The sequence below is a fragment of the Salisediminibacterium halotolerans genome (genome assembly GCF_003814815.1).
In the GTDB taxonomy this organism is placed as follows: domain Bacteria; phylum Bacillota; class Bacilli; order Bacillales; family Salisediminibacteriaceae; genus Salisediminibacterium; species Salisediminibacterium halotolerans.
In genome coordinates this window covers 112,624-170,294 of sequence record NZ_RKQQ01000005.1, presented here as the reverse complement: position 1 = coordinate 170,294, position 57,671 = coordinate 112,624, and the positions used below count along the sequence as shown (strand labels likewise).

The following is a 57,671-nucleotide window of genomic DNA, read 5'->3' as shown; positions in this document are numbered from 1 at the left end:
TTCCCCGTATTACAAATCGTCGAACCCGTTATCTTCAGAAACTTTCGCATATTGGCGCGGTTTCTGCTCGAAGAAATCAGTCTTCCCGTCGTTCATGTCTTCATACACTTTAATCCAGCTCATCGGATTTTTCCGGTAGCCATCAAACGGCCGTTCCACGCCAAGTTCGTTGACCCGCTTATTCGCCATAAAACGAATGTAGTCTTCCAAATCCCCGATTGGAATCGCAGGAAATTCATTGCCGATAATGTAGCGCGCCCACTCAATTTCCAGTTCGGCCGCTTCGATAAACGTTTCCTGGACAAAACGGTCAATCTCTTCGCCTTGCAGTTCCGGATATTCGTTGCGGATTTCTTTAAACATCCGGGCAAACAGCATGACGTGCAGCTGTTCATCGCGGTTAATGTAGTTAATCATCGTTGAGGTCGAGACCATTTTTCCGTCGCGCGCCAACGAGTAGAAAAAGCTGAAACCGGAGTAAAAATTCAATCCTTCTAAAATGACATCATAAACAATTGATTTTAACAGCGTCTCCGGCGTCGGATTATTGACAAACGCTTCGTAGCCTTCTGCGATAAAATCGTTGCGTTTTCGGAGCACCGGATCGTGCTTCCAATACTCAAATATTTCCTCTTGTTCGTCTTTTGATACTAAACTGGAAAGCACGTAAGAATAGCTTTGATTATGGACAACTTCTTGAAACGCGAGTGTCGTCATCAGCGCATTCAAACTTGAGTCCGTCACGTACTTTGAAACATGCATCGCATAATCGGTTTGGATGCTGTCTAAAAACGCTAAGAGCCCGATGATTTTTTTAAAGGCATCTTCTTCGTTGTCTGACAAATACTGAAAGTCTTTAATGTCTGAAGACATATTGATTTCAAACGGCGTCCAAAAATTCGCGAGCATGTTTTTATACAGCGGATACGCCCACGGAAAGCGGACATCGTCCCAATTAAGCACGTTCGAGCTTTCTCCGTTCAAAATGCCGGTCGACGCATTCGGCGCGTCGACATCATACAAACTTCGTTCTTTTAACGGTTCTGATTTCATTGTCTAAGACTCCTTTCTTAACTCGAGCAGCTGTCACAGTCTTCGATTTCCGTTGACGTTGAGCGGACGTAATACGTCGTTTTTAACCCTTGCTTCCAAGCATCTAAATGAAGATCGAGCAATTCTTTCGCTTTGATCGAATGCGGGACGTACAAGTTAAATGAGATCGCTTGGTCAATGTGCTTTTGCCGCTTCGCATTCTGGCGGATGCTCCAATGCTGGTCAATCAAATGCGCCGGTTTGTAGTACCACGTTGTTTCAGCCGACAGCTCCGGCGCGGTCACAGGAATTTTGAAGTTTTTCTTCTCTTCGGCGTACATTTTTTTGAAAATCGGATCGATCGATGCGCTTGATCCGGCGATTAAAGACGTGCTCGCGTTTGGCGCGACCGCCATTAAGTAGCCGTTTCGAAGCCCCTTCGCCTGAATGTCTGCTTGCAGCTGCTGCCAGTTCGGATCCGTTAAACCTCGTTTTGAAAAATAAGCGCCTGTCGCAAAATCCGAGCCGGCAAACTGCGAATACGCTCCTTTTTCTTCTGCCAGTTCCGCACTTGCTTTCAGCGTCAAGTAATGGATTTGTTCGTACAGTTCATCCGCATACGATACTGCTTCCTCGGACTCCCAATTAATCTTTTTCTTCGCAAGCAGGTGATGCCAGCCGAACGTCCCGAGCCCGATCGGGCGGTATTTTCCGTTCGTCAGTTTCGCTTGCGGCACCGGGATCTGATTGACGTCAATCACATTATCGAGCATGCGCACTTGAATCGGGATCAGCCGTTCGAGTGCATTGTCGCTGACAGCGGAAGCAAGCGAGATCGAACTTAAATTGCAGACGACGTAATCGCCCGGATCTTTCGTGATTTTAATTTGACCGTCTTCCGTTTCTTCTTCGCTGATAACCGTCGGACTCATATTCTGGGTGATTTCCGTGCAAAGGTTCGATCCGTAAATCATTCCGGCATGATTGTTCGCGTTCAGCCGGTTGACTGTGTCGCGGTAAAACATATACGGCGTTCCCGTTTCAAGCTGGCTGACCATGATCCGTTTGAGGATATCGATCGCTTCAACCTTGTCTTTCGAGAGTTCTTCTGTGTTGACGCACGCCTCGTATTTTTCCCGAAACGATCCTGCTCCGATCTCTTCATCGTACGCATCTTCCAGTGAAAATCCCATCAACTCTCGCACTTCATGAGGATCAAACAAATACCACGGCTCGCGCGCCTCGGCCTTTTCCATAAACAGGTCCGGCAGCGTCACGCCGGTAAATAAATCGTGCGTTCGCTGGCGTTCGTCGCCGTTGTTTAACTTCGCGTCCAAAAAGGAGAAAATATCTTTATGCCAAACATCGAGATAAACAGCAATCGCACCCTGGCGCTGGCCGAGCTGATCGACACTGACAGCGGTGTTGTTCAGCTGCTTCATCCACGGAATTACCCCGGACGACACGCCGGGATGACCGCGAATCGATGATGAGCGGCTGCGGATTTTTCCGAGATAAAGCCCGAGTCCGCCGCCGTTTTTACTCACCGTCGCAGCATCAGTATTGCTGTCAAAAATCCCCCGCAAATCATCATCGACCGTGTCGATAAAACAGCTCGACAGCTGACCGTGCGTCTTCCCGGCATTCGCTAACGTCGGAGTTGCTACTGTCATATACAGGTTCGATAAAGCCCAATAAGCTTCACGCACATAACCGAGCCGTTGATTTTTCGCTTCATCCTGCATCAAAATAAGCGCGATCGTCAGCCAGCGCTCTTGCGGCAGTTCTTCCAGGCTGCCGTCAAAGCTACGCAATAAATAACGGTCAGCCAACGTTTTCAGCCCGATATACGTAAACTTCAAATCACGGTCCGCTTCAATCATCGAAGCGGCCGCTGCTAATTCATCCGCGCTGTATTTCTCAGTTAAGACAGGATCGAGCCGTCCGTCAGCAACTTTTCTTTGCACCCATTCAGGATAAGACTGATAAGGAACGTGACCGCGAACGCGTTCAGCTTCCTGATACATGTCATCCAGGGCAAAAGCAGCCGCCACATACGTCCAATCCGCCTCTTCATCTGTCATTTCATCTAACGCGTATAGAACCGCTCGTTGATCATTGCCATCTGCTAAACCGGCGGCCTTTCGTTCAAATCGGTCCCAGCTTAAATGCGGAAACCGCTCTTTTAACTCGTCCGTTCGTCCTTGCAGTACCTGAACCATAATTGATGCCTCCCTGTAATTGAACATTAAAAAACCTTCCGGAAATGAATCCGGAAGGGAGCGTTTTGCGATTCAGTCTGCCATTGCACGAGTATTCGCCTCATTTTTCCCAGGCGAATCACGCTCTTCATGGAGTCCTGTCCCGCAATCTCAGCCCCCGGAGATTACTAACATCTGAAACAAAGGCAGGTCTCCTGACTCGGCATCTTCCTACTTTGAGTCCTTCCCGCATCGTCAACATGCAGTGGGTCGCTCATTTCGTCCGCCTCACAGTTGCGGGGACAGTTCCGGCTTTGCACCGGATTCCCTATTAAGCCTGCGGCACCTTCATTTCAATCCTCAATACTATATATAGATTTTTTAAATACTCATAACCTTATATATTGTGCAATTCTATCTGAGAACAGTAAAACATTCAATAGTTCTTTTGTAGATTGAGCCGTGAAACAGTCCAATCAGATTTGCTCAAAACTCGTCCGCGCCCGCGCTGATTGACATTTGTGCGGCGTCACGTAAAATAGCAGATACAATAAATTTTTCCTCACAAAACGGGTACGTAAATCGATGAGCAAGGGAGCGTCCGCTAATGGAAACTGCCGTGAAATTCAACAACGTCACAAAAAAATTCGGTCCGCGCGAAGCTGACCTCGCACTTGATAATATTACTTTCGAAACCGCCCGTCATACGATTAACGGTGTGGTCGGACGCAACGGTTCCGGAAAAACTACGCTCATGCAAGTGATCGCCGGTTTCAAGCGTCCTTCCAGCGGAACTGTTGAAGTCTTTGGCGTCCGCCCGTTCAACAATTTAACCGTCTCGGCTAATTCAATATTTGTTGATGACGAAATGTCCTTTCCGTCTTCTCTGCAGCTGAATGAAATTTTACATACGGCAGCAACATTTTATCCCAATTGGTCAGCATCTGTCGCTCAAGATTTGATGCAAAGCTTTCGTCTTCCCGGCGATGCACGGCATCAAGAACTGTCTAAAGGAATGAAAAGCTCCTTTCATGCTGTGATCGGGCTTGCTTCCCGCTGTCCCATCACGCTCTTCGATGAACCGACTGTCGGCATGGACGAAACGGTCAGACAAGAATTCTATCATTGGCTAAAACGCGAATACAACAGTGTCCCGCGAACGATTTTCCTTTCCTCTCATCACATTTCAGAAATCGATGAGTTATTAGAGGATATTCTGATGATGGACCAAGGCCGGCTGTTATTGAACCGCCCTGTCGCAGATATCCGTCATCACGTCTTAAAAGTCAGCGGGGACGCCCGTTCTGTTGAAGCATACCTTGGCGGTAAAACAGAGTTGTACCGTGAGAAGCTTCCGGACGGTTCGGTCTTTGCCGCTGTATATACCGAATCCCCGCAAGCTGAAGATGCCGAGTCTTTTTCCGTCGATATTGAACAGGTCACTTTGCAAGAAGCCGTCCGCTATTTAAGCCGAACCGCTGCAGGGAGGACTGACGATGACGCACATTAACACACCGGCAATCATTGCTAAGCAGCTCAAGTATAAAATTCGCGGATTTTCAGGGATGATCTGGACCTTGATGATCGTGCAAATTTTAGCAGTTGCAGCTGCGTTCGGCGGGACCGGCGGAGGAAGCATGACGGAACCGGGTCCGCTCAATTTACACTATACGACCTATAACGCGGCGTTCATCATTATTGCAACCTTTCTCTGGATTGCGATTTCTGCCTTTATCATCACAACCCGTGCTTATGAAGCGGATGATTACACGTTTATCACGACGCGATTGACGAGTCACGCTGCCAACGCATCGTTTCTGTTCCTGGCAAGTATCGCCGGCGCGGTCACTGCGATGCTGACGACGTATATTATTCAGCTCTCTCACTTAATCGCTCTCGATATCGACCTCGCTGTCGGCCATCCGCTCTCACCGGGAGAGTTTTTAATCGGAACAGCCGGCATTACGTTATATCTCTTCTTGATTGCATCGATCAGTTATTTGATCGGCTGGCTGTTTCAAGTAAGTAAATTTTTACGCATTGTTATCATTGCTTTTTTAGCCGCCGTATTATTCGGTATTCCAATTGCAAGCGGCGCTTTAGAATCGGTTTACAGTTTTTTTGTGAATGAATCCAGTTTGATCATTTTCGCATTGAAAGTTATTACAGCCGCAGTGATTATGTGGAGCGCTGTCTATTCTTTGACAAGAACCTTGGAGGTGAGAAGATGATCGAACTTCTTTTTTGGATCATTTTAGTGATGATCGCCGGTTTTTTTATTTTCCGTTATCATCTTCTTCCCTGGAAAACAAGCGGAGCAGACCGAACCGTTAAAAGTTTCTTCATTTATCTCTTTCTTTTACTGCTCATCGCGCCGGTATCGATCGCTTTTAATACGTACAGCGAAGATGGTCTGTCTCATGAAGCAGAGGAATTGCCTTCAGAAGACGATTTGGAACAATGGACGTATGAAGGTGATTTTGAAACGCTGGATGAAGCGACCCGCACTGATGCGTTCTCACTCGCTTTTGATGCTGAATCTTTACAGTTTCAGCCGCATGTAGACGGGTTTGCCGACATTCATTTATTCGTTGAAGAAAATGACGGTTTGGAAAACGAAGTGGAGATTTTTCATGTCTATCCGCTTATATCCATCGAAGGACAGGATATGACCCATGTGTTCCCGGAAGCAGAATACAACGTTCAAAATGGCGACCTCATTTTCCTTGCCGAAGAGCGTGCTTCTGTTTCGCTCACCTCGTATACAAACGATTTTGCCGTCAATCAGTTTGTCCGCGACCGCCAGCCGATTGTCGAACCGTTTAACATCGAGCCGGAACCGATGATGATTCACCTCCAGGTACCGCCGGACACCGGCGTAAGCGGCGGTCAAGCCGCCCAAAACCACGATGTCCGCATCCATCGTTCAAGCGCAGAATAAACAGTTTATTGCACAAGAAAACGAAAGCTATTAGAGTTTAAAACAGCAATGACCGCCTGCTTTCTGGAGCAGGCGGTCAGAACATAGAGAACATCATGAGATCGTCAGATGTTATCTTGTTTAAAGACCGGATGACGAAGCATTGCGCTCGTTTTAAACAGCGCGATTTCAGTATTGTTCTGGAAAGCAAGAAAGCCGCGCAGCCACTTCCTCCGACGCCTCCGGGAAAGCAAGAGACGAAGATCCGGATTCGGCGGTACGAGACCGCCGAATCCTAGCTGAGTCCTTGCCCGGGGCAAGCGGAGGTTAGCGGCTGAGCGGCTTACGTCAAAATACTAGCTCGTCTGCAGTCTGACCGCCTGCTATATAGCAGGCGGTCAGCGCATTTATGAATAACTGGAGGCAGCTTTATGCGCCTCATTAATATCACGGTAATACAGGCTGCCGGCGAATTTTTCATCCCAGCCGGCGCGTTTAAAGATGTCGCGAACCGGACCGTGAACGGTGACAAAATAGAAACGGATCCCTCTGGAACCATGGTGATCGAGCCATTTTTCCAGTTCATCCACTGCAACCGCATCAATGTCATTGACTGAAGAAAAATCAAAAATTACATGCGTTAATCGCGGATGCTCCAGCATATAGTGACGGAGCTGCTCTTCGATGTAAGCCATGTTCGCAAAATAAATCGGCGCGTCGATCCGGATAATAAGTTTATCGTCATCCGTTTTCGCTTGCGGAAACCGTTTAATGTTGCGGTATACCCCTTCGGACTCTAAATATCCGAGTTCAGCCATGTGCGGTTTGCCGCTCCGGTAGAGAAAAACTGTCAGCGAAAAACCGACGCCTGTTATAATCCCCGCTTCAATCCCGACCGCAAGCGTCGCGATAAACGTGACCGCAAGCGTAACAGCATCAGCCCGTTTTACCTGCCACAAATGCTTCGGCTCTTTTACATCGATCAGTCCGTAGACGGCGACGATAATGATCGCCGCCAACACCGCTTGCGGCAAATAATAAAACCAGGATGTGAAAAATAATAAGGTCAATATTACAAATACAGCCGTCATCATGCCTGCTAAGCCGGTTTTTGCTCCAGAGTCATAATTCACTGCCGAGCGGGAAAATCCGCCGGTGACAGGAAAACCGGAAAAGAACCCTGTTCCGATGTTTGCCGCCCCGAGTGCGCGCAATTCCTGATCAGGATGAACTGCATAGCGTTCCCTCGTTGCAATCACTTTGGCCATCGCATACGACTCCACAAAACCGATTAATGAAATCGTCACTGCGATCGGCAAAAGCGTTAAAACGGCGTCAGCCGACATCGCCGGAATTGTTAACCCGGGAAGACCACCGGGAATCTCACCGACAACCTCTACACCTGTCTGCTCGAGATTAAACAGTTGCACCGCGGCAATCGACAAAACGACTACTGTAAGCGGTCCGGGGATTTTCGGTGTATACTTTTTCATCAAAAACAACACAATGATACTTGCCAAACCGATGAAAAACGTCTCGGCCTGGATGTTTCCTATGTTTTGAACAGCTTCGATCATAATAATAAAGACATTTTTCGATTCGCCTAAGTCTGTTCCGAGCAGACTGTCCATTTGGCTGAAAGCAATAATGATCGCCGCTGCGGAAGTGAATCCGCTGATCACCGCGTGAGAAATGTATTTCGTCACAGCCCCCAGGCGTAATAACCCCAGCAGCAGTTGAATCGCGCCAACCATTAACGCTAAGAGCAACACATAAGCAATATATTCCTCCGAACCAGGCTCCGCAATACCGGAAACCCCTGTGTAAACAAGGAGCGACACCATCGCCACTGGACCGACGGCTAATTGCCGCGAAGAACCGAGAAGCGCATAAATCACAATCGGCACTGTCGAAGCGTATAAGCCCATCACCGGGGGAAGCCCGGCGAGCATCGCATACGCCATTCCTTGAGGTATCAGCATAATGGCGACGATCAAAGCAGCATTTAAATCACTTTTCATATCCTGACGCAAATCATAATCTTGTAGTTGACCGATTAACGGAATCCAGTTACGCAAGCAGACACCTCCCAGCATTTTCAAAAACATTGTATCACAAAAGACCCGGCCTAAGCTTTATGGCCGGGTCTTGCACAACATTTCGCAAATCAGCTTATTCCGTCACCGCACATCGGTTCGGTCCGATTTCCATTTCCGTTTTCTCTTCCGGATCTGGATCGATCTTACCCATATTCGTTTGACGAATCTCCTGATAAGCATTCGGCTGCGGCGGGAGGTTGCCGGTGACATATTCACGGAACTCTGCTTCGTCTGGAATCAAAAGCCCGTCATTTGTTTCGAATAATACGCCGAGTTTTTCGAAGACGCGGCCTGCTTCATCAACTTCTTCAAAATGAGCAAAATGCGCCGGCAAAACCTTCAAGTTCTGATCGAGGTTTTTGTACGTCACATACAGCGAGTGACGCAGATCGCCGACCCAATCTTCTGCTTTTCCGGCGAGATCCGGACGCCCGATAGATTTAACGAATAAAATATCGCCCGTAATTAAATACTCGTTATCGATAATAACCGACGTGCTGCCGATTGTATGCCCCGGCGAGTACACGGCATTTAATGTGATTGCTTCGTCGCCGATTTGAATCTCTTGACCGTCTTCAAATGCTTCATAATCAAACTGAACTTCCTCTGCATCTTTCGATGGAAGCCAATATTTCGCGCCGGTTTTTTCCCGCAGCGTACGCGCGCCGGAAATATGATCGGCATGTAAATGAGTGTCGATCGCATGTTTTAATGTTAAGTTGTTTTCTTCGATAAATTTAAGATATTGATCGGTCATTCGCGTGGCATCGACGATCGCGGCTTCACCGTTTTTAGCGACAGCAATATAGGAAAGACAGCCTTTACCGAGACGGACAAATTGATAAAGCGCCCCGCCGTTCGATAAGTCTCCCAGTTTAACCGCCTGCAAATCTTCGCTGTACGATTTCATCCCGCCTTCAAGGTAAAAGACATCGCGTCCGGTTGCCTCGACAATTTGATCAGCGACAAATTTAGATGAACCTTCTTTCGCACATGCCACAAGAATCGGTTTGTCTGCCGGAAGATCATCAAGAATCTCGTCCACTCCTTCGATTAAATCGAAGTACGGCTTATTCATCGAAGTTACACTGTCTCCAGTAATTCTCCACTCTTTATACTGCTCTTCGTTACGCACATCTAAGACAAACAACTCGTCACGGTTAATAATCATTTTGCCCATTTCATCAGCTGTCATCGGTTTTAAACTCATCGTTTCATCCTCCTTATGATTTGTATACCTATTAGGGTATAAAAGGGATTAAAAATTTTTCTTTTCTGTTTGCTTTATTAACTTTACCCCTATGGGTATAGTAATAAACTTTCACGGAATTGTCAATACTTTAAACTGATAAAAAAACCTCGCCCTCAAAAGAAGGTGAGGTTCATGCTTATTCGCTCGGTTCAAGATAATATAAACGATGGAGCGCACGGGTCATCGCAACGTAAAGGAGTTTTGTTTCAAGCGTTGTTTTTTTATATGTCTCGGTTAAAACCGAAATAAACACCGCATCAAACTCAAGTCCTTTCGATAAATACGAAGGAACAATCGCAATGTCTCGGCTGCCGTGCTCTTCATCTTCATCCAGTACAGCTGAAGTCAGCTCAGGGGCAGTATTCGAGAGCGCCGTGTTTAACCCGGCGCACTCTTCCGATGTCTTCCCAATGACAGCAAACGATTGATACCCGTCATCCTGCATCATTTTTACCTTAGCTGCGATCTTTTTCGCCGCCTCTTCATACCCGTCAACACGAATCGAAGTCGGCTCCTCGTCATGCCGGACGACCGGTTCTGCTAAAATCATATCTTCATAAGGCTGTCGCCGAATCACTTCGTTCGCTGCATTCATAATTTCAACTGTTGATCGGTAGCTTTGGCGCAAAGTGAGATAAGTTGCATCCGGGAAAACATCCTCGGTAATCTCACTCCACCCTTTAATCCCTCGGTAGGCGTGAATTCCTTGCGATAAGTCGCCGAGAATCGTAAATTGCGACGTCCCGCTTGCTTCTTTCAACACCTGCATCTCCAGCGGGGAATAGTCCTGCGCTTCATCGATGAACACATTTTGAAACGTCCAGTCAGAATCAATCCCGAACAACCTCACTTGTAAATACAATAAGGGCGCTGCATCTTCAAGGTCGTAACGCTTCATTTTACGGACAGCTTTACTTTGCTTCTGCAAATCTAAGCGTTCTTCTTTTGATAAGAGTGAACTTAAATACGTCTCCTGGATATTCTCTTTGGTTAAAAAAGCTTCGTAGTATTGAAACACTGTCTTTTTCGGCAGCTGTTTTGTAAACGAAGGAACGATTTTTTTTGCTTCCGCTTTTAAGGTTTCAAGGTGAGTTTCTTTTTTATCCATCAGCTTGACAACTTTTTCCCGTCTTGTTTCTTCATCACGGACGCCGTGGCGTGTTTTTTCAATTTTTTCTTCATATAAATTCTCTACTTTTTGAATAATCTCTGCTGAGCGTTGTTTAACGTGGGTCTTGACGATTTCCTTCAGTTTTAAAAGTCGTTTATACGGCGGCAAATACGTATATTCCTCGTAAAACAGTTCGTTCATGCGTTCAGCGGAAAAAATCGTATACCTTTCCAGCATCAAGTCTTCTTCCGGCACCCAGGATGAGGCCAAGTCGTTTGCGTAGTCTTTTAAAGCGCGAAAATATTCTTGTGAACTTTTCACCGATGCTGCCCACTCCGCCGTTTTTGCTTCGGGAGCACAATCAATAATAGATACCAGCTTTTCATCTTTTGAAATAAAATCGAGTTTTGTTCCAAGTGCGCCTTGCACGTAATCGGTCATCGTCGTCTGTGTTACCCGGCCGACCCCGAGCTCAGGCAAGACATCCGAAATATAATCAAGAAACAGCCGGTTCGGGGCTAATATCAACATTTGTTCTGGATCAAAATCCTCTGCGTAGGTATAGATAAAGTACGCCATCCGGTGGAGCGCAATCGTTGTTTTCCCGCTTCCCGCCACACCTTGAACGATAAGCGGCTTCGTCATATCCGCACGGATAATCTGATTTTGTTCAGCCTGAATCGTGGAAACAATATCTTTCAGCCGGCTGTCAGCGTTTGTTGACAGCGACTCCTGAAGCATTTGATCACGAGCGGTTAAATCGATGTCCCGTATTTCATCGAGTTCAGCATTTTTCACACTGTATTGCCGTTTTAAATTCAACTCACCGGTAAATGTCCGGCCGTGTGCTTCATACGAAGCCGCACCGAGCTGTCCTTCGTAATACATATTCGCGATCGGTGAACGCCAATCCACAATGACAGGTTCATGCGAGTCTTTTTTTAATAATGAGGTTTTACCGATATATAACGGATCTACCCTCTCCGTGCCTTCGGGGGAAAAGTCAATCCGGGCAAAATAAGGCCGGTTTTGAATCACTTCTAAATGTTCAATGTCCCGTTCAGTCGCTCCTAAACGGTTGGCATTCGCTAAAATATTCGTATAGCTGTTCGAGCTGTCAAGGTGGTCAAGATCTATCAGCGCTTGTTTGATATTACCTTGAAACGCCTGATGATCGTCCTTCGCCGCTGCTAAAACTTCGCGGATATACTGAACTGTCTCGTCCAAACGTTCTTTTTCTGCGAGAAAATCCGGGTGTTCTTCTGCGTTCATGATATAAACTCCTTTCGCCTCTGCTGTGTATTATATCACGCCCGGAAAATACTTAGAAAGGCGCCGTGATCTCTTGAAAAATGCAAAAATCCCGCTTTCTGGATGAAAGCGGGAAGACAGTCCGAGATCAGAACGTTCGGCGACGCATGCGGATGACAATGTACAAGATGACAAACACGAGCGCAAAGAGAAACATCGCCAATGGATTTGTCAGCATATATTGTAAAAGGGGGAGATTTTGTGCTTCCGCAATCGTCATCGACCGTGTTAAGTTCGTCTCAATCAGCGGACCTAATACAACACCGATAATAACCGGAGCTAAAGGCACATTCAGCTTTTTAAACAGCGCGCCGAAAATACCGATCACAATCGCTGCTAACACATCGAACACACTGTTGCGGAAACTGTACGCTCCGAACAAAGCAAAAACAAGAACAGTCGGAACAATGTATTCCATACGGATTTTTAAAATGTAAGCGAAATACTTAATTCCGAATACACCGATGATTCCCATCGCAACGACGGTAAACAACATCCCGTACAGAAATGTATAGGCGACATCCGGCCGGTTGACAAACAAATCCGGACCGAGAATAATACCGTGAATAATCAGCGCACCGGCAATAATTGCTGTTGTCGGACTTCCCGGGACACCGAGGGCCAAGAGCGGAACCATCGTACTGCCGACCGTGGCATTATTCGCTGATTCAGCAGCAATAATCCCTTCCTGGTTGCCCTTTTCAAATTCCTCCCGGCGCTTGGAAACCCGTTTCGCTTCGCCGTAAGACATAAATACAGCCAATGTTGTTCCGACACCGGGAAGAAGACCGATCACAGTTCCGAAAAAACCGCCTTTAATGACTAGCCACTTGTTCTTCACAATATCTTTAAAGACGGTCATCCGTTTAATTTGTTGATCTTTATACGTCACAATTTCATTCGCTTTTTTGCCCAGGTTGTGGAACATTTCAGCAAAACAGAACATTCCGAGCACGATAGGAATCACCGGTATACCGGCCCGCAGCGCCTGCGAATCAAATGTGAACCGTTCTGTTGCTGTTGCCATGTCCATTCCGATTGTGCTGATAAACAAACCGATCAGCGCCGCAAAAAAAGATTTGTAAATATTTTCTCCGGCAATCGCGCCGATGATGATTAACCCGGATAATGTGATAAAGAACATTTCCGCCGGACCGAACTGCAATGCAAAATTGGCAAGCGGCGGCGTAAAAAAGATTAGTACAAGGACACCGATCAAACCGCCGAACATACTCGAAAATATTGAATAATACAGTGCTTCTTTGGCTCGTCCCTGTCTAGTAAGCGGATACCCTTCCATCGCTGCCGGAGCCGCGACCACGTCTCCCGGCACGTTTAACAGTATCGCCGTAATCGAACCGCCGTACATCCCGCCCATATAAATACCGCCGAGAAGCAGCAGACCGATTTGCGGCTCCATCGCAAATGTCAGCGGCAACAAAAGCGATATGCCGATCGCCCCGTTCAAACCGGGAACGGCTCCGACCATGACTCCGATCAAAACACCGGCGAAGACAATCAAAAACACTTCGAAGGAAAGGATGCCGACGAGTATATCCATTGCTTGCATGATTCAATCCTCCTGGGCAAGGAAGCCGAAAAAGGATATTTCCGGCTTCCAGTCATTAATGCTTACTCTCCCCCGAAGTCATCTTCATTTTCATCGATGATCGGCTGCAGCGTTTCGTTCGCATTCTCAAGGTAATCGTTCACTTCTTCATGTCCCATATAACGGTACGGAAGGTTGGCTTCTTCGAACTGCTGGGCAAAGTCTTCGCTTTCACCGATGGTATCTAATGCATCTGAGAGTGCATTTACTACATCATCAGGTACACCGTCCGGAGCTACCAGCACGCGGGATACTCCCATTTCCAGGTCGTAATCCTGCTCTAGATGCGTCGGATAATCATCAAACATTTCTACGCGTTCTTCGGCAGCATAACCAAGCGGTGTTCCTCCGGCGTCAGTAATTTCCGGTGCAGACGTGATGGAAGAAGAAGCTACATCAATATGATCACCTAATAAGTCATTGATTAAATCTCCGCCGCCTTCATAGTTAACAGCAGAAACATCAACACCGGCTTCATCTTCATAAGCCAAAATTTTCAGCAGTCCCAATGCGCCGGATTCACCGAATGTCAATTCACCGGGATTTTCTTCCGCATACTCAGTCAGTTCATCCATCGTCTCAAACTCAGCACTCGGCGAGGCGAATAGCGCATGCGGCACGTCATCGAATGCTGCCAAATATTCAAAGCTGTCAAAATCAAAATCTGTGTCTGCCGTGTTTTCTAAGACGAGATTATCCGGATACCCAAACACGCCGAGCGTGTAGCCGTCGCTGTCAGCGTTCGCCATCTCTGAAATACCGATTTCTCCGCCGGCGCCTTCTTGGTTAATGACATTGATCGAAACACCCAGTTCGTCGGAAAGTTCATCTGAAATAATCCGCGCGACCGTATCTCCGCCGCCCCCGGCGCTGTAAGGAACAATAATATCGATATCGTTTTCAGGATAATCCGTTTCTTCCGCATCGTCATCTGCGTTTGCTTCAGCATTGTTATCGGCGTCATTGTTCGCAACATTATTGTTATTCGCTGGGTCATTATCATTTGGCGTGTTATCGTTTCCCGCTTCTTCGTCGCCGCAAGCTGCCAAAATAACCCCGAGAGACAATGCTGTCACACCATAAAGACTTTTTCTTTTCATCATAATCCGTTCACCCCTTTTTTATATTTAACTATTGAAGCGCTTCCAAAACGACTGTTAAAGAATTTCCCCGTCCGGTGTCGGCAAACCCAACAAAACCGAAAAGACAATATACATAAGTCCTGTTATAACTGTTGCAACCATCACCCCTTTAGCAAAATGACGTATGTTGATTTTTGTCCCGTAAGATTGGTACGTCTGATAAAAGAATAAGACGATCACCAGTACAAATGAAGCGACAAAAAAACCAAACAGCCGTAAAACAAGGTAAGCACCGAGCATCAGAAGACCGGGAAGCAAAATTTGATAAATAAATCCCTTTTTCGTCATTTTGGATCCGCCTTCTTCAGTGCCTTTCTTCAGTTTCACAACCGCATCAATGATCATCAACCCGCCTGTGACCATCAAGCCGATCAGCACCAACCTTGGCAACAGCCGCGATTCTGTTGGAAAATCCCCGGTTTGCAAGTAAAATGCACCGGCAAAAATAATAATGACAATTCCGAAAATGATATTTGTTTTGATGGTCTCCACCTCCTGTCATCATGTGATTAAGCTTCCTTTTACTCTTACTCTTTACGCATCACATCATGACCGCCGAACTCATTTCTGAGCGCCGCTACCACTTTTCCGGAAAAAGTGTCAGATTCCTGCGACCTGTAACGCATCATCAGCGACATGGTAATGACAGGAGCTGCTGTTTGCATATCGAGGGCCGTCTCAACTGTCCATTTTCCTTCGCCTGAAGAATTCATCACCCCTTTGATCCCATCTAATTTCTCGTCTTTGCTGAACGCTTGCTGCGATAGTTCCATCAGCCAAGAGCGAATCACCGAACCGTGATTCCATACTTCCGATACATTCTCATAGTCATACTCAAACGGACTTTTTTCCAATAAATCGAATCCTTCGGCAATCGACTGCATCATTCCGTATTCAATGCCGTTGTGTATCATTTTCAAAAAATGGCCGCTGCCGGACGGACCGGTGTGCAAATAGCCTTTTGGCAGCGAAATATCGCGAAACATATTTTCCAGCGGGTCAACCGCTTCACGCGGACCGCCGGCCATCACGCACGCTCCGTGACGCGCTCCTTCGATTCCGCCGCTCGTTCCGACATCGACAAACCGGATTCCTTTTTCCCCGAGTTTTTCCGCACGCCGAAGCGAATCTTTATAATGCGAATTCCCGCCGTCAATCACCGTGTCGCCGACATCTAAATGGGTACCGAAGAAATCGAGCACTTCTTCGGTCGCTTCTCCGGCCGGAACCATCACCCATATGTGCCTCGGGGCTTTAAGCTTTCCGATCATTTCATGTAAATCACCGGCCGCTTCTCCACCGTCCGCTTCCCATTGTTTGATTGCATCATGATTCACGTCATAAGCCGTCACTGTGTACGACTGGTCTCTTAAGTTCAATGCGAGATTGTATCCCATTTTACCGAGCCCTACGAGTCCCAGCTCCATAGCGTCACCCCTCAAGCATAATTATTGAAATATTTTTTCTATTTGACACCCATTATATGATAAAATTTTTCTTTTTCAAGGGGTTTTTACGAAAAAATATTTTTTTATTTCGTTTCATCAGTTATACTTAAGAAAAGATATTTTCGTTTTTATCCGTTACAATGAGACTGTGCTTTCAGTAAAAAAAGGGGTGACTATATGAACACTTCCGAAACAACTCATGTGAAACACCGGATCCGTTCCTCGTATGACACATTTCGCGAAAAAGAAAAACTCGTCGCTGATTATATATTGCAGCACCCGGACGTCATTGTTCATTCAACGATCAGTCAAGTTGCCGAAGAGCTTCAAGTTGCCGAGGCCACAGTGTTCCGCTTCTGCAAACGCCTCGGCTTTAAAGGGTATCAGGCGATGAAAATTGCGCTCGCTTCCGAGGTCGTCCAAGGAATACAAAACATTCATGAGACGATTCAAGAAGGCGACGACGTCAAAATGGTCGCCGAAAAAGTGTTTCAATCCAATACCCGTACACTTGAAGAAACGTTTAACGTCCTGGATAAAGAAATGTTTACAAAAGCTGTCGAGATGATGTCTCATGCACGGAGAATTGAGTTTTACGGCAATGGCGGATCCGGCGTGATTGCTCTCGATGCGCATCATAAATTCATGCGCACCGGTATTCCGACAATTGCCTACAGCGATTCGCATTTTCAAATGATGTCCGCTTCGCAATTAACCGAAAATGATACAGCCGTGCTGATCTCACATTCCGGCTCCAATCGGGATATGCTGCAAGTAGCTGATGTTGCCAATGAACGCGGGGCGAATACGATTGGAATCACAAATCTAGGGAAATCACCGCTCAGCGAACGGGTTGATGTATCTCTGTTCACGGTCTCCGAAGAAACGGATTACCGTTCGGAAGCCCTTGCATCCAGGCTGGCACAGTTAACGTTGATTGATGCGCTCTTTGTTAATGTCAGCATTGTCCATAAAGAGAAAATGGAAGATGTGCTAATCAACTTACGGAAAGCGATTTCTGTCAAACGAGTTTAATACTTAAGGGGGAGGTCACATGAACGAACCGTTTGTGCTCGGGCTCGACATTGGCACGACCAGCGCTAAAGCCGTTATCTTTTCTGAAAACGGCTATGTGCAGGCAGAAACAGAGAGGGAATACCCCGTCTATACGTCACCAGACGGACAGGCTGAACAAAATCCGCGCGAGGTCAAAAATGCAGCTGCTGCAGCTGTCCGGGCGGCGATTTCATCATTGCCGGAAAACAAGCGCGACGTTTCCGGGATCGGGATTTCAGCTGCGATGCACTCGTGGATGGCAGTTGATGAAACGAACCGTCCGCTCATGAACGCAATCATTTGGTCTGACCGGCGCTCATCAGCGATTGCTGACGAATGGCATCAATCCGGCTATGCCAATACATTGTATCGGCAAACCGGAACGCCGGTTCATCCGATGTCGCCGGTCGTAAAAACCGAATGGATCCGCCGAGAAAATCCCGGCACTTTTAAAGAAGCTGCCTATTGGAAGTCCCTCAAAGAATACATTCTCTTCGACTGGTGCGGGACCGCCGATGTCGATTATTCGATTGCCTCCTCGTCCGGTTTATTTGATTACAAACGGCATACATGGTGCAGCGAAGCTCTACATGCCTGCGGGTTAACCGAAGAACAGCTCGGCACACCGGTTTCACCGCTTAAAAACAGTTACCGGCTCACAACTGAAGCTGCCGGTGCGTTAGGGGTCTCAACCGCTGTCCCGATAACGATCGGCGCCAGCGACGGCCCGCTTGCCAACCTTGGCTTAGGCGCAGTAAATGAAGAGGAAACCGCCGTAACAATCGGCACAAGCGGAGCGATTCGAAAAATGAGCCGCGAACCGGTATCTTTTTTAAAGCAACGGGCTTTTTGTTACGCCTTTACCGATAATCTCTGGATTACCGGCGGCCCGTCGAACAACGGCGCAAATACGCTGCAATGGTTTTTACATCTTTTTACCGACCCGCTTATTCCCGGTAATGGCGGCAAAACGGCAAGCGACATCGATACCGCCTCATTTACACATGCCGCGGAGACAATCGCACCCGGAGCAGACGGGCTGATCTTTGTCCCGTGGATTCACGGCGAACGCGCGCCGATTTGGGACGCCGATGCGCGCGGCGGGTTCTCTGGACTTGATTCTTCTCATTCCATGCGTCACATGCTGCGAGCTGTGCTTGAAGGTATTTTATTGAATCTGTTAGCGATCGAAGACGAGGTCCAGACTGAACATCCATCCAAAGCTATTTACGCGAGCGGAGGATTTGCCCGTTCGCCAAACTGGGTGCAAATGCTCGCAGATATTTCCGGCAAGCCGGTTCACGTGCCGCTGAGCCACCAAAGTTCAGCATGGGGCGCAGCGTGGCTCAGCCTGACAGCCTCCGGCAGAGCAGCCTCGTTAGAGGACATCCGCCACCATATACCGATGAACGAAACCGTTTATCCTGACAAAGAAAAGCACGAAATCTATAAACATGTGATGACCGATTTCCGGCACGCATGCCAAAAAGAGCAGGACCGGCTGTAGCCGATCCTGCTCTTTACTCTTTACAGCATGTTATAAACTTCTTCTTCTCCGTATTGTCTCGTGTACAAATGTTCAACGTCTTCGTCGGTCATGAGCATGAGACGCTCTTGCGAAACTTTCCGCATTTCCATCAAATAATGAATCATGTTTTCCCGTTCTTGTCTTCGCATCTTCATACTCATCCTCTCCCTTTCTGTTATAGTACAATTTATTATTGTTACTGTATTATATAACAGTAAATTCAAAGGGTCAATGCTTTTTACAAAAAAACCCGGACTTTTTTTGTCCGGGTTTCAGCGTGTCGATATTGTTCTGCAAAGTAAGAAAGCCATACAGCCACTTCCTCCGACGGCCCGGGGCAAGCGGAGGTTAATGTCTGTATAGCTTGCGTCAAAATTGTCGTTGATCTGCAGGCTGAATTACGGAAGATCGTTTCCCGCGGCACGGTAGAGTTCATACCATTGCGCTCTCGTCATATCGACTTCAGAAGCTTGTGCAATATGTTCAATTCGTTGCGGATTCATTGATCCGATTATCGGTTGAATCTGCGCCGGGTGACGGAGTATCCAGGCAATTGCAGCCGCTGATGCTGTGATATTTTTCTCTTCGGCAAACGCCGATAATGCTTCGTTTACGTTCGGAAAGTCGTTATTGCCGATAAACACGCCTTCGATCATTCCGTGCTGAAATGGCGACCATGCCTGTACGGTAACATCGTACAAACGGCAATACTCCAATATTCCGCCGTCTTTTACCGTGGCTGCCTCATCGGCCATGTTGACATGAAAACCGGCATCAATCATCGGGGTGTGAACGAGGCTGAGCTGGAGCTGATTAATCTGCAAAGGCTGATCAAGCGTCTTTGCCAACAGCGCCATCTGCACGGGATTTTGGTTGCTCACACCAAAAGCTTTCACTTTCCCCGATTTTTCTAACTGGTGAAACGCTTCAGCCACCTCGTCCGGTTCCATCAGCGCATCCGGGCGATGAAGCAAAAGCGTATCCAAATAATCGGTCCCTAAACGCTGAAGAATCCCGTCGACAGACGAGAGAATGTAATCCTTAGAAAAATCGTACATCCCTTCTCGAATCCCGCATTTCGATTGCAATAAAATATCTTCCCGTCTTAAAGACGTTTCGGCAAACGCGTCGGCAAATGTTTTTTCCGCCTCGCCTTTGCCGTATATGTCGGCGTGATCAAATAAATCAATGCCTGACTGGTAAGCCCGTTCAATCACTTCAGCCGCTTCGCTTACAGCGATTTGATTCATCCGCATACAGCCGAGGGAAATTTCCCCTGTTTCGATATGGCTTGTGCCGAGATTGATTCGTTTCATCTTGTCAGCTCCTTTTTTTCGCTCGTTCATAAGCTATGCTTCTAATTTATTTATTAAATCGAAAGAATTTGCGTCAGTTTGTACATTTCCTCATCCAATTGTTTCTCTTCCTTTAGCGCGTCGGCAATTGGTATTTCATAAAGCTTATCATGGCGGATCCCAACAGCGTGGTTTGAAACGCCGTTTAACAGCATTTCTACCGCTCTGACACCCATTTTACTGGCAAGAATTCGGTCACGGCCGGTCGGGTCGCCGCCGCGCTGAATAAACCCGAGCACAGAGACCCTCGCGTTAACTTCCGCCCGTTCCAACAGTTCGTTTTGCAACAGCTGTGCTTGATTTGCCCCTTCGGCGAGCATGATAATTTGATGTTCCTTGCCTTGCTTCTGCCCTTTTCGCAGTTTCGCAATCACCTCCGCCGTATCAACCGGTTCTTCAGGAATAATGATGCTCTCTGCACCGCCGGAAACGCCGGCATGCAAGGCAATATCGCCGCAATTTCTCCCCATCACTTCGATAATCGTCGCTTTCTCGTGTGACGTTGACGTATCCCTGATTTTTGTCACCGCTTCAAGCACGGTATTAACAGCTGTGTCAAAACCGATCGAATAATCTGTATAATTCAGATCATTATCGATCGTCCCCGGCAAAGCGATCGTCGGAAAACCGAGTTCATTCAATTTTTCCGCTCCCATAAAGGAACCGTCCCCGCCGATTACAACGAGCCCGTCAATACCAAACGCATTCAATTGTTCAACCGCCTTGCTGCGGCCCTCTTCGGTTTTAAACGCTTTAGAGCGCGCTGATTTTAAAATCGTCCCGCCTTTATGCACAATATCCCCGACTGATGCGGCATCCATATGCACCAGTTCTCCCTGCATCAAACCTTTGTAACCGCGGTACACACCGTATATTTCAGCGTTGTAATAAACGGACGCTCGGACTATCGCCCGAATCGCTGCATTCATTCCCGGCGCATCGCCTCCGCTCGTTAAAACTGCCAATCGCTTCATCTGTTTCACCTGCTTTTCGTAAGTTGTCTGACATGTGTTATTACTATCATATCGATCTCAGCAGTAAAAATCCATACGTAACGCTGAATTTTAAAACGATTTCATTTCAAACGGCAACACGGTTTCCAGTGATTCAGATCACTGATGCTACAATTACTATCATTTACACTTTGCAAATAAGAAAAAATCATTAAAAGGAGGAAACACATATGGCTTCCCTGTATGATCGGCTCGGCGGTAAAGACGCGATTGCCGCTGCTGTTGATCAATTTTACGAAAAAGTGCTCGCTGATGAAACGGTCAATCGCTTTTTTACAAACACAGACATGGAGAAACAGCGGGATCATCAAATGAAATTTCTCACGTATGCATTAGGAGGACCGAATGAATACGGCGGCACAAGTATGAAAAAAGCCCATGAAGGGATGAACATTCAACCGGAACATTTCAATGCGATCGCTACACACCTCGCAGACACGCTTACGGAACTCGGCGTTGAACAAGACGACATCGAGGCTGTGATGGAAAAAATCAGCGGACTCGCTCCGCACATTATCCATCAATAAGAAACGCCCGCTCACCATCGAGCGGGCGTTTGCTTACACACCGAGCTTAATCATTGCATCCGCAACACGTTTAAAGCCGACAATATTCGCTCCCGCCGGTAATTGCCCCTTTACACCGTATTGCTTCGCGGCCGCTTGAATATCTTTCACAATCGCGGTCATCGTTTCTTGCAGCTTCTCATCAACTTCACGGAATGTCCAGCGCAAGTGGGAAGCGTTTTGCGCCATTTCAAAGACGGAGACCGTCACACCGCCGGCATTTGCCGCTTTGCCGGGGCCGATAAGAATCCCCGCTGATGTAAATGCCTCAATCGCCCCGTTTGTACAAGGCATGTTCGCTCCCTCTGCAACGATTTTAACGCTGTTTTCAATCAGGTGCTGCGCAGCATTTTCATCCAATTCATTTTGCGTTGCACAAGGTAAAGCGATATCGCATGCATTCTCCCAAATTTTTTCTGAGCCTTCCGTATAGGAAGCCGAACGATGTTTGTCAGTATAAAGGGAAATATTTTCACCGCGTGTCTGTTTGATCTCTTTTACCGTTTCTGGCGAAATACCGTTTTGATCGAAAATATATCCCTTCGAGTCGCTGCATGCAACGACCGTGCCGCCAAGTTCGTCAATTTTCTCCATCGCGTGCAGCGAGACATTCCCCGAACCGGATACAATGACTTTCTTCCCTTCAATCTGTTCTCCGTAGTTTTTCATCATCTCTGAAACAAAATAAACAAGACCGTAACCTGTGGCTTGCTCTCTTCCCAAACTGCCCCCGATTTCACTCGGTTTTCCGGTCAAGATTCCCGCCTCATTTTCACCTTGCAGTTTTTTATAACTGCCGTACAAATAGCCGATTTCTTGTTTTCCGACACCGATATCACCGGCCGGAACATCGGTATCAGCACCGAGATGACGCCAAAGAGAAGTCATATAAGCTTGACAAAAGCGCATAATTTCCATATCCGATTTTTCTTTTGGATCAAAATCAGCGCCTCCTTTGCCGGCGCCGATCGGTAAACCCGTCAGCGCGTTTTTAAACATTTGTTCGAAACCGAGAAACTTTACAACGCTCGTATTGACACTTGGATCAAAACGCAAGCCGCCTTTATACGGGCCAAGCGCACTGTTGAACTGCACGCGGTAGCCGCGATTGATACGGACATTGTTGTTATCATCCAGCCACTCAACGCGGAAAACCAACAGTTTCTCCGGTTCAAGCATTCGTTCAATGATTCGATGTTCGCGATATTCAGGATGACGCTCCAACACTTCCGTGAGTGTATGAAAAACCTCATTTACGGCTTGCAAAAACTCCGTTTCTTCTTTATTTTTTTCGGCTAATTCGTCATATACCGCTTGCAAATAATCTGATGCTGATTGTCGGCTCAATATCTCCCGCTCCTTTGACTGTAGTTTTGATGATAACGCTTGCGCTGATAGCCTTTATGTATCGGCGATTCTAAAAGACCATTCCCCAAGGGGAATGGTCGATAAACACTTACATTCGTTCAAGCCGGGCGAGACGCTCTTCAATATCCGGGTGAGAAGAGAACAGTTTCGCCATGCCGGTTTTTCCGTTAATTTTCATTGTCTGCACGGCTGAATCGTCGCGGCCGTCTTTTACATTGGCACGGCCGACATAGCTTTGCAGCGAACGAAGCGCATGCGCCATTTTGTCCTTGCCGGCCAGATCAGCGCCGCCGCGGTCTGCATGATACTCGCGGTGGCGAGAGTAAGCCATCACGACCAAACTGCCGAGAATCGAGAACAAAATCTGGAACACAATAATTGCCGCAAAGCGGACGACAAATTGCATTTCCGAACGCACAAAACGGGAGACGATAATCGCAGCGATCCGTGAGAAGAAGACAACAAACGTGTTTACAACCCCTTGCAATAACGTCATCGTGACCATGTCGCCATTGGAGATGTGCGCCACTTCGTGAGCGAGGACGCCTTCAATCGCATCTCCGTCCATCGAGTCAAGCAGACCGGAAGAAACGGCGACAAGCGAGCGTTTCTTGGTCGGTCCGGTCGCAAAGGCGTTGACTTCTTGAGAATTATAAATCCCGACTTCCGGCATGTGCATCATTCCGGCACGGCGGGCATAGGTGTGCACTCTGTCAACGACCGCGCGTTCTTTCGGTGACAGTGATCCTTCAGGGTCGAGAACTTTGACTCTCATCATCTTTTTCGCGACGATACGCGAAATCGCTAACGAGAAAAAAGAGCCGATGAAACCGATCAGGATACTTAAAATCGCCAATCCGGTTAAGTTAATACCGAGACCGTCGCCGCCGACATCAATTTGCCCGCCGATATCGGTAAACGACGTAATAATCGACCAAACAATGACAACCGTCGTCATGACGAGAATATTCGTTAATAAAAACAGTAAAAATCGTTTTCCCATAATGTTTTTGCCTCCAGTGAATTTTCTAACGCGTTCATTATACACAATTTAAGCAAAAATACATAGTTTCAAAGCTTAATAAATCGTGTAAAAGGTTAAAAGGCTTGTTATTAATAAAGGAGGCTGTCCGTTGTTTGTTTTAAGGAAGTTCTTGCCTCGCAGTTTGCGAAGGATCGTCAACATGTCCCGACGCCAGGCGGTTTATGAACTGCGCGGGAATTTGTGGTTTTCTTCGGTTATTTATGCGGCCGCTGCCGTTGTGCTTGCCTTTATTACATATTGGATCGACTTTAATTTGACGATCGAACACGCAACTCCGAACGTGATGCATGTGACACACGAATATTTGTATACTGTGCTGGGCACACTGCTCGCCGGTGTGATCACACTGAACGCTTTTACGTTTAACTCAACGCTTGTCGTGCTGACAACGTTTTCCGGGCAATTCTCCCCGCGGCTTTTGCTGACGTTCATCAGTGATAAACGGACGCAGCGGGTGCTCGGACTGTTTAATGCAGCCTTTATTTATTTACTTGCTTCCTTTTTTATGTTGCACGAGCTCGTTCATGAAATTTACGTTGCCATTCCATTGACTGCATTCATCATGACACTGCTGGCGATGGCTAACTTCGTTTATTTTATCAATCACGTCGTGAAATGGATGCAGGTGCCGACGTTAACGCACAACATGAAAATGGAGTCGAGCAAACGGATTATGGGAACGCTGCAAAAAGATCTTGAACCTTACCGCGACAATGATTTAGACCAAAGCGCCCATCAGTATTCACGCCGTGAAGCCCACGTCATTCGTGCTGAGCAGACAGGGTTTTTGCAGATTATTGATTTTAAAAAGCTGATTAAATTTGCTACTGAAGACGATATCGTTGTGCAAATTGAAGTCCGCGTCGGTGATTTCATCACCCGCGGCATGCCGATTCTTCGTTACTGGTCTGATAAACAGCGTCCTGAACGTGAGGACTTCTATCGCAACATGCTTTACCTCGGTCATAAAAAAACCGAGCTGCAGGATCTTGAATACGGCATTAATAAATTAAAGGAAGTCGCCATCAAATCGATCGGCAATTATGACCCGAGCACGACAAGAAATGCGATCAATCAATTATCTGATTTATTAATTGACGTCGCTACGATCACAAAATTCACCCCTTACCTTACGAATCGCAACAATGAACTTCGGCTGATTATTCCGGATGAATCTTTCGATTATTACTTACACACCGCGTTTTCACAAATCGTCTACTACGGAGAAAATGATCCGGTGTTGTTAAATGACATTCTCGATGGACTGACAACTGTCGCGCAATCCGTTTATCACGAAGATATGAAGTGCACGTGGGAGTTCGCTGAGCATTTAATGTCGATTTATAAAAAACCGAACTCTTTTAAGTATGAGGACAAACGCTTCACGAGTTCTCTGCGGCAGCTGGCTGTCATGACACACCAAACCGAACGTTACAACGAACTGACCGGGGAAGGCGATTAAAAAACCGGACGGCAACACCGTCCGGCTTTATCTCTCTGCTTTGGTTTGTTTACACGTAATAAACATTGGCCGATTTACAGCTTAATTTTATTGATCCACGTATCGACTTCTTCGGCAGCTTCTTCATCTGAATAACCGTAACGTTCTTTTAATTTGCCGATCAGCTTTTCCCGGCTTCCATTGACAAATTGAACATCATCGTCCGTTAACTTGCCCCACTGGCGCTTAGCTTCGCCGGATACTTGATTCCACTTTGCCTGCAGATCCTCTTTGTTCATATAATTAAACCTCCTTGATTCATTCATGATCATCTTTCATTCGGCACGTTTCCGCTTCATGACATTTTTAAACATTATGTGTTAATAAAGGTAAATATAAGGCGAGGTGACTAGAAACTGTGCAGAAAAAATTGTATTTGCGTGTTTGAGTTTCAAAAGCGCCGGGTACTAGCATTGTAATTGTCATCTATGACCCCGAATAAAGAAACATTAAGGGGGCCCTGCTGTGAATTTTGCGATCAATCAAACAGTTGCTTATTTGCTTGTTGTTGCCGGTGCCGCCTGCTGGGGTGTGACCGGCCTTTTTGTGCAACAGCTTTACGATTTGGGACTTACACCGTCACAAGCCGTGACGGTGCGGCTCTCGTTTTCCAGTCTGCTGTTGTTTATCATGCTGTTGTTATTTGCGCGGGATTATTTAAAAGTCCGCTTAAAAGACCTTCCGCATCTGGTCATGCTCGGCATTGCCGGGATCAGTTTATTTAACTTGTTTTACTTTACCGTCATGGAACGCGCGACTGTGGCTATCGCTGTTGTGTTCGTTTACACATCGCCGATTTTTGCCGCTCTGATTGCACGTCTTTTATATAAAGAGGCTTTAACGTTGCAAAAAAGTATCGCTATCCTGCTCTCGATGACCGGATGCGCCTTTGCGATCGGGCTGCTTCCTGCCGGCGGGGATCCGATTACAATCGGGACGATCTTGATCGGACTGCTGGCCGGCTTATTTTGTTCATCTTACAGCCTGCTCGGAAAATACGTGACCGGTTTATACCATCCCTTTACAACAACGTTTTACGCGCTTTTGGGCGGGGCGTTATTCATGCTCCCGATCAGTCAAGTATGGGAACATCAAGCCCTGTTTTTTTCCGGAAGTGCTTGGCTGTCTGTCTTCGGTATCAGCATTGTTTCAACGATTGCTGCCTACATTTTATTCACGCTCGGATTGACACATATTGAATCGAGCCGGGCAGCGATCCTCTCTTCAGTCGAGCTTGTTTTCAGTGTTTTAGTCAGCTTCTTTATTTTACAGGAAGTGCTTACCGGCTGGCAGGCATTTGGCATTGTGCTCGTCTTGCTGTCGGTTGCGCTGACGGTTATGTCGTTTCGCCGACGGCTTCGTGAACGTTATCCCGACACCGAATACGGATGGTACTAAAAAGCAGACCGGCATGCCGGTCTGCTTTTTATATGTTAACATTTTTGTTTTTCTTCTTCGCAAATTTTTCACGCTGTTTATTCATATTTTTGACGACATAACCGCCTTTAAAGCTTTTCGGTTCAAACGAGACAATAAACGCACTCGGTTCATAATGCCTTACAATATCTATAAATTCGCTCTCTCTGTCGCGCCTCGACGTACAGTCTAATTTATGCCGGGTATCATCAATCCCTTCTACGGTCGAAATGGATACGCTGAAACCAGCCTCGCGGAGGTGCCTAATCAATGCCATATTTTTTTCAAGGATATTGACTTGCAATGACACATAGCCGATCGCCAATTTTTCTTCCAGCAGTGAACCGGCATACATCCCTAAACCAAATCCGATCGCATACGCAGCCATACTGTAGTAATTCGATAAATCGCTGAAAACAATTCCCAATGCTGCAACGTGGACGCCGCCTTCCAATACAGCGAAAAAAGCCGATTTGCCTTTTTCCCCTTTCACCATCATTAATGTCCGCAAAACGACAAGCGGTACATAGACTAATTGAGCGCCTAATACAATCAATGCCTGAAGCAAGCCGGCACCTCCTTCGTTCATGTTTGAAAGTCACAGTTTAGCATAAGACGAAGGAAAGGTGAACGCCGATCGTTGAAATTTAATCTGCTGTAAGCTTTTCATAAAGAAAGCGTAAATCTGCTTCGGTTAAAATCCGCGGCACCGGATAAAACGGGTTTGCTTCGGCCGCTGCCCTGGCAGCCATCAGAGAAATGTCATCTTTGCGCAGATCATCAATTTTTCCCGGTATATCAAGTTGTGTATTCAATTGCTGGACCGCTTTTATAAACCCGGCAGCTTTTGCGGCATCTGTTTGTCCCAAAGCGGCAACCCCAGCTTCTTCAGCAAGGTCTGCAAGCGGCTTATGAACGGCTTCACCGTAATACATCAATACATGCGGCAGAACGATCGCATTCGCTTTTCCGTGCGGAACACTGTATAAACCGCCGAGTGTATGAGCAATCGCATGGACATATCCGACGTAAGACCGTGTGAAAGCCAAGCCGGCAAAGTAAGCTGCCCGCTGCATATTTTTTCGCGCTTCAACATTTTCGCCGTTGCGATACGTTTCTTCAAGGTTGGCAAAAATCAGCTGTACCGCCTGGCGCGCAAGTTTTTTCGTTTCATTCGTCCGGCTCCTGCCGATATATGCCTCGACTGCATGAGTCAATGCATCCATACCGGTCCATGCCGAAATATTCGGCGGCAGTCCCGCTGTTACAAGCGGGTCAAGCACGACGGCATCCGGCATCAGGACGTGATCACTGATCGCATACTTTTCATGCGTCGAAGGATTTGTCAAAACAGCGGCGATCGTCGCTTCGCTTCCGGTTCCTTGTGTGGTCGGAACCGCGAATAACGGCGGTGTCTTGCGCCGGATTTTCCAAACGCCTTTCATTTCTGTCAAACTGAGATCCGGCCGGGCGATCAAGGCACTAGCTCCCTTTGCACAATCAATCGCCGAACCGCCGCCAAAAGCAACAACGGCTTCACAATAATTCTGATGGAACTCGCTGCACGCCTCTTCCGCATTTGCTTCTGTCGGATCAGGCACCGTTTTGTTATAAATCGTTATGCTTAAGCCTGCTTCTGATAAGTCCTCGCAAAACCGCCGAAACAACGGCAGCGAGCTGACGCCGGGATCTGTGACAATCAATACTCGCTGAATGCGTCTTTCACGAATGTAGCGCGGCAATTCACGTATTGAACGTTCGCCCTCGATCAACGCCGGTCGATGCCATGGCACAAGATAAGCCAACCCGCGCATAACTATTTGCCGTGTCCGGTACCAACAAATTTTCATCAGCCAATCTCCCCCGCATGTTATGTCCTGCTCTCCCCTTCTTATACCGAATTTTTACATATGTTTCAATATTCTCTCGAAAAAAAACTTCTGAAAACCTTAATTTTCCATAAGGTTTCCAGAAGTTCATGAATTGTAAGTGCGTCCATCAACTTGAAGGTTTCGGCATCAAACAAATGACCGTCAACATCCAGGCAGACAGCGTAATCACTGTTTCTCCTTCCAAAATTCGACCAGACTGCCGACGAACGGGTGATTTTGATCGAGCTCGGTTACTTCAGTGACCGTTGCTTCAATTCCTTCGTTTTGTATCTTCTTTTGTAATTCAACAGCTTGCTCATCTGCAGATGAATTATAGGCAAGTGCTGCGGCAGCAGCTTGAAGTAAAGCTTCCGGTTCGTCGCCGTGCTCTTTTAATTGCAAGGCCGGGTTAAGAAGCCGTTCAGATCGGTGCAATTTTTTCATCGGCATTCTGCAAACGCGAACGACTTCATCAACAATATGCGGATTGCTGAATCGTTCGAGTGTTTTGGCAATATATGCTTCATGCTCGCCGGCAGAAAACCCGTGTTTTTTTACAAGCAGGCGGCCTGTTTCTGCTAAAACATTGCGGACCTTTTGATAAACCGCCGGATCATCTAAACTTTCTTTAACTGTATTCAAGCCCTTTTCAAAACCAAAATAAGCGGTTGCTGCATGACCAGTATTCACCGTATAAAGTTTTCGTTCAATATAAGCATCTAGATTATCTACTAACGTCAAGCCGTTAATCTCATGCAATTTGCCTTTGAGCTTATTTTTTTCCGCAACCCATTCAAAAAAAGGTTCTACTCGAACGTCTAAAATATTTTCTTGAGTTTGTTTCGGAACAATACGGTCAACTGCAGCATTTGGGAAACCAAATTGAGTCAAAAAAACGTTTTGCTGCTCAGAAGGTACTTCTTCAAGTATAGCTTGTTTTAACAAATCTGTACCGCCGACAGCATTTTCACAGGCGATCACGTTAAGAGGCTGAGCACTGTGCTCAGAACGTTTCATAAGTCCTTTCGCAACGACCTGGGAAATTTTCGGCAAAACTTCCGGTCCGACAGCTGTTGTAATAAGGTCTGCGTTTGCGATTTCTTCGACAAGTTCTTCTTGATCAGCGACTGAATGCAAAGCACTGAAATTTCGAACCTCAAATTGTTCCTCGGGATCAGAAGCATAAATTACACTGTACGATTCATGTTGATTTAACGCTGCTACCATCTCTTCATTCACATCAGCATAAACAGTATGAAAGCCTGATTCGTACAAAAGTTTGCCGATAAAACCGCGCCCAATATTTCCGGCACCAAAGTGGACTGCTTTCATTTAGCTCACCTCACTAAACATATCGAGTAATTCTTCTGCCGATTCAGCTTGGAGCATTTTTTCAATGTTATCCATGTCAGAACAAACAATTGCGACTTTCGATAAAATCTCTAAATGTTCATTGTTTTTTCCTGCAATTCCAAATAACAGTTTCACTTCGTTGCCGCCGCCGTAATCAATGCCTTCCGGGACACGAACAATCGACATACCGGAATGAAGCACCTCTTCTTTGGAATCTTCAGACCCGTGGGGAATCGCAATATAGTTGCCCATATACGTCGATGTCACTTCTTCACGTTCAAACATTTTCTCAATGTAACTGTCTTCCACGTATCCTTGTTTTACGAGAATTTCACCTGCTGCTGTAATCGCTTGTTCCTTCGTTGTCACACCGCTGTTTAACATAATATTTTCTTTTGGCAAAATGTCTTTAGCCATGATCATCTTCTCCTTTATCATCTAATCTGCGAGCCCACGTCAGCAAATAATTTGCTAAGAACGTGCCGATCTCGCTTTCGTTTCCAGTTTGAAACAACTCGGACGACTCCGAACTTTCGATCACTGATACACTGATTTGACTGATCGCTTCGTATAATTCAGCTTCGCGGTTTTCGGGAGCAAGCATCACTAATACGGTGTCACAGTCCATTTTACCGCCGTCCATCGCTTGAATTACAGACGCCGACGGCAGGCGAATCACGATAAAGAGCGGTTTAGCAACAACCGCACTTCTCGTATGATGGAGAGCTAGCGTCGTCCCCGGGATGCCTACTCCCGACAATTTCTCACGTTCGTAGAGCCGTTTAGCCGCTTTTTCAGCATCCGTAATCAAGCCGCCGGAAGCTAATCTTCCAAGCACATACGAAAGGGCTTCCTGCATGTCCACAGAATCCAAGCTGTCGAATAAACGGAAATTCTCCAACAGTTCTCTGACTGCTCTGTATCTGTTTTCCGTCATCGAAACCTCCCTGACAACATCTGCAAATGACTTCCTTATACGGTGTGTGTCAGCTCGATTCGTATGCAATGGCAATGAGGCTTGACTTAAACGTCTGCGAAAATACACTTTCGCTTTATCTACTTCGTCCGACGTTAAAAAGGGATTAACCTGAACATAGTCCACGTTCATATCTGAAAGCGGAATCGTTGAAAAAATTAAATCCAACGGCGACAGTTCCATCTTCTCCAATTCAAACAACGAAACGTTGACAACTTCAGTTATACTGGGAAACTCACGTTGAAGCCTTGTTCCAAGCATTTTTGCCGACCCGATTCCGCTTGAGCAAATAACGATTGCCCGAAATGCATATTCATCTTTGACCCGTTCAATTGCCGAACCGAAATGCAGTACAAGATATCCGATTTCTGCATCGGGCACAGCGACATCCGGGAAGACTTTCCGCATACTGATCGTCAGTTTATTAAACAGTTCTTGATAATTCGCTTTAACCTCGTCAAGGAGCGGATTGGTCAACGTCATCTGCTGCCGAATCCGGTACATCACCGGTTCTAAATGTGCAAGGAGCCCTTGGTATAAGGATACATCATGTTGTAAGTCGACCCCGATCATTTTATCCATTTCTTGAATCAGATGCGTGACATTAAGGGCCATGTCAATATTTTTTTCGTCCATATCTACTTGGTTATCATGTCTCAGTTTAGCTCCGCGCAAATGCATGGTAATATAGCCTATTTCGCTGACAGGAATCTTTGTTTGAAACATTTCTTCAAGCGTTTGCGATAATTCCAAAGCCATCTGGTATTCTTTTTCTTTTTGAAGTTCTGCTAAAACGTCTTGATTGATATGGATATTTTCACCTTTAATGATTCGCTCCAATGCTAAAGCAAGGTGAACAATTAATCCGATATAAGCTGAGTCTGCAATAGGATAGGGAAGTTTTTCATTAATAAGATGAACCGCTTCTTCAACTTTAGAAAGTTTATTGACATCAACAAATCCGAGCAGCCTGTCTGCTATGGCCTGATTGTCCAATTCATGATTTTGATTGAGATTTTTTCGAAAATAGCCGATTAAATCACTCTCATTAACATGATTTGTAAGCAAGCTGCTCATAGCTTTGCGTTTGTCTGATTCCATCCCCTGCACTTCGACACCATAACCCCTGCGTCGGTCCAAAGACAAGTTAAACGATTCCAGCCAAGCCAAACCCTTTTCGACATCTTGACTGACAGTCGCTACCGTGACTTGCATTTCGGAAGCAAGAGCCTGGAGCTTCATTGGTCCCGATGCTTCCAACAGCCGGCAAATCAAAAACGACCGCCGTTGTTCCGGTGTGAAATCTTGAACATGACCTTTAGTTAAACGGTCTTTTAACATCGCTGTTTGTTCAGGTGTCGCTTGCATCCGGATGCCTTTACCTGCTTGTTTTTCAATGGAAATGCCAAATGATCGCAGTGACGGCTCGAGACTTTGCAAATCTCTGTGTACCGTCCGTTCACTGACACCGAGGAAGTGAGCAGTGTCGTGCACTGTCACTTCCCCGCCTTGGTCCATTAAATATTTGAGAATCAAACGATCTCGTGCTGTAAAATACATCGTTGTTCCCCCCTGATTGCTCTGCAGCTTACTGATTTTTCAGCTTTTCTACGAGCTTATCATATTCAGGGCTGTTCAAGAAGTTTTCCACGGAAATGTGGTCTGCTTCCGGCCGTTTCGCACGCGCCCGCTCTGTTAAATCTTTATGCGTCACAACGAGATCAACATCTTCCGGCAAATCATTGATCGCTTTGTTTGTCACTTCAATGCCTTCGATCCCTGCTTTTTTAACTTTATCTTTCAGAAGCGACGCGCCCATCGCACTTGATCCCATGCCGGCGTCGCAGGCAAAAATGATTTTGTTGATGTTTCCAACGGTAACATCTTCAGCGCCAAGCTCAGTTGCGTCCTTTTTCAGCTGTTCAGCTGAATCACTCTTCTTGCCCTTCATCGCTTCCATTTCCGAAGTAGCTTGCATTAAATCGCCTTCGCCTTTGTTTTTGCTCGCTTTAAGAATGAATCCGGCGATCGCAAAGGAGATTGCCGTCGCAACAATAATCCCTGCCAACATACCGATATAGTCACCGCCAGGCGTCATGGCAAAGTAAGCAAAAATACTGCCCGGGGACGGTGTAGCGCGAAGCCCGACACCGAATGTAACGAAGGTGAGAATTCCGCCCATTCCCCCGAAAATAACTGCTATTAGGAGCGACGGTTTCATTAAAATATACGGGAAATAAATTTCATGAATACCGCCAAAGAAGTGAATAATCCCTGCACCCGGAGCCGAACGTTTAGCTGCTCCAGCACCAAAGATCATATAAGCAAGCAAAATACCTAGACCTGGTCCAGGATTCGTTTCCAGCATGAATAAAATTGACTTTCCGGTTTCTGAAGCCTGATCAATACCAATCGGTCCAAGAATTCCGTGGTTAATCGCATTGTTTAAAAACAGTACTTTTGCCGGTTCAATAATAATACTGGCAAATGGCAATAATCCTGCAGCAACGATCGCTTCTACGCCGCTGGCAAGAACATTGTTTAATCCTTCCACAATTGGTCCAACACCTATATAGGCAATGATTGTTAACAAACCGCCGAGAATACCGGCAGAGAAGTTATTCACCAGCATTTCAAACCCTTGACGAATCTTACCTTCCCACAGTGAGTCCAGTTTCTTAATCAAGTAACCGCCGAGAGGTCCCATGAGCATCGCACCGATAAACATCGGAATATCTGTTCCTACGATAACACCCATCGTTGCCGTCGCACCGACGACTCCTCCGCGAACGCCGTAAACTAATTTACCGCCTGTAAAACCGATTAAAAGCGGCAGTAAATAAATAATCATCGGATCAACGAGTTCTACTAAATTTTCATTTGGCAACCAGCCGTCCGGAATAAATAACGCTGTAATTAAACCCCATGCAATAAACGCACCGATGTTCGGCATAATCATACTGCTTAAATAGCTGCCGAAACGTTGAATCTTCGCGCGCACGCCTTGATTTTCATTACTCATAATGTGCCCTCCTCGTAAAATTTTTATTAGCAATGATAAATGCTTAACTTCATCATATACCGGCACATCAATATTCTCAATCTAATGAAAAGGCAGTTTCGTCAAACGACTTGTTGACAAAATTAAAATGAAGGAAACAAATCATTTAGAATGATTTAGATGACCCCTTTCAATTTTTCATATGTTTAAGCTATCGATATTACGGTAATGAGCGTTACGAAAAGAATGACACATTTACTCGACATTAAATTAATTATGAATTTTGACGTAAGAGCTTACACTAGGAGGACCAATTGATATGAACGATTTGAAACAGACAGGAAAACTCGGTTTTGGCACCGCTCCGCTTGGCAACATGTTCCGTGACATTCCGGAAGACGAAGCTAGAGCCACCGTTGCAGAAGCTTGGAAAAACGGGATTCGATATTTTGATACAGCTCCTTTATACGGTGCGGGACTCGCTGAAATCCGCCTTGGAGATGCTTTATCCGATTATCCCCGGGATGAATTTGTTTTAAGTACAAAAGTCGGCCGTGTTATTGAAAACGAAACAGAAGAAAAACAAGGCCTGTTTGCCGATGGGCGGAAAAATAAGGTTACCGATGATTACACAGCCGAAGGCACGCTCCGTTCCATCGAGCAAAGCCTTGAGCGTCTGCAAACCGACCGCTTAGATTATGTTTACGTCCACGACATTTCCCAGGATTTCCAAGGAGATGAATGGATCGCAAAATTTGAAGAAGCACGAACAGGCGCTTTTCACGAACTGACCCGTCTGAAAGAAGAAGGAGTGATTACCGATTGGGGCATCGGTGTCAACACAACCGAGCCAATCGAAATCGCGCTCGATCTAGCAGAAGCTTCGCCAGGCATTAACTTGCAGGCAACACGCTATACACTGCTTGACCACGAGCATGCATTGCAGCGGCTGATGCCAAAGGCTGAAGAACAAGGTTCCGGCATCGTTATCGGAGCGCCTTACGGTTCCGGGATTATTGCCGGCGGCTCGCATTACAAATATAAAGACGCTTCTTCAGAAGTCACGTCACAAGTTGAGCAGTTAAATCAAATCGCCGAGCGACATAACGTCAGCCTCATTGCGGCCGCACTGCAATTTTCAGCCGCACATCCGGCGGTTACGGCTGTGATTCCGGGAACGACGCGTCCAGAACGAATCAAACAAAACAACGAAGCCTTGCAAGCGAACATTCCGGCAGCTTTTTGGCATGAGCTCCTTGACCAAAAACTGATTTCAGACAAGGCTCCGCTTCCATCAACAAAATAACTTATGAAAAATCCCGCACCTTGACAGCAAAGTGCGGGACTATTCATTTTATTCAGCTTTATTCTACAGTCACTGATTTTGCAAGATTGCGTGGCTTATCTACGTCACATTCGCGGTGCAGCGCAGCGTAATAAGCGATCAGCTGCATCGGGATCACACTCACGAGCGGAGCGAGATGCGTGTGCACTTTCGGGAGTACGACAGCGTCTCCCTCATCCTCGAGGCCTTCCATGCTGATCATGCACGGTGATGCGCCGCGGGCAACGGTTTCTTTCATGTTGCCGCGAATACTTAAGTTTACGTGTTCTTGAGTGGCCAAGCCAATGACAGGCGTGCCGTCTTCGATCAAAGCGATCGTTCCGTGTTTCAGCTCACCGCCGGCAAAGCCTTCTGCCTGAATATAAGAAATTTCTTTCAGTTTCAGCGCGCCTTCCAGGCAAACATAATAGTCCGCTGCCCGGCCGATAAAGAACGCGTTGCGCGTCACGCTGAGAAAATCGCGCGCTACTTGTTCAAGCTTCTCTTTTTGATCCGTCAAGACTTCCATCGCATTTGCGACAATCGCCAGCTCCTGGAGCGGATTAAAGCTCATTTCTTTTCCGAGCGCATTGGCGGTATCCACAGCCAAAATAGCAAGAACCGCCATTTGTCCTGTGTATGCTTTCGTGGAGGCAACAGCAATTTCCGGTCCGGCAAACGTGTGCAGGGTAAAGTCCGCTTCGCGAGAGAGCGTCGATCCTGGAACATTCGTGACGGTCAACGTTTTAAAACCTTTTTCTTTCACGTTCACGAGTACACCGCGGGAATCCGCCGTTTCACCGCTTTGTGACAAAAATATAAAGAGCGGGTTTTCACTGACAATCGGCATATTGTAGAGGAATTCACTTGCAACATGCGTTTCAACCGGGATTTCGGCAATGTTTTCGATCATTTGCTTGCCGACAAGCCCGGCATGATAACTGGTTCCTGCTGCAACAATATAAATACGGTCGGCATCCATAACCGCCTGGCGAATATCTTCATCCAGTTTAATCCGGTCATGGTCATCTTGGTATTTTGTAATAATGTTTCGCATCACAAACGGCTGCTCATCAATTTCTTTTAGCATAAAGTGCGGGTAAGTGCCTTTTTCAATATCGCCGGGATCCAGCTCCGCGGTATATGGTTCGCGATGAACCGGTTCCCCGTCCAAGGTTTGGATCATCACATCGTCTCTTGTTAACGTCACAACTTCACCGTCTGAGAGCTCAATGAATTGGTCTGTCAATTTAATCATCGACATCGCATCGCTCGCCACGACGTTAATACCGTCACTGATCCCTACCAAAAGCGGGCTTTTGTTTTTACCGACGTAAATCGTCTCCGGATCATGTTGGTCGATCAGCGCCGTTGCATAGGAACCTTTCAACTGACTTAATACCTCGCGAAAGGCCTCGCCGGTACTTTTCCCTTTTGTCACGAAACGCTCAATCATCTGCACGATAATTTCTGTATCCGTTTCACTGACAAGGTCTAAGTCGGAAAGGTGCTCTTTTTGCAGCTGGCTGTAGTTTTCGATCACGCCGTTATGAACAATCGTGAAACGGTCGGTCACACTCTGATGCGGGTGAGCGTTGATTCGGCTCGGAGCGCCGTGCGTCGCCCAGCGTGTATGACCAATCCCGACTTGAGCCGTTTCATTGAGATCAACTGCTTGCCGCAAAGAAGCAATTCGGCCCTTCTCTTTATATACATGCACCCCTTCACTGTTAGCAATCGCAATACCGGCAGAATCATAGCCGCGGTACTCCAATTTCTCCAGCCCTTGAAGCAATATTTCTTTTGCATCGTTTGTTCCTGCATATCCTACTATTCCGCACATAAATAATTTCCTCCCTCGACGGGGCAAGAAATACACTTAAAAAACAGGGGCATCCTTGCCCCGCTCTGTATAATAATCATATTGGTGTTAAAGTGGGGTCACCAGTGCGTAAAGAATTGTACGAAAAGTCGCCTTCCCGCTTTCTTCTTTCGCTTTCGGTTGTGATGGCAACCGGGAGGTATCCGCCGATTTCTCGATTAACCTCCTCCTCGTCAACTGTCCGGTTACGTCCATAGACAGTCCAGGCGCTTTATAAAACTGTTACCTTCCGCCCTCCTTTCTTCACAATGAGTAAAGCAATCTTACTATGTCAGCGTAAAACAGTCAATCACTATTGAGAAAATTTCACAATAACGCCTTTTTTAGCAAATTTTAAAAGGGATGTACGCCAATATCTTGAAGGCGAACACCCCTTTTTGATCATTCACAGTTTTAAGCAGCAATCAGCCGCCAAGTTCAGCTTTCACAACCGAGACAATCTTTTCAACATACGTATCGCACGTTTTTTCATCAGGTGCTTCGGCCATGACGCGGACGAGCGGCTCGGTTCCAGACGGCCGAACGAGCACACGGCCTTCGCCGTTCATTTCTTCTTCAACTGTTTCGATCGATTGACGAATCACATTGTTGCCGTTTAGGGCCTGTTTATCCGAAACTTTAACATTCACAAGCTTTTGCGGATAATGGGGCATTTCTGCCGCCAGTTCCGACAATGGCTTGCCGCTTGCCTTGACAATTTGCACAAGCTGCATCGCTGTCAGCAATCCGTCTCCGGTTGTTGTATGATCAAGGAAGATAATGTGACCGGATTGTTCTCCGCCAAGGGTGTACCCGTTCGCGCGCATTTCTTCCATCACATAACGGTCGCCGACTTTTGTTTTCTTCGATTGAATCCCTTCTCGTTCCAGCGCCTTGAAAAAACCGAGATTGCTCATTACCGTTGTTACAACGGTATGTTCATGAAGGCGGTCGGTGGTGTTCATATATTTCGCACAAATATACATGATTTGATCACCATCCACAATTTGACCTTTTTCATCAACAGCAATCAGCCGGTCTGCATCGCCGTCAAAAGCGAGGCCGATGTCGGCATTTTTTTCTTTTACAAGTTCTGCGAGACCTTCCGGGTGCGTTGAACCGCAGCCGTCATTAATATTCGTACCGTTTGGAGACGAACCGATACTGGAAATATCGTCTGCTTCCAAATCCGCAAACAAATGGTTGGCAAGCGGTGCAGCTGCACCGTGCGCACAGTCCAGGGCGATATGCATTCCGGAGAAATCGACAGATACCGTTTGTTTCAAAAAGCGCAAATACTTCTGCCCGCCTTCAAAATAATCGTTCACTGTCCCTACTTCTCCCCCGGTCGGACGGGGCAAGTCATCTTCCAATCCGTCTTTATTAATCAAGAGACGTTCTATTTCTTCTTCCTGCTGATCTAAAAGCTTGAAGCCATCCGAACCGAAGAACTTTATGCCGTTATCTTCAACCGGATTGTGTGACGCCGAAATCATTACCCCTGCATCAGCCCCAAGCGCTTTAGTTAAGTATGCGACACCGGGCGTCGTAATCACACCTAAGCGCATCACTTCAGCGCCGATTGAAAGAAGTCCTGAAACAAGCGCTCCTTCCAGCATTGGTCCGGACGCCCGCGGATCACGGCCGATTAAAACTTTCGGCTTATCGGTCTGTTTCTCTTTTGTTAAGACATACCCGCCGTAACGGCCCAGCTTAAATGCTAATTCCGGTGTGAGCTCTGTGTTGGCGACTCCGCGAACTCCGTCGGTACCAAAATATTGTCCCATTTTACAATCTCTCCCTTTGTCGATAATCCAATTAACGTCGCAAGAAACATGTGCAGTTATCAATCGTCATCGTCATCGTCAGCTTCGTTATCCTCATCATCTTCATCATTTTCTTCGTTTTCTTCGTTGCCGTTATTTTCTTGCTCATTTTCGCTCTCTTCTTCATCAATCGCAATTGTTACATCTGTGCCTTCTTCCTGAAAACCGGCATTTTGCGGACCTTGTACGATGAGAGGCAGCGTGTGCTCGCCCGCTTCAAGATCTTCAGCTTCGACGTACGCTTCAATGTCGCTGCGTTCAATTCGGTCCAGTAAACTTTCGCTTCCAGAGACGGTTAAATTGACTTCCCCCGTTTCCGGGTCAATAAATGCCGCCGATTGATCTTGATTGAGACCGGCAATCATTATTTCAAAGTCATCATACTCAGCCGTTGCTTCTTCATCAAGCTGTACATCTATTTCAACCGTTTCCGGTTCAACGCGTTCAATGCCTTGCGGAACTTCGACGTCCCTCTCCAGCACTGTATCACCGTCAATTTCGGACAAATTAATATCTTCTAAGTCAATAAAACTGACATCGTTAAGAACATCAACCGGCCCGAATATCGTCACTTCATCCGGTTCGATCGTGATTTCGTCAATCGCCTCCCCGTCATTTAAAGAGCCAGTCCGGCCAATTCTGAGCGGCACTTCTTTATTTGGACTGGTCACGGGCACATTCACATCAACAGCAGGCGGGTCGGCGGTTACATCAATCTCATCACCGTCGCCGTCGTAAAACGCAACATCAAACGAACCTTCGATCGGCCCGCTCGCCCCTTCAACATCGACGACGGCTCTCGCTGCTTCAATCTGTTCAATCGTTCCTTCCCCGGCTGTCACGTCGACAGAAGAGGGTTCAACTTCAGGTTCACCTAATTCGTAGCCTTCAGCAATTTCTTCTTCATTTAAAAATTCTACGTCAACCGGTATCGACGCTGTTTGCTTTTCTTGTAAAGCCACACGCACTGTCGCCGGTATGATGGATATCGATAAGTCCGAAGGGAAACCGCGATACTGAACCTGTTCATAATGAACCCCTGCTCCTTCATCTGTCAAGTCGACGAATATTTCTTGATCGTCGGTCACTTGCGAAAGAGTCAAGACATTTTGCGGCCCGCTCATCGTCACATCAACGGTCTCCGGAGCTTCCGTTAAAACGTACTCATCTTCATCGTACATCACGGACAGTTCAATATCTTCAAGTGTCCGCGAGCCGTCCGTCACACCCGGGATTCCGCCAGCTTGATTTCCGCCGGTTGGCTGGTTTTCCATGTTTACCATTAAAAACAGCATAATCGCAATGACTAAAGACCCGAGTTTAATGACCCAATTCTGTTCCAGCCATTTATCCATTCTTTTTACCTCCCCATTTCCAGCGAGAAGAGCTGTTTTTCCCGTCTTTTTTCAGGAGTTCTTGTTCAAGCATCTCACGAATCGAATCTTCATCGAGGTTGCGATGCAATTCGCCGTTTTTTGTAATCGAGATGCCCCCGGTTTCTTCAGACACAGCAAGCGTGATCGCATCTGTTACTTCACTCACACCAAGCGCCGCCCGGTGACGGGTGCCTAATTCTTTTGAGATAAACGGATTCTCCGAAAGCGGCAAGTAACAGCCGGCAGCCAATATTTCATTGCCGCGGACATTCACAATAACTGCGCCGTCATGCAGCGGAGCATTCGGAATAAATATATTCGTCATAAGTTCGGTCGTCAGCCGGGCATTCATCGATACACCGGTCTCGACGTAATCACTCATTCCGGTTTCGCGTTCAATCGAAATCAATGCGCCGATCCGCCGTTTCCCCATATAATTAACCGATTTAATGATGTGCTCGATCGCCGCTTTGATTTCTTCTTCAACAGCTGTCGTGGTGGATTGGAAAAAGCGCCCGCGGCCTAAATGTTCCAACGCGCGGCGAAGTTCCGGCTGAAAAATTATGATGATAGCCAAAAGACCGTATGTAACCGCTTGTTGCATAATCCATTGCAGGGTATTTAAACCGAAGTAGCCGCTTAAAAACCAGACGGCGAGAATAACGGTGATCCCTTTAACTAACTGAACAGCGCGGGTTCCGCGTATAACCATGATCAATTTATAGATCACAAATGCCACAAGAAGGACATCGACAACGATCGCAATCGCTCTGAGTAATGTTAAATCTTGAAACATGCTGCTGCCTCCAAACCCTGTTTTTATCTACGTTGCATTATAACATACTCCCCGCTGATCAAGGGAAAAGCATATGGCTTAAAACCATATGCTCAGATCCGTTTGTTCTGTTGTATCACTGGATAAGGAGAAAACATCAGAAATAAATATTTTTGTGTGATGCCAAATACGTTCATAGAAAGCATTGATTTCTTCGATCTCGCCGGTAACCCCGCCGGCAGAAGCTTGGATATGTTCACCGTTCACCAACGTAACGTCGCCGTGAACCTCCCCCTCAACATTTAAATCGCCGTTCTCAATACGAATATCGCCGTAAATCGCCTCGCCTTCCGGTACAATCACAACGCCGTTGGATTCATCTACGTAAAACTGCCCTTCCCCTTGCACAGCGATTTGATTTGCGTCCGGCGAAAAGCCGGAGGCAAGACTGATAATAAATACAAGGAAAAACGTCGCGGCCGTCATCATGAAAGGATGCTTTTGCAGCCAGACTTTGCCTTTTTTAGCTGGCGGCTGCTTAGGAAGCTGGTTCATCACGTTTTGTGTTATATCGTCCGGCGCCTTAAAGTGCGAGGTGCTTTGAACAATCGCGACTGTTTGACGCATTTCTTTTAAGTGTGCGGCGCAATCCCCGCAATCTGATACATGCTCTTCAAGCATCTTTTGTTCTTCGTCATTCATTTCTTCATCCATATAGCGATGGATTTTTTGCAGCTGATTTTTTGAGCAAGCCAAAACAATCACCTCTCTTCTCTGTTACTCGCCGAGACTTTTTCGTAAAGCTTCTCTGCCGCGGTGGATCCGCGTTTTCACCGTCGCTACCGGCAGATTAAGGATGTCGCCGATTTCCTTTAACGATAAATCTTCAAGGTATTTCAAAATAATCGCTGCACGGTATTTTGGCGGCAGCTTCATGATCTCTGCTTGCACCCACTCCTGCATTTCCAGCTGCAACAGCTGGTCCTCCGGGAGCGGATCCTCGTTAGAAAACTGTGAATGATAATCTAAATCCGCTGTCCCCGGCACATTATCTTCCAAATGAAAATCCGGTTTCTTTTTTCTGATCCGGTCGATCGCCAAGTTGGTAGCGATCCGAAACAGCCACGTTGAAAACTTCCGCTTTTCATCATACGTATCGATGTTCATGTATGCGCGCAGAAATGCTTCTTGCGTGACATCTTGCGCTTCATGAACATTGCCGAGCATACGGTATACAATATGATAAACTTGATCTTTGTACAGATCCATCAATTCCGCAAAAGCTTCTTGATCGCCTTTTTTTATATTCGCAATGATTCTTTTTACAACTGTATCCATGCTGTATACCTCCGCTTCTGCGGTCATTAACTAATACGAACGGGGTTAAAGAAAGTTTCATCCGCTTCCATCGTGTATTTTACCATTATATGTATTGGAGTTCACGCAAAATCCACTAAAAAAACCGATTTACCTTTCGAAAAGGTGGAATCGGTTTGAACAGCAATATGGCAGGGCTAGCAGGATTCGAACCTGCGAATCACGGAATCAAAATCCGATGCCTTACCGCTTGGCTATAGCCCTATTATCAGTCGAGCTGATTATCGTCAGATTAACTCCAGCGACAGAAGAAATGGTGACCCCTACGGGATTCGAACCCGTGTCGCCGCCGTGAAAGGGCGGTGTCTTAACCACTTGACCAAGGGGCCTTCAGCATGGAGCTTCCTAGCGGACTCGAACCGCTGACCTCATCCTTACCATGGATGCGCTCTACCGACTGAGCTAAGGAAGCATGGCTCCACAGGTAGGATTCGAACCTACGACAACTCGGTTAACAGCCGAGCGCTCTACCACTGAGCTACTGTGGAATAATAAAAAAGCCGAGCGACGTCCTACTTTCACAGGGGGAGAGCCCCCGACTATCATCGGCGCTGGAGAGCTTAACTTCCGTGTTCGGCATGGGAACGGGTGTGTCCTCTCCGCCATCGTCACTCGACATTGTCCGGCTGTTTACCAGCAGGACATTCTGTATAGTACTATGCTGACAGAAAAATTTCAAGAGGTTACGTTGATTTTTTTTGCATTTGTTCATCTTTTCGCTCTTCGTTCCGTTCTCGCTGCTGCGCTTGGACCATCGCAATGCTCGGCTGCACCCCGTTCGGCATGTCATGCAAACGATGGAGAACGAGCAGCTGCCAAGTATTTGCGACGAGAAGCGGCACGATCGCATTCAAAATAAAGGTCAGCTCATTTTCAGACAACGCGGGAATCCATTCAATCGTCGTAACAACGACCATAAAAAACAGTGCAGGGATAAATGCCTGCCGGTTTCCGGTGTCTCTAGCTTTCAGTTCCGCAACAATCCAGCCGTAGGCTAGAAGCAGGAGCGGCATTACCGTATACCCGAGCATCGCCTCGCCTTCTTCGGCAAACAAAAAATGACGGAAAAACATCAGATCAAACAGTGCAAAAGCAATCAAAACGGTCTGGACACGATTCCACAGTTTAACGGATCCGAAAATCCCCAGGCCGAGGCGATGCAATGTCAAATAAGCAAAGAAACCCATCTGAGCGATGACCGTCCAAATTCCTGCTGTGATTACAAGCATAAAAATGCCGCCAAACCGGAAATTAGCGATATCGTTTATATGCGTTTGCCAATCGAGTATCAGGCCGATCAGCGTTCCTGCTGTCGTTCCGATAATAAAGGTGGACATAAATAAAAATACAACTTTTCTAGAATTCACTGACGCTTCCTCCTCGGTCATCTTCGTCCGGCTACATTGTATCAAAAACGGAAATTCCTCCGCCACTGTTTCACCCGGATCATTCAGCAGAAATAAAAAATGCTGCGCTGTATTCGGAAAAACCAAAAACAGCGCAGCCGCCGGTATTACTCATCTTCAATTTTTTTAATTATACTGTCTGCTAAATCCATATAAATTTTCCCGATCGGGTGCTCTTCATCATAAACGGACGGAGCAAAGACTTCGTCATCCATCACCGGCTGTCCTAAAGGAATTCTCGCCAGTACATCCGCTTGCAGCTCCTCAGACAGCTTATCGCCGCCGCCGGTTCCAAATACGTATTCTTTTTCGCCCGTCAGTTTACTCTCGAAGTAGGCCATGTTTTCGACGATTCCGAGAATCTCATGCTCTGTCTTCATCGCCATCGCGCCGGCGCGTGCAGCAACGAAAGCGGCTGTTGCGTGCGGAGTGGTCACAATCAATTCTTTAGAGCCTGGAAGCATGGAGTGCACATCGAGAGCTACGTCACCGGTTCCCGGCGGAAGATCGAGAATCAGGTAATCGAGATCGTCCCACTCAACTTCGTTAAAGAAGTTATTCAACATCTTCCCAAGCATCGGGCCGCGCCAAATAATCGGCGAATTGTCTTCAACGAAAAAGCCCATTGAAATCACTTGGACATCAAAACGCGTCACCGGGTAAATCCGCTGGCCGACCACTTTCGGCCGTTCTTCAATGCCCATCATATCCGGCACGCTGAACCCGTAAATATCGGCGTCGATAATGCCGACTTTCTTTCCTTTGCGAGCAAGCGAAGTGGCGAGATTTACCGACACGGTCGATTTGCCGACGCCGCCTTTCCCGCTTGTCACAGCAATAAACGTCGTCCGGTCTCCCCGTTCGAGAAGCGAGGTGCCGGTTTCTTCTTCCTCTTCGGAGACGCCTCTATGTTCGGCGATAACATCATCAGCCAACTTTTCAAAACGCAAGCCGACGGACTCTGCCCCGGCTGTTTTCACTGCATTGACGACTTCTTGCTGCAGCTGCATTTGTTCTGCTGTTCCCGGTTCGGCAATCGCAAGCTTGATGCTTACGAGGTTATCTTTAATCTTAACTTCCTTTACAGCATCGAGCTCTACTAATGATTTATCGAGATGCGGATCATGAATAGGCTTGAGCGTGTCTATAATCTGTTCTTCTGTCAGCATGAGGACACCTTCCTTTATTCAAATCAAGTATGTATTGTCTTCCGATGATTATTATAACATACTGACAGATTCTGCTCGATAAAGAAAGATATCGATTTCATAACCTTGTTCACTGCATTTTTTTTAAACATGAAGTAAAATGTTTGTACAAGAACGATTTCGTTTACATAGAGGGGGATGTACATTGATTTACGAAAGCATGGAAGACTGTGTCGCGGATTTGGAAAAACACGGGCATTTACTTCGGATCAAAGAGGAAGTCGATCCGAATTTGGAGATGGCGTCGATTCATTTAAAGACTTATGAAGCCGGCGGTCCGGCATTGCTGTTTGAAAACGTCAAAGGGTCGGATTACCCGGCTGTATCCAATTTATTCGGCACGGTCGAACGGAGCAAATTTATTTTTCGCAAAACGTGGGATCAAGTGCAAAATATTATCTCTTTGCGTAACGATCCGATGAAAGCGATGAAGCACCCGCTTCAAAATGCCGCAAACGGTTTCCAAGCCGTGAAGGCGCTGCCGTGGAAAAAAAGCGGCGGCGGTCCCGTCACCGCCAAGGAAATTTCGATTGATGAACTGCCGCTGATTAAACATTGGCCGAACGACGGCGGTGCGTTTATCACGCTCCCGCAAGTGTATTCGGAAGACCCTGAAAATCCGGGCATTATGAATGCCAACCTCGGGATGTACCGCGTACAGTTAACCGGAAACGATTACAACGTGAACCGTGAAGTCGGGATGCACTATCAAATTCACCGCGGAATCGGCATTCATCAACAAAAAGCAAAAGAACGCGGCGAGCCGTTAAAAGTGAGCATTTTTATCGGCGGTCCGCCGGCACATACGATTTCTTCTGTCATGCCGCTTCCAGAAGGCTTGAGCGAAGTCCTGTTCGCCGGGCTCCTTTCCGGACGGCGTTTCCGTTATTCATACATTGACGGTTATTGCATCAGTCACGATGCCGATTTCGTCATCACAGGCGAGATTTATCCGGATGATGTTAAACCGGAGGGGCCGTTCGGCGATCACCTCGGCTATTACAGCCTCGTCCACGATTTTCCGGTCATGAAAGTGCATAAAGTGTACGCACGAGAAAATGCCGTTTGGCCGTTCACCGTTGTCGGCCGGCCGCCGCAGGAAGACACGTCGTTCGGCGAGATCATTCATGAACTGACCGGTGAAGCGATCCAGCAGGAAATTCCCGGTGTCAAAGAAGTTCATGCCGTCGATGCTGCCGGGGTGCATCCGCTGTTATTTGCCATCGGCAGCGAGCGCTACACCCCGTTTAACGAAATTGACCGGCCTCAAGAAATTTTGACGATCGCTAACCGGATTCTCGGGACCAATCAGCTCAGTCTCGCGAAGTACCTCTTTATTACGGCTGAAAAAGATGAGGTATTAGACACGCATCAAGAAGAAGCGTTTATCACTCATATCCTTGAACGGATCGACCTGCAGCGCGATCTTCACTTCCAGACAAAAACAACGATTGATACGCTCGATTATTCCGGCGAAGGCCTTAATAAGGGCAGTAAAGTCGTTATTGCCGCTTACGGCAACAAACGCCGGGAGTTGCGGATGGAAATTCCGGACATACTTTCAGAGCACCCGGTTTTTAAACGCCCGCGTCTTGTCATGCCGGGTGTGATTGCGATTGAAGGACCTGCTTATAACGATGAAGGCTCCGCACAGCAAGAGATCGATTTATTCGCCCGCGATATTGAACGAGCCGGCGCTTACCCGGATGTTCCGCTGATCATCATTTGTGACGACAGCCCGTTTATCGCTGAAACGTTTAACAATTTTGCCTGGGCTGCATTCACCCGCAGCAACCCGTCGCACGATATTCACGGCGTCAATGAAACGTACAACAATAAGCACTGGGGCTGCGACCAAATGCTGATTGATGCCCGTTTAAAACCGCACCATGCGCCGCCGCTCATCCCGGACGACGAAACCGAAAAAAACGTCCGCCGCTTCTTTGAAAACGACGGACCGCTCGCTTATATTAAATAGCTAACCTGCCCTCCTGCAGTGATGCAGGAGGGGTATTGCTAGCAAATATCAGCTTCCGTTCCGTTGCTTCTTTCGGTCTTGCTGTGACTGCCACTCGATAAATTCAAGCACTTTTTTGTACTCGTTTAAGTTTTCGACTGAAACGCCCTGCTTTCGCAAATGTTCCATAAATTCAATCCAGCTTTGATCTGAGGGTTCTGTTGCCCCTTCTTGCAGTTCAAGGCCCAAGATTTCACTCAGATCAGCATCTAAAACAACAGCGAGTTTTTCCAACACTTTGATCGAAGGATTTTGATTTATGTTGCGTTCAATGTTGCTTAAGTTTGATTTGGAAATTTTCGCGCGCCTGGCTAATTCGCTTAAGGTCATGCCTTTTTTCAGCCGCAAATAATGAATGTTATCACCGATCATTTTTATAACCTCGTTTTCCCCAAAGGATTAGATCACTTCGCGAGCGCTTTCTTCTTTGAGATATGCCTTCAAACAGTTAATCACATGCGTCTGTTCGTCGATTGTCAGCGAGGAACCTGACGGAAGACATAACCCTTTGTCAAAAAGCCTCTCGGCAACGTGAACGTTTGGTGAGTGCGGATAATACAGTGAATCTGCAAATACCGGCTGCAGATGAAGCGGTTTCCAAAGCGGACGCGCTTCGATTTGCCGCTCAGCCAAATAGCGGACAGCCCTTTCCGGTGAAGTCGGCGTATCAGAAGATTCCATGACCAAAGCCGTCAGCCAGCGGCTCGCATAAGACCCTTGATATTCCGGCATAAAGGAAATTCCGGGAACGTCCGCAAATGCTTCCGCATACGTTCGGTGAATCGCCCTGCGAATGTTGACACGTTCGTCCAACACTTTCACCTGCGCCCGGCCGATTCCGGCAAGCACGTTGCTGAGCCGGTAATTATAACCGATTTCGTTGTGCTGATAATGCAGGGCCGGCTGCTTCGCCTGCGTCGCCAAATAGAGCGTTTCATCCAACAATTCGGGGTCGTCGGATACGAGCATCCCGCCCCCGGATGTCGTGATGATTTTATTGCCGTTAAACGAAAAGATCCCGATTTTGCCGAACGTTCCGGTATGACGGTTCAAATATTTGGACCCGAGCGACTCAGCCGCATCCTCTATCACTGGAACATGATACGCATCACAAACGGCCATGATTTCATCCATTTTTGCCGGCTGCCCGTAGAGGTGAACGACGATCACCGCTTTTGGAAGTTCACCTGCCGTCATGCTTGCGCTGAAAGCACGCGCGAGCGCTTGCGGCGACATGTTCCACGTATCCGGTTCCGAATCAATAAACACCGGTTCTGCTCCAAGGTAGCGAATCGGGTTGGCGCTTGCAGCAAATGTAAAGGTTGAACAAAACACCCGGTCCCCTTCACCGACTTTCAAGGTTTTTAATGCTAAGTGAATCGCCGAGGTGCCGGATTGAAGCGCGACGGCTCCGGATGATCCGACGTACGATGCGATATCATCTTCAAACCTTTGCAAGTGGGGGCCTGCCGGCGCAACCCAGTTTGAATCAAACGCTTCTTTGACGTAATTATATTCCTCCCCGCTTAAATGCGGCGGCGATAAGAGAATCCTTTGTTTCAGCTTTTTAACCATGTTAACCACCCGCTTTCTCGGTAACGCTTTGTACCGAATATCTTTTAAGCATGTGTAGGACCGTGCTTTTCCTCTTCATAGACCGTTTCTCTTGTCCGGGAGCGGTAAAAACTCTCCATCTCCCTCGCCGTGCTGTTCATGTCATAACCTTTTTGTTTAACACTTCGCGTTTCCGAACGTCTTTGCATTTTTAAGCGGCTGAGTCTGACGAGTTCTTCCTCCCACTTCTGCGGCCTTTTCAGCGGTAAAAATTGCATGAGCCCGCTCTCCATATCAGCCTCCCGGGAAACATCGTCTGCAACGAGACACGGCAGACCGGAAGACTGGGCTTCAATCAACACCACCGGAAACATGCGGGAAGAACCGGGGCGTGTCAGTACGTCCATACCGTTCAGGAGAGCGGAGCATTCGTCGGTCTGTGCATCAAAATGTACATAGTTTTCTAACCCTTTCTTCTCTGCCTCTTCTTTCAGTCTCGATTTCATCGGCCCCTCTCCGATCATCACCAAGCGTGCTTTCGGCATCGTCGAAACGAGCTGTTCAAAGCGCGCCAACAGCCAGAAAAGATGATCAGCTTGCGACATGCCTCCGATATAACCGATGACAAAGTGTTCTTCTCTCCAGCCCCAAGCTAAGCGGGCTGCTTTTCGCGAAACGGTGCGAAATCGGAAACGCTCAGGATCAACGGCATAATTCACTTGAATGAAAAACGTATTTTTGCCGAAAAGACGTTCGCCCGCTTCCAGCGAACAAGCAAAGCGATGCGTGGCTGAAAGGCGGATTCTTTTTGCCGCGAAAAAGTTTATCGTTTTTTCCAAAAAATCTTCTCGGCCTTCACTCAGATGACTGTGCGCAATTCTTACAGGCACACCGTTTTCTTTCGCTTGCGCCAAAATCGAACCGGCCGAATATCCTGTATGAACATGAACGATCTGATAGGTGTTAGCGGCCAGAAATGACGCGAGCAATTTTTCATTACGAAGCCGACCCGATTTCGTCAAAAACGGTATTTCGTACACCTTGCCGCCCGTATTGCGGATTTCATCATCGTAATCTCCGGGAAAAGCAGTTAAAAAATCAAACTGGATCTCTGCACGGTTCATTGCCCGGTAAAGATTCATTAAAAATTTTGCTTCTCCGCTGCGGTTCATCGCTGCAACAACATGTAAAATGCGGGTTGGACTATTCACAAACACGGCCTCCTTTAACCCGATTTACCGGCGATGCCATCCGATTTATTTCGTTTATCATATGCTGACAACTTTGCTGTTTTCTTTGCTCTTCATTGCTGTTTTAACGTTCGCTTCCTCTGGGGTGCCTTCTTTAATCGTCGCGGCTTCAGAACTTAATGAAAGAAGTTTTTCCCGAAGGCTGTCTTTTCCCAGCAACGTATAGTTTGCGAGCAGGGCTTCGATCCGGTCATAGTTCTTCAGCGACGGCCGCCCTAAATGAATCTTCGGAAAAATCTGTTCTTCATGAATTTCACCTTTATCAAGCAGCTCTTCATAAAGCTTTTCCCCGGGACGTATGCCGGTGAATTCGATTTTGATATCTTCCGCCCCGCTTCCGCTCAGTTTGATTAAATTTTTCGCCAGGTCGACGATTTTGACCGGCTCACCCATATCGAGCACGAATGTTTCGCCGCCTTTTGCCAAACTTCCCGCTTGGATCACGAGACTTGACGCCTCCGGTATCGTCATGAAATAACGCACCATCTCCGGATCCGTCACCGTTACCGGGCCGCCGCGGCTGATTTGCCGTTTAAACAGCGGTATGACACTCCCGCTGCTTCCGAGCACGTTGCCAAACCTTACGATTGCAAACGTCGTTTCACTCCGCTCGTTCATATGCTGCACGACAACTTCAGCGAGCCGTTTCGATGCTCCCATCACGCTTGTCGGATTGACGGCTTTATCGGTTGATACCATCACAAATGTCTTCACGCCCGCAATATCCGCGGCTTCAGCCGTATTTTTTGTCCCGATAATGTTGTTTTTCACCGCTTCTTCCGGATTACGTTCCATTAACGGGACATGCTTATGCGCAGCCGCATGATAGATCACGTCTGGACGGTATTCGGCAAAAAGTCTCTGCAGTCGGTCTTTATCCTGCACATCGGCGATCTCGGGAAAAAATGCCGTGCTCGCTGCTCCGTATGTTTCGCGGAGTTCAAGCTCAATCGAAAAAATACTGTGCTCTCCGTGACCGAGAAGAACAAGCGCTTTCGGCTCATACCTCATCAGCTGACGGCAAATTTCTGAACCGATCGATCCGCCTGCACCTGTAACAAGCACTGTTTTGCCGCGCAACGATGCATCAATATGCTGTGTTTCCAAATCAACAGGCTCGCGCCCGAGTAAATCATTGATCGATACTTCGCGAAACTCGCTGACGGAGACTTTTCCTGTCACTAAATCTTCAATACGGGGGAGAATTTGCGTTTTCACATCAAGTGAAGCACAGATCCGCGAAATGTCCTGAAGCCTGCGCCGTTCGAGCGACGGCATCGCGATAATGATATGTTCAGCTTTAAAATCGTCCGCAATTTCGGGAATATCTTTTGTACCCCCGGCAACCGGCAAGGAGAACACCTCTAAATGCTGTTTAGCCGGGTCATCATCAATAAACGCAACCGGATACAGACCTGTGGCAGGATTTCTTTTCAGTTGCCGCGCAATCATCGTCCCGGCTGATCCCGCACCGATAATCAGCGTCCGCTTGCCTTTGGCCGATTTTTGCAACTGCCGTTCTTGATAAATCCGCCAAATAAACCGTGATCCGCCGATAAATACAATCATCAACAGCCATGTGACAATCAGGCTCCGGTAATTGACTGTTGCGAACAATACTTGCTGCGCAGCCGCGTTTAAGATAATCGCTGCTGTTAACGTGCGGAGAATCACCGTCAGTTCGTCAATGCTCGCGTACTGCCAAGCTTTTTTATTCATATGAAAAAGATAAGAAACAGCATGATAACTAAACAAAATAATCGTGCAGGACAGCCAGAATCCGGCTCCCATGATCCGGCTCGGTTCGTTAATAATCAATAAACTGAAAATAAAAGCTGAGATGATCAAGAAAGAATCCAACAACATAAATGAGCTGGCCCGTTTTTTGTAAGTCATGACGATCCTCCTTTACTGCTTGATGAGAAGTAAATCATCACAGGCCTTTAACCTGTCCTCACTCCACACCTTTGATGACCGGCATCTAAGGTTGTTCAACCCACAGCATGGACGAGTTCCTTCGTTGATAAAGGAAAGAAGGCTTCTCCTTTTATTCTTAATAACGAACAAAAAGTTAAAAAAAGAGTGCCGAACGTGTTGATTGATTCGGCAGGGGAAAACAAAAGTCATCTTGTACGTCACAACGATCATTTCGTTCGTTATAACGTTTATCTGTTGTCTTAATCATAATTCGAAATAACGAACAAATCAAGTCTTTTTTTGTTAAATTCACACTTTTTTATAATCTAAACGGAAGCAGACGCTCAAACATAAAAAAGAACGCTCTGAAATAGAACGTTCGATGGTTCATAACTAACACCTAGGGGTAACGAAGGATATTGCGGGCTTCTTTTTTCTGTCCTTCGAGCTCTTTTTTCAGTTTTTTCAGCTGCGAGCGTCTGAGCTGAGCTGCCGATTCATCTTTTACACCTTGAATTTCGTCTTTCATCGCGGCTTGATTCTCTAACAATTGCCGGTAAAACACTTGCTGGGGGGTGTTTAACTCTTCCCAAAGCCCAAGCGCTTTCATCGACTCAATCCATGTTTTGATCTTATCCGCTTCTGCTGTTAAATTGTGAAGCATCTCAAGCTGCAACGCTTCAAGTTCGGCTGCGCCTTCTTCTAATACCGACAGATCGCGCTCGCCTAAAGCCGGATACGCCTCGCGCAGCTCTCGCAAGGAGACCATCATCTCATCGTAAATCTTCCGGTATTTCAATTGATAACGAAGCAGCCGATCCAGCAGCTCGTAGCCGGGACGCAAACGGTCGTCCCATTGTTTTTCCATGACTTCGATCGGACGCTGCAACAGCTTTAAATCAATTTTTGCACGCATCGTACCTTCATCTTGAACTCGTTCAGAAAGCCGGTAGAAATAAATCAGCTGATTCAGCGCCGATAATGCATCTTCAGCGTTATCCTGTTCATCAGAAAAAACGGCGTGTCCGGCTGTCCGTCCCATTCGAAGATAATCCGCTAAATAATAGTGACGTCCTTTCACTTCATACGGATAACTGTAAACATGGACTTTTTCAAACCGTGACTTGTGACGTTTAGCCTTGCGTTTTACCGTAAATCTCGGATTGTTCCAAAACATGGTATGATTTCGTCTCCTTCAGTTGTTTATGATTCATCATACCATATCGCTTATCCGCCGCCGACAAATTCAACAATTTCCAGGCGGTCTCCGTTCTCTGCTTTCACGGAGCTCAAGTTCTCACGCGGCACGATTTGCTCATTGCGCTCAACAACAACAGCCTGCGAGTCTAAATTGTAATGATCAAGAACATCTTGAACACTGGCAATCGCCGCCGGCAATTCGGTTTCTTTGCCATTAATCTGCATTTTCATTATTTTTCCCCCACCTTTTTTGATAACTTTTTACAGCTTCTTCAGGATCCGGCGCTGAGGTTATTCCTGACAGGACCGCTGCTCCCGCTGCGCCGGCATCACGAACGTCAGCGATATTTTCAGGCGTGATTCCGCCGATCGCCACAACCGGAATCGAGAGGTTGGCAGCGATTTCCGCAAGCTGCTCAGGCCCGCGCGATGCGAGACCGCGCTTTGAATCTGTAGAAAAAACGTGACCGAACAGCACTTCATCAGCGCCTTCTTGTTCTGCCTGCAAGGCCTCCGTCAGTGAATGGACGGACACAGACACATACATCCCGGTCAGACCGGCTTTAACCGTCGCGGGAGACAGCCCTTGTTGCGGCAGCTGAACTTGCTTTACCCCTGCCAGCCAGGCCGCGTCCACCCGATCGTTCACCCGCAGTTTCGCGAGCGGCAGACCCGCGGTGCGATAAGCCTCGATCCACTCTGCAATCACTCCGGCCGGCCGTTCTTTTTCCCTTAGATGAAAGACTGCTGCCGTTTCCTCACAGCTTCGGCAGTTCGACAGCCACTCAGCGAGGCTTTGACGTCCGTCAGAAATAACGTGCATACCATTGATCATCTCCGGACCTGCCATCAAATCATCTGCCAATCTTTGACGATCGGCTGAAATCCTTGGCTTTTGAGGACGCGTTTCATTTCCGCGACAGAACGTTCATCTGAGATTTCAAACTGGCTTTGCGTATTGTCCGGCTCGGAATATCCGCCGACTTCGGTTGAAGACGATGCGGAGATTTTTGTCACCCCGAGCTGCAAGAGCTTGTCGCGAAGTTCTGGCGATTCGCGGGTGGATAACGTAATACCGGCATTTGGCAAGAACAGTCTTAACGCGAGCATCGCCTGGACAAGGTCGGCATCGCCGACATCGACTTTCGGTTCATAACTTCCCGCGTGCGGCCGGATACGCGGAAATGAGACGCTGACGTCCGTTTCTAAATAACGGTCCTGTAAATATGCCGCATGCATGCCGGCGGCAAAACTTTCTTTCCGCCAATCATCGAGTCCTAAGAGCGCCCCGACATTAACAGCGCGCATGCCGGCTTTTGCTCCGCGTTCCGGGGTGTCAAGCCGGTATTTATAGTTCTTTTTCGGACCTTTCACATGAATATCTTTATAAATATCGTAATTGTACACTTCTTGATACACAGTAAGTCCGTCCACGCCGGAAGCAACGAGTTCTTCATACTCGCTTTCTTCAAGCGGTTGAATCTCTAAGCCGACGGACGAAAAATACTTGGACAGTACGCGCATGCTTTCCTGCAGATAAGCAATCGACGAATGCTGATACGATTCGCCGGAGAGCAAGATGATATGCTTGATCCCCATATCGCTGATCACTTTTGCCTCTTTTTCCACTTCATCCATCGTCAAACGGCGGCGGGGGAAGTTTTGATCGGCGCTGAAACTGCAATACTTGCAGATATTCACACAATAATCAGACAAGTAGAGCGGGAGAAACAGCTGCATCGCTTTGCCGAAATGACGAAGGGTCTTCGCCTGCGCCTTTTTCGCCATCGTCTCTAAATATGGACGGGCCGCCGGTGAAAGCAGCGCGAAATAATCGCGTTGATTGATTTCTTCTTTACTGAGGGCCCGCTCAACATCGCTTGCCGATACTTGATCAAAAACCGAATCGTCCCAGCCGCCGTAAGTAACGGCTTGTTCATAAAAACTCATTTAGGCGTCACCCTTTCTATTCAAATAAAAACCCGGTTAACGGTGAAGACGCTTCCGCCGTCACTGCTGTTGGTCCGAGACCGGCGCGGTATGCCTGCCGCCCCGCTTTAACGGCGCGGGCAAACGCTTCGGCCATTTGCACCGGATCCTCTGCTGTGGCGATGGCCGTGTTAACGAGCACGGCATCAGCACCCATTTCCATCGCCTCTGCCGCTTCGGACGGCTTTCCGATTCCGGCATCGACAACAACCGGTACAGCGATCTCATCAATAATGATCTGAACCATATCTTTCATACGAATCCCTTTGTTTGATCCAATCGGCGCGCCCAACGGCATGACAGCAGCCGCTCCTGCTTCTTCCATCCGCTTAGCCGCCATTAAGTCCGGGCTCATATAAGGCAGCACGGTAAATCCTTCGTTTACGAGGATCTCTGTCGCTTTGACCGTTTCTTCATTGTCGGGAAGCAAGTATTTCTGATCTGAGATCACTTCAATTTTAATCCAATCTCCCAGCCCGCTCGCTTTCGCCAGACGGGCAATGCGCACGGCTTCATCAGCCGTTCTAGCACCGGACGTATTCGGCATTAACTGCACGTCAGCAGGAATGTCCGCAATGACATTTTCATCCCCGGCTTCAACATCGACCCGCCGGACGGCAACAGTGACAACTTCTGAACCAGAGCTTTGAATCGCTTCTTTCATCACTTTGTGATCGCCGAATTTTCCCGTTCCGGTAAACAGACGCGAGGACAAGTCAACACCTGCGATCGTTAATGGGTCATTCATTTTCCTTCCTCCTTTTAAAATAAAAAAACGCTTACCCTGATCTTCGCAAGGTAAGCGTTGGATAAACGGAATCCACCGGAAGTTCCATTGAAAATGAAAGCTCTTCGCGGCAACAGTGTCATCATCTCGTGCTTCCCTACGTCGGTATTAACCAAGTCAGGTTCAAAGGGTCGGATTTTATCCTCTCAGCCTCAATCGTGAGGCACCCCCAGCGTGCTATGAACTTTGTTTACATTCTATCAAACATGGAAACGATGTCAAATCCTTCACTTCCGCCCAAAAAAAGCCACAGACCGATTATAAAGAACACGGTCCCGCTGACCGCAAACAAAAACCCCCAGAAGACGGCCGGTATTTTCGTCTGCCTCGCCAAAATCGTTGCATCGCCTGCCTGGTTTTTATCGATGAAAGCTAGGCGAAAAACCGTCCACGAGGAAAAGAAAGCTTGCGACCACAATACAACGAGAACCAGCTGCACGGCCAGGTCAAAGTACGTATCCAGCTGCCAATAGTAAAGGGCAAAAAGGCCGCCGAGAACGGACAACAACCATAACAGGCCCGCAGCATTACGGACCCAAAAGATACATTGATACGCGACTAAAGCTGCGAAAAGCCATAACAATTGCTCAGTAAATCCTTGCATATACGCATAGATTCCGGCCGTCACAATGAGTGAAGCAAGCGGATAACCGGCAAACGCCGTCCAGGCGGCTCCGGCGCGCGAACGATGCGTCGTTTCAGCCATTCCCGCGGTCGTCGCATACAAATGCACCCGCTTGACTTTGCCCCCGCTTAAACGGGCAGCAAGCGCATGGCACGTTTCATGAAGCATTGTATAAAACAACTTCACGTAATTTCCGATCCCCGGAAGCATTGTCAAAACAAGCACCGCGGCTGCTAAAAAAAGAAGTTCGAGCGGTTTGATCGCTGATCACCTCCGCTTACAACTGAAGCGAAGCATTAAAATGGATTCGTCGCCCACGTTGCTGCCGATTTAACGAACGTTCGCTGCTCAAGTTTTAATTGACTGACTATAAACTCCGCCATATCTTCAGCCTGTGTGAACTTTTCCGGGTTGCGTTCGTCACCGCGCGTCATCTCCGTTTCAACGAGACTTGGCGTTAAAGTCGAGACACGGATGTTATGCGGACGCACTTCCTGCATCAATGATTCACTTAAACCGATCACAGCAAATTTTGACGCACTGTACGCACTCGCTCCCGGCGACCCTTTCACGCCGGCCATCGACGCAATATTAATGATATCTCCCTGGTTTTGTTCGATCATCATCGGCAGCACCTGCTGCGTAACATGAACAATCCCCATCACGTTGACATCGAGCAGCCGGCGAAATTCATCGGCTGACGTCTCGTGAAATTTACCGTGTGCGATCACGCCGGCGTTATTAATTAATATATCAACGCTTCCGAGCTGCTGTTTAATGTAACCGACAGCACCTTCAACGGCTTTTTCATCGCTGATATCCGCTGCCGCCGTCACATATTTCGCGCCCCGCTCATCGAGTTCTTTTTTGATATCGGTAAAACTGTTTTCTGAGCTGGCAATCAGCGCGAGTTCCGCTCCTTCATCAGCGAGATAAAGAGCTGTCGCTCGGCCGATTCCCCGGCTTCCTCCGGTAATAAGCACTTTTTTCCCTTGTAATGATTGC

General features: G+C 47.2%; 50 protein-coding genes, 4 tRNA genes, 1 rRNA gene and 2 riboswitches (1 of these 57 running past the window's edge). Of the genes, 10 read left to right on the top strand and 45 right to left on the bottom strand.

What is annotated here, in order from left to right; translation table 11 throughout:
* Positions 1-9: 9 nt before the first annotated feature.
* Together EDD67_RS10415 and EDD67_RS10410 are read right to left on the bottom strand one after the other, a co-directional pair.
* On the bottom strand, positions 10-1,053 hold the full coding sequence (locus EDD67_RS10415; RefSeq protein ID WP_121439967.1) for a ribonucleotide-diphosphate reductase subunit beta: 1,044 nt from the start codon (positions 1,051-1,053) through the stop codon (positions 10-12).
* Between the two features lie 17 nt (positions 1,054-1,070).
* Positions 1,071-3,254 (bottom strand): ribonucleoside-diphosphate reductase subunit alpha, encoded by a 2,184-nt coding sequence (locus EDD67_RS10410; RefSeq protein ID WP_242006022.1) that lies wholly within the window; start codon positions 3,252-3,254, stop codon positions 1,071-1,073.
* 167 nt (positions 3,255-3,421) lie between these two features.
* Positions 3,422-3,598: riboswitch (cobalamin riboswitch) on the bottom strand.
* Positions 3,599-3,840: 242 nt separating this feature from the next.
* Here EDD67_RS10410 and EDD67_RS10405 point away from each other — a divergent pair.
* From EDD67_RS10405 to EDD67_RS10395, 3 genes are read left to right on the top strand one after another with little or no spacing between them, the layout of a single operon-like run.
* Positions 3,841-4,743 (top strand): ATP-binding cassette domain-containing protein, encoded by a 903-nt coding sequence (locus EDD67_RS10405; protein WP_121439965.1) that lies wholly within the window; start codon positions 3,841-3,843, stop codon positions 4,741-4,743.
* Positions 4,730-5,464, top strand: a complete 735-nt coding sequence (locus tag EDD67_RS10400; RefSeq protein ID WP_121439964.1) for a hypothetical protein — start codon at positions 4,730-4,732, stop codon at positions 5,462-5,464. Before EDD67_RS10405 ends, EDD67_RS10400 begins: the two co-directional genes overlap by 14 nt.
* Positions 5,461-6,174, top strand: coding sequence for a hypothetical protein (locus EDD67_RS10395; RefSeq protein WP_121439963.1), 714 nt, complete (start codon positions 5,461-5,463; stop codon positions 6,172-6,174). Before EDD67_RS10400 ends, EDD67_RS10395 begins: the two co-directional genes overlap by 4 nt.
* Positions 6,175-6,560: 386 nt before the next feature.
* On the opposite strand, the gene EDD67_RS10390 is transcribed toward EDD67_RS10395, so the two are convergent.
* From EDD67_RS10390 to gnd, 7 genes are all read right to left on the bottom strand, one after another.
* Positions 6,561-8,231, bottom strand: coding sequence for a SulP family inorganic anion transporter (locus EDD67_RS10390; RefSeq protein ID WP_277872128.1), 1,671 nt, complete (start codon positions 8,229-8,231; stop codon positions 6,561-6,563).
* 94 nt (positions 8,232-8,325) lie between these two features.
* The gene (locus tag EDD67_RS10385) at positions 8,326-9,462 is read right to left on the bottom strand and encodes an MBL fold metallo-hydrolase (RefSeq protein ID WP_093074669.1); all 1,137 of its coding nucleotides are present in this window, start codon (positions 9,460-9,462) and stop codon (positions 8,326-8,328) included.
* Positions 9,463-9,640: 178 nt separating this feature from the next.
* Complete coding sequence (helD, locus tag EDD67_RS10380) at positions 9,641-11,887, bottom strand: RNA polymerase recycling motor HelD (RefSeq protein WP_121439961.1); 2,247 nt, start codon at positions 11,885-11,887, stop codon at positions 9,641-9,643.
* 127 nt (positions 11,888-12,014) lie between these two features.
* Positions 12,015-13,496 carry a tripartite tricarboxylate transporter permease gene (locus EDD67_RS10375; protein WP_093074675.1) on the bottom strand — a complete coding sequence of 494 codons (1,482 nt, stop codon included), beginning with the start codon at positions 13,494-13,496 and terminating at the stop codon, positions 12,015-12,017.
* Positions 13,497-13,558: 62 nt separating this feature from the next.
* Complete coding sequence (locus EDD67_RS10370) at positions 13,559-14,638, bottom strand: tripartite tricarboxylate transporter substrate binding protein (protein ID WP_242006020.1); 1,080 nt, start codon at positions 14,636-14,638, stop codon at positions 13,559-13,561.
* A gap of 54 nt (positions 14,639-14,692) precedes the next feature.
* Positions 14,693-15,169 carry a tripartite tricarboxylate transporter TctB family protein gene (locus EDD67_RS10365; RefSeq protein ID WP_093074677.1) on the bottom strand — a complete coding sequence of 159 codons (477 nt, stop codon included), beginning with the start codon at positions 15,167-15,169 and terminating at the stop codon, positions 14,693-14,695.
* 35 nt (positions 15,170-15,204) lie between these two features.
* Entirely contained in the window at positions 15,205-16,104 is a 900-nt protein-coding gene (gene gnd, locus EDD67_RS10360) for a phosphogluconate dehydrogenase (NAD(+)-dependent, decarboxylating) (RefSeq protein ID WP_121439960.1), read from the bottom strand.
* Between the two features lie 198 nt (positions 16,105-16,302).
* Here gnd and EDD67_RS10355 point away from each other — a divergent pair, with 198 nt between their 5' ends.
* Together EDD67_RS10355 and EDD67_RS10350 are read left to right on the top strand one after the other, a co-directional pair.
* Entirely contained in the window at positions 16,303-17,160 is an 858-nt protein-coding gene (locus tag EDD67_RS10355; RefSeq protein WP_121439959.1) for a MurR/RpiR family transcriptional regulator, read from the top strand.
* A 19-nt stretch (positions 17,161-17,179) separates the two neighbouring features.
* Positions 17,180-18,688: a gluconokinase gene (locus EDD67_RS10350; RefSeq protein ID WP_121439958.1), complete on the top strand. Its 1,509-nt coding sequence runs from the start codon at positions 17,180-17,182 to the stop codon at positions 18,686-18,688.
* 20 nt (positions 18,689-18,708) lie between these two features.
* Here the strand turns inward: EDD67_RS10350 and EDD67_RS10345 are convergent, their stop codons facing one another.
* The 3 genes from EDD67_RS10345 to pfkA all read right to left on the bottom strand — a co-directional run bounded on the left by EDD67_RS10345 (position 18,709) and on the right by pfkA (position 21,038).
* On the bottom strand, positions 18,709-18,864 hold the full coding sequence (locus EDD67_RS10345) for a BH0509 family protein (protein ID WP_307723680.1): 156 nt from the start codon (positions 18,862-18,864) through the stop codon (positions 18,709-18,711).
* Positions 18,865-19,107: 243 nt separating this feature from the next.
* Positions 19,108-20,025, bottom strand: coding sequence for an aldo/keto reductase (locus EDD67_RS10340; protein WP_121439956.1), 918 nt, complete (start codon positions 20,023-20,025; stop codon positions 19,108-19,110).
* 53 nt (positions 20,026-20,078) lie between these two features.
* Complete coding sequence (pfkA, locus tag EDD67_RS10335; protein ID WP_121439955.1) at positions 20,079-21,038, bottom strand: 6-phosphofructokinase; 960 nt, start codon at positions 21,036-21,038, stop codon at positions 20,079-20,081.
* 209 nt (positions 21,039-21,247) lie between these two features.
* Between pfkA and EDD67_RS10330 the strand changes: the two genes are divergently transcribed.
* Complete coding sequence (locus tag EDD67_RS10330) at positions 21,248-21,604, top strand: group I truncated hemoglobin (protein WP_121439954.1); 357 nt, start codon at positions 21,248-21,250, stop codon at positions 21,602-21,604.
* 33 nt (positions 21,605-21,637) lie between these two features.
* On the opposite strand, the gene gdhA is transcribed toward EDD67_RS10330, so the two are convergent.
* Together gdhA and htpX are read right to left on the bottom strand one after the other, a co-directional pair.
* A complete protein-coding gene (gdhA, locus tag EDD67_RS10325; RefSeq protein ID WP_121439953.1) occupies positions 21,638-22,990 on the bottom strand; it encodes an NADP-specific glutamate dehydrogenase in 1,353 nt (450 codons plus the stop codon).
* A gap of 109 nt (positions 22,991-23,099) precedes the next feature.
* Complete coding sequence (gene htpX / locus EDD67_RS10320) at positions 23,100-24,014, bottom strand: protease HtpX (RefSeq protein WP_093074699.1); 915 nt, start codon at positions 24,012-24,014, stop codon at positions 23,100-23,102.
* Positions 24,015-24,195: 181 nt separating this feature from the next.
* Between htpX and EDD67_RS10315 the strand changes: the two genes are divergently transcribed.
* Positions 24,196-25,518 (top strand): DUF2254 domain-containing protein, encoded by a 1,323-nt coding sequence (locus EDD67_RS10315; protein ID WP_121439952.1) that lies wholly within the window; start codon positions 24,196-24,198, stop codon positions 25,516-25,518.
* Between the two features lie 74 nt (positions 25,519-25,592).
* Here the strand turns inward: EDD67_RS10315 and EDD67_RS10310 are convergent, their stop codons facing one another.
* Entirely contained in the window at positions 25,593-25,796 is a 204-nt protein-coding gene (locus EDD67_RS10310; RefSeq protein WP_093074702.1) for a CsbD family protein, read from the bottom strand.
* Between the two features lie 226 nt (positions 25,797-26,022).
* On the opposite strand from EDD67_RS10310, the gene EDD67_RS10305 reads away from it, so the two are divergent.
* On the top strand, positions 26,023-26,955 hold the full coding sequence (locus EDD67_RS10305) for a DMT family transporter (RefSeq protein WP_121439951.1): 933 nt from the start codon (positions 26,023-26,025) through the stop codon (positions 26,953-26,955).
* Between the two features lie 28 nt (positions 26,956-26,983).
* Here the strand turns inward: EDD67_RS10305 and EDD67_RS10300 are convergent, their stop codons facing one another.
* The 6 genes from EDD67_RS10300 to EDD67_RS10275 form a co-directional block, all read right to left on the bottom strand.
* Complete coding sequence (locus EDD67_RS10300) at positions 26,984-27,541, bottom strand: DUF2179 domain-containing protein (protein WP_242006018.1); 558 nt, start codon at positions 27,539-27,541, stop codon at positions 26,984-26,986.
* Positions 27,542-27,620: 79 nt separating this feature from the next.
* Positions 27,621-28,823, bottom strand: coding sequence for an iron-containing alcohol dehydrogenase (locus EDD67_RS10295; RefSeq protein WP_121439949.1), 1,203 nt, complete (start codon positions 28,821-28,823; stop codon positions 27,621-27,623).
* Positions 28,824-29,030: 207 nt separating this feature from the next.
* Complete coding sequence (locus tag EDD67_RS10290; protein ID WP_121439948.1) at positions 29,031-30,176, bottom strand: mannitol-1-phosphate 5-dehydrogenase; 1,146 nt, start codon at positions 30,174-30,176, stop codon at positions 29,031-29,033.
* A complete protein-coding gene (locus EDD67_RS10285; RefSeq protein ID WP_121439947.1) occupies positions 30,177-30,614 on the bottom strand; it encodes a PTS mannitol transporter subunit IIA in 438 nt (145 codons plus the stop codon).
* The gene (locus EDD67_RS10280) at positions 30,607-32,733 is read right to left on the bottom strand and encodes a BglG family transcription antiterminator (RefSeq protein WP_121439946.1); all 2,127 of its coding nucleotides are present in this window, start codon (positions 32,731-32,733) and stop codon (positions 30,607-30,609) included. The genes EDD67_RS10285 and EDD67_RS10280 overlap by 8 nt, the downstream gene beginning before the upstream one ends.
* Positions 32,734-32,761: 28 nt before the next feature.
* Entirely contained in the window at positions 32,762-34,195 is a 1,434-nt protein-coding gene (locus tag EDD67_RS10275; protein WP_121439945.1) for a PTS mannitol transporter subunit IIBC, read from the bottom strand.
* 298 nt (positions 34,196-34,493) lie between these two features.
* Here EDD67_RS10275 and EDD67_RS10270 point away from each other — a divergent pair, with 298 nt between their 5' ends.
* Entirely contained in the window at positions 34,494-35,480 is a 987-nt protein-coding gene (locus EDD67_RS10270; protein ID WP_121439944.1) for an aldo/keto reductase, read from the top strand.
* Between the two features lie 58 nt (positions 35,481-35,538).
* Here the strand turns inward: EDD67_RS10270 and glmS are convergent, their stop codons facing one another.
* The 13 genes from glmS to EDD67_RS10205 form a co-directional block, all read right to left on the bottom strand.
* Positions 35,539-37,341, bottom strand: coding sequence for a glutamine--fructose-6-phosphate transaminase (isomerizing) (glmS, locus tag EDD67_RS10265; protein WP_121439943.1), 1,803 nt, complete (start codon positions 37,339-37,341; stop codon positions 35,539-35,541).
* 443 nt (positions 37,342-37,784) lie between these two features.
* Complete coding sequence (gene glmM, locus EDD67_RS10260) at positions 37,785-39,146, bottom strand: phosphoglucosamine mutase (protein WP_121439942.1); 1,362 nt, start codon at positions 39,144-39,146, stop codon at positions 37,785-37,787.
* A 59-nt stretch (positions 39,147-39,205) separates the two neighbouring features.
* On the bottom strand, positions 39,206-40,540 hold the full coding sequence (locus EDD67_RS10255) for a CdaR family protein (RefSeq protein ID WP_121439941.1): 1,335 nt from the start codon (positions 40,538-40,540) through the stop codon (positions 39,206-39,208).
* Positions 40,533-41,357 carry a diadenylate cyclase CdaA gene (gene cdaA / locus EDD67_RS10250; protein WP_093075354.1) on the bottom strand — a complete coding sequence of 275 codons (825 nt, stop codon included), beginning with the start codon at positions 41,355-41,357 and terminating at the stop codon, positions 40,533-40,535. Before cdaA ends, EDD67_RS10255 begins: the two co-directional genes overlap by 8 nt.
* 78 nt (positions 41,358-41,435) lie before the next feature.
* Positions 41,436-42,092, bottom strand: coding sequence for an anti-sigma factor family protein (locus EDD67_RS10245; protein WP_121439940.1), 657 nt, complete (start codon positions 42,090-42,092; stop codon positions 41,436-41,438).
* Positions 42,093-42,113: 21 nt separating this feature from the next.
* Positions 42,114-42,674: an RNA polymerase sigma factor SigW gene (gene sigW, locus EDD67_RS10240; RefSeq protein WP_093075349.1), complete on the bottom strand. Its 561-nt coding sequence runs from the start codon at positions 42,672-42,674 to the stop codon at positions 42,114-42,116.
* A 168-nt stretch (positions 42,675-42,842) separates the two neighbouring features.
* Positions 42,843-42,917: transfer RNA gene (locus tag EDD67_RS10235), tRNA-Gln, on the bottom strand.
* A gap of 50 nt (positions 42,918-42,967) precedes the next feature.
* Positions 42,968-43,042 (bottom strand) — tRNA-Glu (locus EDD67_RS10230).
* Between the two features lie 7 nt (positions 43,043-43,049).
* Positions 43,050-43,125 (bottom strand) — tRNA-Thr (locus EDD67_RS10225).
* 1 nt (position 43,126) lies between these two features.
* Positions 43,127-43,201, bottom strand: a tRNA-Asn gene (locus EDD67_RS10220).
* 11 nt (positions 43,202-43,212) lie between these two features.
* A 5S ribosomal RNA gene (rrf, locus tag EDD67_RS10215) occupies positions 43,213-43,329 on the bottom strand.
* Between the two features lie 67 nt (positions 43,330-43,396).
* A complete protein-coding gene (locus EDD67_RS10210; RefSeq protein WP_121440047.1) occupies positions 43,397-44,080 on the bottom strand; it encodes a KinB-signaling pathway activation protein in 684 nt (227 codons plus the stop codon).
* A gap of 146 nt (positions 44,081-44,226) precedes the next feature.
* Complete coding sequence (locus EDD67_RS10205) at positions 44,227-45,288, bottom strand: P-loop NTPase (protein ID WP_121439939.1); 1,062 nt, start codon at positions 45,286-45,288, stop codon at positions 44,227-44,229.
* Positions 45,289-45,475: 187 nt separating this feature from the next.
* On the opposite strand from EDD67_RS10205, the gene EDD67_RS10200 reads away from it, so the two are divergent.
* A complete protein-coding gene (locus EDD67_RS10200) occupies positions 45,476-47,305 on the top strand; it encodes a UbiD family decarboxylase (RefSeq protein WP_121440046.1) in 1,830 nt (609 codons plus the stop codon).
* 48 nt (positions 47,306-47,353) lie between these two features.
* On the opposite strand, the gene EDD67_RS10195 is transcribed toward EDD67_RS10200, so the two are convergent.
* From EDD67_RS10195 to EDD67_RS10145, 11 genes are all read right to left on the bottom strand, one after another.
* Positions 47,354-47,716 (bottom strand): helix-turn-helix domain-containing protein, encoded by a 363-nt coding sequence (locus EDD67_RS10195; RefSeq protein WP_121439938.1) that lies wholly within the window; start codon positions 47,714-47,716, stop codon positions 47,354-47,356.
* Between the two features lie 27 nt (positions 47,717-47,743).
* Positions 47,744-48,919, bottom strand: coding sequence for an aminotransferase class I/II-fold pyridoxal phosphate-dependent enzyme (locus EDD67_RS10190; protein WP_093074172.1), 1,176 nt, complete (start codon positions 48,917-48,919; stop codon positions 47,744-47,746).
* Positions 48,920-48,963: 44 nt separating this feature from the next.
* Positions 48,964-50,109: a glycosyltransferase gene (locus tag EDD67_RS10185; protein ID WP_121439937.1), complete on the bottom strand. Its 1,146-nt coding sequence runs from the start codon at positions 50,107-50,109 to the stop codon at positions 48,964-48,966.
* Positions 50,110-50,166: 57 nt separating this feature from the next.
* Positions 50,167-52,044, bottom strand: a complete 1,878-nt coding sequence (locus tag EDD67_RS10180) for a nucleoside-diphosphate sugar epimerase/dehydratase (protein WP_121439936.1) — start codon at positions 52,042-52,044, stop codon at positions 50,167-50,169.
* Positions 52,045-52,465: 421 nt separating this feature from the next.
* Positions 52,466-53,242: a hypothetical protein gene (locus tag EDD67_RS10175; RefSeq protein ID WP_121439935.1), complete on the bottom strand. Its 777-nt coding sequence runs from the start codon at positions 53,240-53,242 to the stop codon at positions 52,466-52,468.
* A 50-nt stretch (positions 53,243-53,292) separates the two neighbouring features.
* Positions 53,293-53,496 carry a sulfur carrier protein ThiS gene (thiS, locus tag EDD67_RS10170; RefSeq protein WP_093074181.1) on the bottom strand — a complete coding sequence of 68 codons (204 nt, stop codon included), beginning with the start codon at positions 53,494-53,496 and terminating at the stop codon, positions 53,293-53,295.
* Positions 53,480-54,100 carry a thiamine phosphate synthase gene (locus tag EDD67_RS10165; RefSeq protein WP_162843806.1) on the bottom strand — a complete coding sequence of 207 codons (621 nt, stop codon included), beginning with the start codon at positions 54,098-54,100 and terminating at the stop codon, positions 53,480-53,482. The genes thiS and EDD67_RS10165 overlap by 17 nt, the downstream gene beginning before the upstream one ends.
* A gap of 14 nt (positions 54,101-54,114) precedes the next feature.
* On the bottom strand, positions 54,115-55,215 hold the full coding sequence (gene thiH / locus EDD67_RS10160; RefSeq protein ID WP_121439933.1) for a 2-iminoacetate synthase ThiH: 1,101 nt from the start codon (positions 55,213-55,215) through the stop codon (positions 54,115-54,117).
* Positions 55,216-55,231: 16 nt separating this feature from the next.
* The gene (locus EDD67_RS10155) at positions 55,232-56,002 is read right to left on the bottom strand and encodes a thiazole synthase (RefSeq protein ID WP_121439932.1); all 771 of its coding nucleotides are present in this window, start codon (positions 56,000-56,002) and stop codon (positions 55,232-55,234) included.
* A 116-nt stretch (positions 56,003-56,118) separates the two neighbouring features.
* Positions 56,119-56,222: riboswitch (TPP riboswitch) on the bottom strand.
* A 9-nt stretch (positions 56,223-56,231) separates the two neighbouring features.
* The gene (locus tag EDD67_RS10150; protein ID WP_147123481.1) at positions 56,232-56,891 is read right to left on the bottom strand and encodes a M50 family metallopeptidase; all 660 of its coding nucleotides are present in this window, start codon (positions 56,889-56,891) and stop codon (positions 56,232-56,234) included.
* 71 nt (positions 56,892-56,962) lie between these two features.
* Positions 56,963-57,671, bottom strand: partial view of a 3-ketoacyl-ACP reductase gene (locus tag EDD67_RS10145; RefSeq protein ID WP_121439930.1) — the 3' portion only. It continues 2 nt past the right edge of the window; 709 of the gene's 711 nt are visible here — the last part of the coding sequence; the start codon is cut by the window's right edge — 1 of its three bases falls inside, at position 57,671; its stop codon occupies positions 56,963-56,965.

Bases quoted from the DNA above. Each gene is read 5' to 3' on its own strand.
- EDD67_RS10415 (WP_121439967.1), bottom strand. From the start codon at position 1,053: ATGAAATCAGAACCGTTAAAAGAACGAAGTTTGTATGATGTCGACGCG.
- EDD67_RS10410 (WP_242006022.1), bottom strand. From the start codon at position 3,254: ATGGTTCAGGTACTGCAAGGACGAACGGACGAGTTAAAAGAGCGGTTT.
- EDD67_RS10405 (WP_121439965.1), top strand. From the start codon at position 3,841: ATGGAAACTGCCGTGAAATTCAACAACGTCACAAAAAAATTCGGTCCG.
- EDD67_RS10400 (WP_121439964.1), top strand. From the start codon at position 4,730: ATGACGCACATTAACACACCGGCAATCATTGCTAAGCAGCTCAAGTAT.
- EDD67_RS10395 (WP_121439963.1), top strand. From the start codon at position 5,461: ATGATCGAACTTCTTTTTTGGATCATTTTAGTGATGATCGCCGGTTTT.
- EDD67_RS10385 (WP_093074669.1), bottom strand. From the start codon at position 9,462: ATGAGTTTAAAACCGATGACAGCTGATGAAATGGGCAAAATGATTATT.
- helD (WP_121439961.1), bottom strand. From the start codon at position 11,887: ATGAACGCAGAAGAACACCCGGATTTTCTCGCAGAAAAAGAACGTTTG.
- EDD67_RS10375 (WP_093074675.1), bottom strand. From the start codon at position 13,496: ATGCAAGCAATGGATATACTCGTCGGCATCCTTTCCTTCGAAGTGTTT.
- EDD67_RS10370 (WP_242006020.1), bottom strand. From the start codon at position 14,638: ATGATGAAAAGAAAAAGTCTTTATGGTGTGACAGCATTGTCTCTCGGG.
- gnd (WP_121439960.1), bottom strand. From the start codon at position 16,104: ATGGAGCTGGGACTCGTAGGGCTCGGTAAAATGGGATACAATCTCGCA.
- EDD67_RS10355 (WP_121439959.1), top strand. From the start codon at position 16,303: ATGAACACTTCCGAAACAACTCATGTGAAACACCGGATCCGTTCCTCG.
- EDD67_RS10350 (WP_121439958.1), top strand. From the start codon at position 17,180: ATGAACGAACCGTTTGTGCTCGGGCTCGACATTGGCACGACCAGCGCT.
- EDD67_RS10345 (WP_307723680.1), bottom strand. From the start codon at position 18,864: ATGAAGATGCGAAGACAAGAACGGGAAAACATGATTCATTATTTGATG.
- EDD67_RS10340 (WP_121439956.1), bottom strand. From the start codon at position 20,025: ATGAAACGAATCAATCTCGGCACAAGCCATATCGAAACAGGGGAAATT.
- pfkA (WP_121439955.1), bottom strand. From the start codon at position 21,038: ATGAAGCGATTGGCAGTTTTAACGAGCGGAGGCGATGCGCCGGGAATG.
- EDD67_RS10330 (WP_121439954.1), top strand. From the start codon at position 21,248: ATGGCTTCCCTGTATGATCGGCTCGGCGGTAAAGACGCGATTGCCGCT.
- htpX (WP_093074699.1), bottom strand. From the start codon at position 24,014: ATGGGAAAACGATTTTTACTGTTTTTATTAACGAATATTCTCGTCATG.
- EDD67_RS10315 (WP_121439952.1), top strand. From the start codon at position 24,196: ATGTCCCGACGCCAGGCGGTTTATGAACTGCGCGGGAATTTGTGGTTT.
- EDD67_RS10310 (WP_093074702.1), bottom strand. From the start codon at position 25,796: ATGAACAAAGAGGATCTGCAGGCAAAGTGGAATCAAGTATCCGGCGAA.
- EDD67_RS10295 (WP_121439949.1), bottom strand. From the start codon at position 28,823: ATGAAAATTTGTTGGTACCGGACACGGCAAATAGTTATGCGCGGGTTG.
- EDD67_RS10290 (WP_121439948.1), bottom strand. From the start codon at position 30,176: ATGAAAGCAGTCCACTTTGGTGCCGGAAATATTGGGCGCGGTTTTATC.
- EDD67_RS10285 (WP_121439947.1), bottom strand. From the start codon at position 30,614: ATGGCTAAAGACATTTTGCCAAAAGAAAATATTATGTTAAACAGCGGT.
- EDD67_RS10280 (WP_121439946.1), bottom strand. From the start codon at position 32,733: ATGTATTTTACAGCACGAGATCGTTTGATTCTCAAATATTTAATGGAC.
- EDD67_RS10275 (WP_121439945.1), bottom strand. From the start codon at position 34,195: ATGAGTAATGAAAATCAAGGCGTGCGCGCGAAGATTCAACGTTTCGGC.
- EDD67_RS10270 (WP_121439944.1), top strand. From the start codon at position 34,494: ATGAACGATTTGAAACAGACAGGAAAACTCGGTTTTGGCACCGCTCCG.
- glmS (WP_121439943.1), bottom strand. From the start codon at position 37,341: ATGTGCGGAATAGTAGGATATGCAGGAACAAACGATGCAAAAGAAATA.
- glmM (WP_121439942.1), bottom strand. From the start codon at position 39,146: ATGGGACAATATTTTGGTACCGACGGAGTTCGCGGAGTCGCCAACACA.
- EDD67_RS10255 (WP_121439941.1), bottom strand. From the start codon at position 40,540: ATGGATAAATGGCTGGAACAGAATTGGGTCATTAAACTCGGGTCTTTA.
- cdaA (WP_093075354.1), bottom strand. From the start codon at position 41,357: ATGTTTCAAGATTTAACATTACTCAGAGCGATTGCGATCGTTGTCGAT.
- sigW (WP_093075349.1), bottom strand. From the start codon at position 42,674: ATGGATACAGTTGTAAAAAGAATCATTGCGAATATAAAAAAAGGCGAT.
- EDD67_RS10205 (WP_121439939.1), bottom strand. From the start codon at position 45,288: ATGCTGACAGAAGAACAGATTATAGACACGCTCAAGCCTATTCATGAT.
- EDD67_RS10195 (WP_121439938.1), bottom strand. From the start codon at position 47,716: ATGATCGGTGATAACATTCATTATTTGCGGCTGAAAAAAGGCATGACC.
- EDD67_RS10190 (WP_093074172.1), bottom strand. From the start codon at position 48,919: ATGGTTAAAAAGCTGAAACAAAGGATTCTCTTATCGCCGCCGCATTTA.
- EDD67_RS10180 (WP_121439936.1), bottom strand. From the start codon at position 52,044: ATGACTTACAAAAAACGGGCCAGCTCATTTATGTTGTTGGATTCTTTC.
- EDD67_RS10175 (WP_121439935.1), bottom strand. From the start codon at position 53,242: ATGTTTTGGAACAATCCGAGATTTACGGTAAAACGCAAGGCTAAACGT.
- thiS (WP_093074181.1), bottom strand. From the start codon at position 53,496: ATGAAAATGCAGATTAATGGCAAAGAAACCGAATTGCCGGCGGCGATT.
- EDD67_RS10165 (WP_162843806.1), bottom strand. From the start codon at position 54,100: ATGATCAATGGTATGCACGTTATTTCTGACGGACGTCAAAGCCTCGCT.
- thiH (WP_121439933.1), bottom strand. From the start codon at position 55,215: ATGAGTTTTTATGAACAAGCCGTTACTTACGGCGGCTGGGACGATTCG.
- EDD67_RS10155 (WP_121439932.1), bottom strand. From the start codon at position 56,002: ATGAATGACCCATTAACGATCGCAGGTGTTGACTTGTCCTCGCGTCTG.